Here is a 57,671-nt window from a genome sequence, read left to right on the forward strand (position 1 = left end):
TATAAAGGTGGTGGTGACTGTGATCGGGACGGAATGCGTTTCGACGAATGCGGCGTAAATACAGCCACAGACGACGACTACGATAAAGCCTATGACAAGGGCCATCTTGCCAATGCCGAAGATTTCGCGTATGACTGTGATCTCGATCGTGCGACGTTCTGCTACTACAATTGCCTTCCACAGGTACCCCGACTGAACCGCGGCATTTGGAAAACGTGGGAAACGCAGATACGAAAACTGTCACAGAAGAAGAGACTGTTTATCGTCGCTGGCGGTATCTTCGGTACCAAAACCTACGGACCCAATCGCATTGGCGTTCCCGATTACTGCTATAAAATCGTGTACGAAGCCGATACCCGAAAGGTGTTGTATTGCCTGCTTTTTCCGAACGATACCAGCAAGTCTTATAAAGAAGTGACACTGGCCGAACTGAAGCAGAAAGTAGGCTATACGGTTGATTGGTGACGACTGGCGGTTGATGGGTTTACTAACCCGATCGGTTGCCCCATCAGCGTTGTTTACTCATACAAAATTCGCGTGGCGTCACGCCGAATTTTTCTTTAAACATGTCGGAAAAATACGCTTTTGATCGTATGCCGGCGCACTCCCTAACAGTATCGATGGGAAGGTTTGTGGACGTCAGAAGTTCGTGTGCGATCTCAAGACGAACCTGCATGGCCAAGGCGGAAATGCCGTCACCGGTTACCCGGAAAACGGCGGCCGTCAGGGCTTTTTGCGTTAGCCCCAAATGGGTTGCCAGTTTGGAAGCCGAGAACGAGCCTGCTTCGATCAAGGTACGGATAGCGTTCGACACATCTTGTACAAACGTCGTTTTAGGCCAAGCGCAATCGACTGTCGGTTTCGTGATGGTTTCGGGCTGAGGTGTAGGCGCTTTACGGGTATAGACGACCTTTAACTGCGGCCGCTGTGGTACCTCAACCGGCGCTTCTGGAAATGGCAGTGCCACGTTATTGAAAAGTGCCGTTGGCACGGGCTGGGAGGAAAGGGTTACTGTTTTCATAGGCGATGGTTTATGACCCGAGGGCCGGACCGTGAAAATGAGGTTGTTTCCACGGTCCATGATTGGTTTTGGTAGTTAATTATGGGTGTATGCGAGTATCACAGGGCCATTTTCTTATGGTACTCCTGTCCGTTGTCCAATACCACCTTTACTATGACCATCTGGTTGGCAATTGGCAAACGTGGTATTTCCAGTGAAGTACTTGCGATGTCTGTTTCAGTGAAAAGGCGTTTTCCCAATAGGTCGAAAATCACGACCGATTCAATGGAAGACGCGTCACTTGCAATCCGGATAGCACCATCAAAGTAGCGGATGTGAACAGGCGTGGTTTCAAAATCTTCGCTCGAAAGCGGTGCATTGAACCTGATTTCGAAGCGTTCTTCGAATGTTCCGATCTCGGTGGTAAACGAGTAGGGAGTCGTCTTAAGGTTGTGATAAGTATCCGACGTTTTATCGAGAAGGAAGACATCCTGCCCCTCAAACAGTCCATCGTAGGCGTCAAGTGCGATTTCAAAGTCTCCGGCAACCAAAGCGGTATAGCCCAGGGGTATAATCTCTGATGTGTCGAACGGTAAGGCCCGTCCCTGGATGCAAAGGCGTTCGGGCAGTAACAGCGAGTAAAGCGATACCGGATTACCGGCAGGGTACACGCGTCCGTCGAATTTGGTGTCGAATTCATTGGTAGCACCGTCTACATAGCCGACAAGTGTCTGGTCATACAGCCCCGCCGCATTGGAAAGCCCAAGCCACAAACGATTTTTATCAGAGGCCGTCGGAGTTTGCATGAGTGCCGCACTCCGGAAGAACTGGCTGTTTTGGCCTATGATACGCATGCGGTTCGAGAACACCGCTGAGTAGGTGCCATCGGCGAGATTGTCATTCGCTTCAATAAAGAAGCCCTGTCCGGCTGCAATCTTACCGGAAGGAATGTTTCCTCCTGTAAGTGCTGGGTTGGCCGTACTCACACCCCCTGTGAGATTGTACTTCGCGTAGTCGCTACCATTATAGTTCAGCGTATCCGGCCCCGGATTATCTGTCGAAATGGCGGTATTGTGCGACCAAAGATAAATCGTGCCGTTGACCAGGTTGGTATTGGCTGGGTCGAGAATGAAGCGGTCGATATCAATTGCCGACGGATACGGATTCCCGATTAGGTTATACTTATTCTCCCCCGCTTTTGATATAGGGGCCGTTACCAATCCATTGATCGGAGTTCCCATAAAGAACGTAGTCAATATCAGCGGCGTGGTATAGTCGAGGTTATCGGGCGCCCGCACAATATAGCCCTTGCCGGGGACCATTAACGTGATGGGGGTTTCGCCGACCCAGGTGTTGGAAAGGGTGTCGAAGGAATAATGAAACGAAGGCGAGGCAACGCCACCCAATGTTTGTCCCGTCACAGGTGAACTGTAGTAGGTGTAATCGTCTTGTTTGAGAGGCATCGTATTCCGTTTGTACGTGATGATACCCGAATTGATGGCCGCATCGTCGATTTGTAGGATGCTTCCCGTATTTTCAACAGTGAGCGATCCTGTTGGGTCAACCGTAATATCGCGCTGCACCTGAAGGGTTCTTCCTGACGGGATGGTTACCTGTGCGCCCGCATTTACCTGGCACGAACAAACACTGAGGTTGTTGGCCAGTGTATAGTTGGATGCCACGACGACATCCGTGGTCGCACTTGGAATACCCGACCAGAAGCCGTTATACGTGACAACCGGCGGTATCTTAATCAGAATAGGTGAACTCGTCTGCGACGCGCCGCACAGGTTGCTCGATATCACCGCCCGGTAATAGGTCGTAGCGGTTACGTTTGTCAGGGTCAGCGACGTAGCGGTGGCGCCGTCGATGTCGGTATAGGTTATATTGTCAGGCGACGATTGCCATTGTGGTGACCCGGCCGATCCAACCAGGTTGAGAAGGGTTGAATTCGAACCGGAACACACACTGATCGTGGAAAGTGTCGTGCCGGAGATGGAAATCGTTCCAGCCGTCGGGAAGGGAAGGACCGTTACCTCAACGGTATTGGAAAGGGTCGACGAGCAGAGGTTGGTGGTGACCACCGCACGATAGAACCTCGTACCCGTTAAGTTAACAGCAGTATACACATCGCTGGTAGCACCGGAAAGGTTGGTGAAATTGATGTTATCGGTAGAGGACTGCCACTGGATGTTCCCTACATACCCTGTCAGGGTGAGGGGTGTCGCGTTTATTCCCGAACAAACCGTTGTGCCACCGCTTGCCGTACCGGGTACGCTCGAAGGGCGTACATACACCACCGCGCTTGTGGTAGTGGACGAAGAACAGATGCCACTCGTCACGATAGCGCGATAGAAGGTAGTCGCTTCGAGGTTGTCGGTTGTCAGCACCGGCGTATTGGCTCCCGGGATATCGGTGAACACTTCGTCATCGGTCGACGATTGCCACTGGATGGTGCCCACCGATCCCGTAAGTAGCAATTGGGCACTGTTACCCGAACACACCGTGGTGGAGCCGAGTATGCTGCCCGCTACCGAAAGCGGATCGACCTGAATGGCCACACTCTCAGGCGAGGTGCTCGTACAAATGCCATTTGAGAGCACCACGCGATAATAGGTCGTGGTGACCAAATTGTAGACGGTCAGCGTGGGGGACGTGGCAAACGGAATCGTCGTAAAGTTGACGTTGTCGGTCGATGACTGCCATTGGATAGAGTCGGTATTACCTGTTAACGTAAGGGTCGTGGCGTTGTTTCCGAAACAAACCGTCGCAGCCCCGCTGATCGTGCCCGCAAGCGGTGACGGGTTTACGATGACAACCACGGCATTCGAAGTGACCGAAAGACACGCGCCATTGGTGATGATGGCACGGTAGTAGGTAGTGGACATAAGGTTGGTAGCCGTATACGAAGGACCCGTTGCCGATGGGATGTTGGCGAATGTAACGTTGTCACTTGACGATTGCCATTGTACATCGCCCAAATAACCTGCCAAGGTCAAGGTCGAACTGTTGATACCCGAGCACACCGTATTATTTCCGGTTGCAACGCCCGCAACTGACAGTGGATTGACGGTTACCGCAACCGAAGACGACGTAACGGCCGGACAACTGCCGTTGGCAACCTTAATGCGGTAGTAGGTCGTGGCGGAAAGGTTGAACACGTTGAGCGTCGCACCCGTTGCCCCCGTTATGTCAGCGAAGGTAATGTTATCGGCCGATGATTGCCACTGCACGCTTCCGGAATAACCGCTGGCGGATAGGCTGGCACTGTTTTGTCCCGCACATACACTGCCGCCCCCGGATACCGTACCCGCTACGGAGCCAGGTAATACAAGGATGTTGACGGAAGCAGTGGTGGCAGCGCTGCAACCTCCATTGTTCAGCACCACGCGATAGTACGTGTTAGTCGTAAGGTTGGTAGCCGTATAGGTTGCACTGGTCGCACCCGGAATGTTGGTCCAGTTGGTGTTGTTGGTCGATGTCTGCCACTGTATAGTGCCCAGGCTGCCGGTCAACGTCAGCACGGTGCTGTTGGTCCCCCCGCATACGGTCGCCCCTCCGCCGGTTATGGTGCCGGCGATGGCATTGGCGCCCGCTACGGTTACGGTGGTCGTAATTCCGGTGGTGTATACAGGCGCTGTGTTAGAACCGGTGGTCTGGGCACAGGCCGGTGCGTTTTTACGGCGCACCCAATACGTAGTAGTGGTGGTAGGAGAAACCGTCAGCGTCGCCGCACTGGTCGTGAGGACGTTTTCGCCTATGACCGAACCTGTTCCCCATTCATAGGTGCTGCCCGTGACATGTGTACCCCCGGAAGCGGTCAGGGTCGTACTGTTGCCGCTACAAATAGTGGTTGTGCCCGAAATTGTCGTGGGGGGAGTAGAGAGGTTGGTACAGGCGACATAACTGAAGCTCAGTACATACGTGTCGGCATGTTGGTTGAATTCGAGGACGAGGTCCTTCGATCCGCTAAGATAGGTCGAATAGGTAACACTTGGAGTTATGACCGGAGCCCCTCCTGCTGGCCAGCTTTCGGCAACCCAGGTAGCGCCGCCGTCCAGACTCAGCCGAAAGCGGTCGTTTCCTGCTACCGTAAACGTGTAGTAGCCTGCGGTAAAGTTCTTCGTCATTTTGTACCGAATGGAAAAGGATCGTTCAAAATACCCACAGAGGGTAGAGGTCAGGAATTGAGTCGGGACGGTCGTGATGCTTCCCGGACCGTAGGCCGTATACGAGAACGTATCCGATGGGGTGGTTATGTAACCGGCATAGGCATACGAACTGCCAAACGCAATGGCAGGCGTTGTGGCGTTCGTGAAGGTCTTCGACGCATACACATACCCAATCCATTTTTCATTGCCATACGGCATCTCTGATGGAACCGGCACCGCAGGGTTGACCGTTATCGTTTTGAAAGCCGCTGCGCCATAGGTGTTGCACACAGGGTTAAAGCGACGTACCCAGTAGGTAGTGGTTTGGGTGGGTGAGACGGCAATAAGGTTAAAGATGGCCCCTGAAATGGCATTTTGACCTGCTGTAGTTCCCGTTCCCCACTGGCAGCTGGCGCCATAGTTAAAATTAATGCCCAGTGTCGCATTCGTATTCAGGCACATCGTATCCGGACCAATGATGTTCGGTATCGCCGTAGCGGATGCCTGGTCGCAGGAGTTGAACGTGTGTCGCGCATTATAGGTCGCCAGGTTGAAGTATTCAATGACCAGGTTCACATTGCCGCTCAGGCTCACAGGCGCTGAAGAAGTGGCGTTGTAGGTGCCGGTAGAGTTCCATTGGTTGATGATCCAGGTGGCGCCCCCATCGACACTGAGACGGTAGCCGCCGTTCGACCCTACGCGGAATATGTAGGTGGAGGCAGCGAAGTTCTTGGTCAACCGATAACGGTAGGCTTTGTTTTTGAAGCCCCAGTTAGCGCCGCAAATGGTTCCCGTGCCATTTATGACACCGATGTTGCCCATCGTAAAATCGAAGTTTTCGATGCCAACAGAGTTGGTCCATCCTTTGAAAAGCGAAGCATTGAAAGGGTCGGCGGGCGGGTTGGCACCCTCATGTTCTGCATACATATAAATCCGCCAGTTTCCGCCCGTGCCATAGGTTGAAGGGTCGCCTGCAGGTATACCACAAAGCGTCAGCGCGAAGACCGGACAGTATACGACGCAACCTCCCTGGCTGATAGCCACGCGGTAGTAGGTGGTAGCCGTAAGGTTGATGGCTGTGTACGTAGTGGACGTGGCACCGGGGATGTCTGTAAAGACCAGGTTATCAGGAGACGATTGCCACTGATAGGTGCCGCTCGCACCCGTTAACGTCATGACCGTATTGTTGGAACCGGATACAATGCCTAACGCGGTGTTGCTGTTTGTACCAGGAGCGCTGATGATGCCGGTCGGGATGCCCGACACCACCGTAACAAGGGTAGAAGGTGAGAAGGCCGTACCGCAACTTCCACCCGAGATGCGCGCCCGGAAATAGGTATTCGCTGTCAGCCCGACAGCCAGGTAGATGGGACCCGTAGCCCCTGTAATATTGGTAAACGTAGTGTTGTTAGTTGACGATTGCCACTGTATGCTGCCATTGGAACCCGTTACGGTGAGGGTGGCCACTCCTCCCTGGCAAATCGTGCCGCCCCCGGAGATGGTGCCCGCAACCGCTGCCGAATAGGTCAGCGTCGCGACGTTGCTGTAGACGGGCGGACAAATGCCGTTTGAAACCATTACGCGGTAGTGGGTCGTCGCCGAAATATTGATGGCCGTGAACGCCGAAGCGACTGCCCCCGGTATGTTGGTGAAGGTCACCGCGTCGGTCGACGACTGCCATTGTATGCTTCCGTTACTTCCGGTAAGCGTGAGGGTCGTTGAGTTGGTTGATGCACACACGGTCGTTTGACCCGATACGGTACCTGCATTCGGTGAGGCAACGGCAGAGACATTGAAAATAGGCGAAAACCACTCGCAGGGTCCGTTGGTGGCCCGCACGCGGTAGAGGGTGCCAACGGCGATGTTGTTGGCTGTGTAGGATGTGCCCGTCGCACCGGCAATATCCGTAAAAGTAGCATTATCGGTTGATGACTGCCATTGATAGGTGTCGGCGGTGCCGCTTACAGTCAGTAGGTTGCTGTTTTGTCCGGCACACAACACACTACTACCCGAGATCGTCAAAGACGGCAGCGTGTTGACGGTGACGAGCACCGCGTTTGAATATACCTTTGTGCAGGGCGCGTTCGATACGGCTGCACGGAAGTATGTAGTGGTGGTCAGGTTATTGGCTGTATACAAAGCGGAAGTGGCATTGGCGATAGGGCTGTACGTAACCCCGTCTGTCGATTGCTCCCATTGTAGGGTACCCAAAAAACCGGATAGGCTCAGGGTGGTCATATTCGGGCCCGGGCATACGAATGCATTTGAGCCAACGGCCGTTCCAGGTACGGCCAACGGTTTGACGATGATGCTTGTGGCATTGGAGAACACGGCCTGGCAAACGCCGTTGCGAACCCGAGCCCTGTAAAAGCGGCTTTCCGTGAGGTCGATAATGGTGAGTGTGTTATTTGTTTCGCCCGGTATGTCGGTAAACGCCGTATTATCGGTTGAAGACTGCCATTGGATGGTGCCTACATATCCAGACAGCATCAGGGTGCTACTGTTGGTGCCTACACATACTACATCTCCGCCGGATACAAATCCGGAAACGGATGAAGTGGTAGCAGTTATCGCAACGGGAGCTGAATAGACACCCGCGCAGCTGCCGTTCTGTACGAACGTTCGCACAAACAGGTTCGTCGTTACATTCTCAAGCGAATAGGAAGGCGCCGTTTCGCCCGGTACATCAATGAAAACCGTTCCGTCTGTTGAACTTTGCCACTGGATACTGCCCACATAGCCAACTGCGGTGAGCGTGGTATTCGTACCGAAACAAACAGTGGTATTCCCGTTTATGGCGGTTGGTGCGCTGGAAACGGGGGAGACGGTGACAGTGGCCGTAACGCCCGAAGTGGTTACGTTACAAGGTGCCGCATCGATGCGGCGAACCCAATACGTAGTGGTAGCAGCTGGCGTTACCGTTACGGTAGCTGTGGAAAGTCCGGGTAGGATGTTAGCCCCAACCGAGTTGCCGGTGCCCCATTCGTAAAGCGCACCCGGTGCTTCGTAGCCCCCGGTTGCTGCGAGGGTAATGGGTGCGTTCACACAGCTTTCCTCCGGGACGATAAGGCCGGTGGGAGCGGTAGAACGGTTGGTGCATTCTGTATAAGAAAAGCTAATCCTCGTTATGCTGTTTTGGTTGTAGTATTCGAGTAACAGTTCTACAGGACCGTCTAGGTAAACGGAGGCCGAGGTGGTCTCATATGGATGGTTTGTCCAGTTGGATAGGATATAGGTGCTACCACCATCGACGCTAAGCCGGTACCCATCCGCACCACCTACGGTAAATCCGTAAAAGCCCGGAGTAAAGGTTTTTTCCATCCGGTACCGGATGGCGAAGTTATTGGTGTAGGTGCCACACAGATCCGGACCCGAAAGGGCATCGGCACCCAGATCCATGTCGAATTGGGCATTCGCCATAATCATCCCACGATAGGTGGTCGAAAAGGCATTCGATGGAGGGGTCGAGGCATCGGTTTCGGCATAGACATAGCCGATCCACGAGTTGGTACCACTGGTCAACTGGTCGCCCGGCGGGTTGTCAGGACACTGGCCAAACATCGTACCGACGAACAGGAAAAAAACGAAAGCGAAAAGACTATACGATTTCATACAGTAAAGGGTGTTGGGGATAAAAGGTTTGTACATCGTTTCAAGCCCGGCAGACAACTTGGGCATTGTCGGCCGTGCCGTGATCAGGGAGTGATCAACGAGACAAAACTACAGTCGGCCTATTCGAATAATGTGCCGAAAAACGGGGGCGTGTGCTTGAAATAGAGATAAAATCATAGAAGAGCCAGACTTGAACGGCTGAACATCAGAACGTCATGCAAGGCAACAATCAAATCACGAAGAAGATTTCGGATAGCGGTATCCGTATCCGTTTGGGTGGATAACAGGAGGCTTATGTTTTCAGGGAAGAAGCTACTCTATATGCGGAAGGTCGATTTCCTGGAAGGTAATCGTATAACGGGTTCCGCTTACACTTTCAAGCCGGACCTGCCCACGAAGCTGGCTCGCGAGCAACTGAATGAGCTCGAGGCCAAATGACTTACGCTGCCGTTTTTCATCCGAAAAGCCCACGCCGTCATCCGATACGATCAGTTCAAAAGCAACGGGTCCGGTTTTATGGATGCGGAGTTGGATGACGCCGTTTCGATTATCCGGAAAAGCATGCTTGAGGGAATTCGTGACCAGCTCATTGATGATGAGTCCGAGTGGGATGGCTGTAGACAGGTTCAACAATATTTGGTCGATGTCTACGTCAATGGCTACCCGTCCGTCGGTATTCTCGAACGTTTGGTTAATAGAGGAAACGAGGTCGTCTATATAGCGGCCAAAATGGATTTTATCGGCTGACTCCTCACTTTGGTATAGGCTTTGGTGGATGAGCGCCATCGAGCTGATCCGCGTTTCCCCTTTCTTAAGGAATTCGTAGATATCGGTATAGTTTTTCCGCCTTGCCTGGATGTTCAGCATGCTAATGATCAGTTGGAGGTTGTTCTTCACCCGATGGTGCACCTCCTTCAACAACACGTCTTTGTCATGTAGCGACTGGGTGACGGCATTTCGGGAAACCTCCAATTCGCGGACGGTATCACTGAGTTCGCCCGTCTTTTCAGCAATCCGACGCCGCAACAGCTCGGCATTCCGTTTTTGGTAACGCAACCCTAATAAATAGGCGATGTATACCACAGAAACGAGCATCAGGACGGCGAACACCCAAAACAACGCCGTTTCGTAGTAGCGTTCCTCAAAATCAAATGTGAACGACTGGGTCACGGCGGTCTTCTCCGGAAAACCATGTGTGGTAATCCGAATCTGTAACTGATGGCGTCCGGGTTGGTAACGCGCCATTTGCAGTGAGTTTCCGCTGACTTCCGTCCATTCATCGTTATCGAAACGATACGCAATCGTCAGGTTTTCACGGTTGTAAAAATAGCCGTAGCTGAAATCCAGCTTGATTACGCCGGCCTCCTTCGGAATGCGATAGGCATTCGGGCCTAATGGCACAGGCCGGTTGTTATCGACCGTGACCCTGTCCATGAGAATGTGGCTCCTGAATCGTTTCTTCGGAAGGTTCGACGGGTCAAACCACACGAAACCTTTCATGCTCGGAAAACCCAGAATGCCTTCCCTGGTGTGTAACGATGGGTTCGTGCCACCGCCATTGAATTCGTTTGTGAGAAGGCCATCGTTGGTCGAGTAGCGGTAACAGTATAGCGGTTCTCCAGAGGTGATTTTTTGCAGGGCTTCCGCTTTCGGCGTTACCAGAAGGCCGTCGTTGGTGCTGATCCAGAGGTGCCCCTGCGCGTCTTCTTCGATGGCGTGGGCGGTGGTAAGGGCGATATTCCGGTCACGCGCTTTATAGGTTCGGGTGGGGGTTACGATGTATAACCCGTCGCCATAGCATCCGACCCAAAAACGGCCCGCGTCGATGCGCTTTACGTAACGGGCATTTACCTGTTCGAGTCCCGGTATAACAGTTGCTTTCCCCGTTTTTTCGTTATAGTAATAAACGCCCTTAGTCGTCGGTACGATCAATCGTCCGTTGACCGAATACAATCCGTTGACGGTTCTTAAAGCAAAATTCTTCTTAAAGCGAGGGTCGGTTTCGAATGCAGTTCCGTTTAGGCGGTAAAGCGAATAGTCGTCGACGAGGTACAATTCGTTTTTGTGACACGTGTAAGCACAAAGGTTGACGGAAAAACCATATTCGACCCGCTTAAAGCGAAAATCATGATCGGGTTTTCGGGTGGCAACATTCCATAATTCGTGCTGGGCTTCATAGTAAAATTGGCCCTTGTAGGGTAACATGAAACGGATGTTGCGGGAATCACTGAGGAAGCTCTCGGTTTCAAGTGCACCCGTAAGAAAATTGAATTTCCACCCGGACGGACTGTACCATTCTTCATCCGATATCGGGACAACGTTATAGCAGTAATTGATTTCGTTGTTGGGGCCATCTTCCGGACAAAGGATGGTGTGAAACGGATTCATTTTCAGTAAACAGAGTCCATGCGCCTTGGTTCCGATGGCATACAACTCCTCTGACGCTAAATAGGTAATCGACGTGATGTCTTCCGACGGTGCCTGAAACAAAAACTCGGTCGTGAGGCGGCGGTTGCGATAACGGATGCGATAGATGGTTCCCTTGTGTTTTATGAAATAGCTGTCCCGTGAGCCAAATATATAGCGGTCAGTAGCCGGACCGGTACGCTGCGTGAGAGACTCCCTGATACGTTTGTCTAACCCAATCGGACCGGGAAGCAACCGTCCGTGGGCCATACCGCGCGCTTCGCCTTTGTCGAGGGTAACGAGGGTGTCGGAGAATTGCAGCATCACGACATTTATGGTCGACGGATAGCCGATCTGGTAATGTTTTCCTTTTTTATCGAATACGGTTATATCAGACGGTTGCGGCAGGTAGAGGTAGTCTTTGGTCAGGCCGGCAGAGGGAAAAAGGGTGAGCGCATACCGGTTTACAAAGGCATCCGATTGCGGCTGGTCAAGTACCTGTTTTACCAGCGGATCAGACGAGACATAGCAATAATACCCGAGCGTAAAGATCACATTGCGCCAATATTTTTTAGGATCAAGCCGTTCGATACGGTTTTTGCGGATCACATATTGTAAGGCGTCCGGGTAGGTGTCGAAATATACATCGCCCGTCAGGATGTCTTTTCCCATCCGCGTAATGCGCTGTTTGGATAGGTTGGGGTAACGGGCATCCTGCACTTCCATGAGGTTACGGCCGTCGTAGCGGTAGAGGCCCAGCTCGGTACCCAGCCAAAGGAAACCGATATCGTCGGCAATGGCATACTTCACCGACAGTTGTTTCAGGCCGTTGTCGGTATTGATCCATTTGATCGAAGTGGGGTAGCGGGACGCCTGCGAAAAAAGGGCACAGTGCACCAACAACACGAACAACAGCGTCATGCCTTTCGACGGGCTCCCCATACCTAGTGGTCTAATTTTCAGGAAAGATACACAAAAGGAGGGAAAACCAGCGATCAGACGGGGCGTGCCGCTGCGGTCCTTTTGCAACGCAAAAATAGAAGTCATACTTAGAGGCAGGGACGCTGTTACCGGACGCTGTGCGCTTTTATCCGAAGGCCAAATAGCGAAGCCAGTACTAACAGCAAAAGCATATGTCTATCGAGAGGCACAGGCGGCGCGGTCTGTACATTAACGGGTGTAGGTTCGAATACCAGGTAAAGGATACCGATAGACGAGAGGATGCCGAATATGACGATGAAAATAGCGATAAGGGTCCGGGGAGGAATTTTCATGATGACGCACGTAGGGGTTTCAAACCGGAAAAGTACCATAGCCCCACCATACGACGTGACCTAAAACCGTCGAAATGTGCTAAAAATAGATAAAATTGCACCTGATCCCCGACGTGATGGGCAGGCGATTCGCATAAAAATGAAAGGCACTGACCCCCAACGTCAATGCCTTTCGGAAAGCAGTCAGGCGTCTGCGGCACCTGTTGCCTTATCCATTTAAGAATACGTATAAACGAGAAGTCGCACAATGGAGAAAACGGCTTCTTGCTGAAACAACGAGTCCGGCCCTGAAACGTATAACTCGCGCACCATGATGTAGGTAAGGATAGACCTCCTTCGCTAAAATATAACTACGTAAGGAGAAGACAAGGAGGAAGGGTTGGGCATGGGATTGTCGTTGGTTTCAGTTGCAAAGCTATCCGCTTCCCGATGTTTTTGGTGCCGGAAAAGAACGTCTCCTGCGGAAAATAGACATTAGTTGCAGTGGAAACGATAGAGGGGTCTATCGGAAGGCTGCGGTACTATTCCGGAAGGTAGCGGCGCTGCACCTCCTGCCATTTCCGGAAGGCCTGTGGCGTCTTGCCTGTGGCGCGTTTGAAGAGCGCGCAGAAGTTGCTGTGGCTCTTGAAGCCGACATCAAACGAGATCTGTACGATCGGAATATCCGTTTCGGTCAGCAGCGTCTTTGCCTTATCGATTTTCTTTTCGATGATGTATTGGTAGGGTGTCATCCCTACATATTTGGTAAACATCCGGTTGTAGTGCTGCGACTCCCATCGGGTTTGTGCCGCGAGGTCTGTTATCTTGATGCGCTCGGTGATGTTCTCATTGATGTAGCGGATCGACTGTTTCAGGATGAAGGGAATATCGTCGGTAATCTCCTTGTCCTGCCGCATGACATCGATATGCCGATGCCGGAAATTGTTTAACACGATGGAAACCGTCGTAATCAGGTCGGCGCGTTTGAACGGTTTGACGATATAACCATACGGACGGGTTTCGGAGGCCCGTTCGAGCGTGGTTTTGTCGGAGTAGGACGTAATGTAAAGAAACGGAACCGTATCGTCTTGTAACAGGAAGGTACCCAGGTCGATGCCGTCTTTGGCCTGTTTGAGGTTGATGTCGATCAGCACCAAAGCCGGTTTGCTCTCGCGGATGGCGGCAATGGCATCGTCGACGCTGGTGATGTTGATCCGCGCCTCATACCCTTCTTCCTCCAGGATTTCCTTGATGTCAAGGGCGATGATGAGTTCATCTTCGACTATGAGAACCAATGGTCGTGCCATTTGTCAAGGGGTTTTAAAAAAGTGCTGTAGCCAAAGATACGTCTACTGTAGGGTCGCTTACATCAAATTAGGACGCGACTTGTTAAATATAGATAAAATGTGTCAATTTTTTGGCGTAGTGGTTAGATAGTAGCCAACGCGAGCCGGGTGATATAGGGTAAATCGCCAGCAAATAAGGGGCTTGTGTGGGCCCGTTTTCCCTTAAACGCAGCGGTGCTCAGGGTGTTTATTTAAGTAGGAATAGGAGTTAGGAAGCAGGAGCTAGGGTTAGTCAGTGATAAGGTTAGGGATTTGGAGGAAGTGTCAGGTTCTTGATGTAATACACTCAGGCGCTCACGGACTCAGGGACTCAGAGACTCAGACTCATGGCACCAGCGGACGGAGGTACCTACAGGGAGAGAAATAGCAGCGTTTCCTCAAAAGTACTGCCGTCTGTCACGTATAACGTCGTTCCATGATCTTATAGCTGGATTTGTGTGGTATCTTTGTCCGAACAGGTGGAGGACTGTCCTTTTCTGTGAAGGGAACGTAAAGGTTCGGTTGGCAATCCCGTAAGGGTAAATACTACATTATGACCCACCAGAATTACCATGTTGAAGGCCTGAGCGAGGCCGAGGTACACGCAGCCCGGACGAAATACGGACGGAATGAAATGGAGTTCCGGGCGCAGAGCGAGTTGTGGCTGGCCATCAAACGGACGGCTACCGAGCCAATGATGGTGCTGCTTCTGGTGGCGGCTGCGATTTATTTTGTAAGTGGGAAAACGGGCGACGGCCTTTTCCTGTGTGGTGCCATCGCCTTCCAGACGTCGTTATCCCTTTATCAATATTCAAGAAGTAAGAACGCGCTCGAAAAGCTCAAAGCCCTTACCCAACCCAAATGCAAGGTGGTGCGCGGCGGCCTCGTGGTGGAGGTCGACACCGCCGATGTGGTGGTGGGTGACAGCCTGATGGTGGAAGAAGGTGCGGCGATTGTGGCCGACGGCGTTATTACCCATTCCAACGACTTTTCGGTGAACGAATCCGTGCTGACAGGCGAGTCAATGCCCGTGGCGAAAAGCCCTCATTCGGAGGATAACCGCATTTACAAAGGGACAACAGTTTTGGGTGGTCTTGCGATTGCAACCGTTACCGCGGTGGGGAATGCCTCCCGGTTGGGGCGCATCGGCACCAGTATGGACGCCATTACGGAGGAGAAAACGCCGCTTGAACTACAGATCGGTCATTTCGTGCGCAACATGGCACTGGCCGGTACGGCGGTGTTCGTGCTTGTTTGGGTACTCAACTACCTCCAAAACCGCGATCTTTTGTCGAGTTTGCTACAATCACTGACGCTGGCGCTAAGCATCCTGCCAGAAGAAATTCCGGTGGCCTTTACGACGTTTATGGCGCTCGGTGCATGGCGACTCATGAAGATGGGCATCGTAGTCAAGCAAATGAAAACGGTGGAGGCATTGGGAAGCGCGACGGTTATCTGTACGGACAAGACCGGTACCATCACGGAAAACCGGATGAGCCTCGCGCGCCTGTTTACCTTACCCAACACCATCACCCCCGCGGATACCTCACTTTCGAAGTCGGAAAAACAATTGGTGCGCCTGGCAATGTGGGCCAGTGAACCCATCGCCTTTGATCCGATGGAGAAAGCGCTGCACCAAAAGTATGGCACCCTGTTTCCTTCGGATGAACGGCCTTCTTTTTCGCTGGTTCACGAGTATCCTTTAAGTGGCAAGCCGCCGATGATGACACACGTCTTTGAAAACGCAAAGGGTGTGCGGATCATCGCCGCCAAAGGGGCGCCCGAAGCGTTGATTGCCGTGTGTGGGCTGTCGGAAGAAGAGAAAAAGGCCGTGCACGACGCGGTGCATGCGCTGGCCGCCGACGGACTCCGTATCCTGGGGGTCGGCACGTCGGATTTTGCCGGAATGGATTTCCCGGAACGCCAACAGCAGCTTCCGTTTCGTTTTTTAGGATTGGTCGCGTTTTATGATCCACCGAAAGCGAATATCCAGAACGTACTGGAGGATTTTTATACGGCCGGCATCGCCGTAAAGATCATCACCGGTGACAACGAGGCGACTACCAAAGCCATCGCACGGCAGATTGGTTTTGTGGGATGTGAGAAGAGCATCAGCGGCGATGACTTCATGCGACTCACGCCAGCGGAACGACTGCCCAGTGTGATGGAGCATCATCTCTTCACACGGATGTATCCGGAAGCGAAACTGGCGGTCATCGAGGCCCTCAAGGCGCAACAGCAGATCGTGGCCATGACCGGCGACGGGGTAAACGATGGTCCGGCCCTGAAAGCCGCACATATCGGTATTGCCATGGGAAGCTCGGGCACGGCGCTGGCCCAGAAGGCGGCTTCGCTGGTCTTGCAGGAAGACGATCTTTCGAAGATGGTCGATGCGATCGCCATGGGCCGGAAGATCTATGCGAACCTGAAGAAGGCGATACAGTATATCATTTCCATCCACATTCCTATTATTCTTACGGTCTTTATCCCGTTGGTACTGGGTTGGCTGTATCCGCATCTTTTCTCGCCTTTGCATATCATTTTCCTCGAGGTCATCATGGGGCCGACCTGTTCCATCATCTACGAAAATGAACCACTTGAGCCGAACGCCATGCAGCAGAAACCGCGGCCGTTCACGACCACTTTTTTCAAGGGGCGGGAGTTGTCGACCAGTATCGTGCAGGGACTCGTCATTACACTGGCCACCTTGTCGATGTACCAGTTTGCGGTGCACCAACACTATAGCGAAGCGCTGACCCGTACGCTGGTGTTCGTCGTGCTGATCTCCGCCAACAGTACCCTGACGCTGGTAAACCGGTCGTTTTATTACTCGGTGCTGACCACCACCCGCTATCGCAACCCCATGGTGCCGGGCATCATTGCGCTCACCACTGCACTCGTAGACCTGTTGGTTTTTGTGCCACCCCTGACCCGCTTTTTTGAGTTTGAAACGCCTGGATGGACGATGTTGGCGCTTTCTGTCGGCCTGGGAATCGTCTCCGCGATGTGGTACGAGGTCGTGAAATGGGTACGTAGGCGAAAGCACACCCGGTTGTAGTGGCAGGGTTGATTCCATCCGTACCCCAAAAAATGAATTACCAGATGTAGTTGACCTGTTGTCAGTTCCGGCTTTTGAATCCCACTCGCTGGTAGTCTATAAAGACACTGACGCGGTATTGACGCTCGATGCCGATGCTTCTTTGATAAACACGGTTCGGATCTTCGATAGTCGTGGGCGTTTGGTGTATACCCAACCGAACCTAAACACTACGGTCACGAAATTACGCGACCTGAAACCCGCAGCCCAGGTGTTGTTGGTGCAGATTACGTCGAACGATGGCAGGGTGGTGACGAAGAAAGTCGCGTACTAAAGTTGCGGTTTTGCCATACGAAAGCCTTCTGGAAACAGGGGGCTTTCCTATTTGCGGTTTGTCGGGACGCCGTGATGTCACGCAGGTTGGCCTCATGCACGTACGGTGCGTGCCAACGCTACACGCATCAATTGGCAAACGCAATAGATTTAAAATACATAAAGGCGTATTTTTCTGAAAATCTGACAACTAGATGTAAAAACAGGTATTTATACCTGGTTGGGAAACGTCTTTATCACCCTATCTTCGCTTCCGGCACCTCCCGCTATTTTGGAACGATCCATTTAACCGGTGCACGTACCGCATTGCCTAACCTAACCACGCTATCATGCCTTTTTCCCACCTACCACACGATGCCCGCAAGAGGCGTCCTTACAGAAATTGGCGTCGATACGCCTTATTTTTGACCGCCTTTATCTCACTCAACCTGTTCTTTGTATACGGTTGCGTGACGCTCCGAAAGAGCCCCGACCCGGTTGTTTCAGATCGCGACGGGGATGGCGTGGCAGACCAGCAGGATGCCTGTCCGGATCAGGCGGGAACGCTCGAAATGATGGGGTGTGCCGATAGCCACGGAGACGGCATATCGGTCCCCAAAGACCGACGCCCTGATGTGCTCGGGTCGGTGGGTGGTTCAAACGGCGACAGTCAAGGGGAGAGTCCTGACATAGACAGTGTGCGGGAAGTAGGTAGCGGCAGCAGCCGTAACGGTTCCGGCACCCCCGCTGTGCGATCGGGGTCGGTCCAACCCTCTACGGTGAAACCGGCAGCTCCCACCTCTGTCCAGTCGGCACAGCCCGGGACGCCGTCGGAAAGCGTCGAAGGTAAGTTGGTGTATTTTTGTCCGCATAGCATGATTGAAGGCCAGCAAAGCGTAATCAGCGTCATGATCACCAAAGAGGAACTCCAAAAAGCGATTCGTCGTTTTAACAAGCATTTATCAGGTGCTATGGAAAAGGAGAAACGTCAGTCAGGCGACGTGAAAACCGGCGATGTTCGTATTTCCAGAAGAATGTTCGTGACATTAGGAAGCGGGGGTGATAAGTTCGCCATCATTGTAGAGCCGCAATCAGACACGCTAGTGTTTGACGGGAAGAAGGACATGCACTGGACCTGGTATGTAGAGCCGAAGGCCGTTGGAAAAATGACCATTTCTATTCTGGTTTATGGTTGTGACGACGAGAAAGGGCCATGGGAGGAAGCATCCGGCCCCATCAAATTGCAAACCGAGGTGTATGTCGACGGTCGCAGTTACTTTGCCAAGTTATGGGCGTTCCTGAATAAGAATCCCGAATGGGCCTTTACCCAAATCATTTTTCCGGTTGCCGCCTTTTATGCCGGTCGACGAAAGAAGGGGGCTGCTGCTTAGTTAGTCGCAGTCGGAGAAGTAGGCAGTTGGCAGTGGGCAGTAGGCAGTAGGCAGTAGGCAGTAGGCAGTTGGCAGTAGGCCGTTGGCAGTCTCAGTTACTCAGTTACTCAGTTACTCAGTTACTCAGTTGCTCAGTTACTCAGTTGCTCAGTTCCTCAGTCCCTCAAGCCTTCCCCCTTTTCTCCCACCCTACCGTTTCGCCCTTTGCGGAAATTATGTATTTTTACCCCCCACAAACACATAAGAGTCAAAGGGTATGGTGTCTTTACGTTTTCGCGGGCTGTTGCTTTTTCTGTGGCTGCTGGCTTCTTTCTCATCATTCGGTCAAACGTATAGCACGGGTGTCGGTTCCTGGACGAATGTCTGGGCAGCGAGTTCGGGTGCTTTTACGATTACAGATGGAATCGGGTTGTTTTCTTCCGGGGGTATCACCAACGGGGAGCTTCGCGGGCGGTTTATCCATACCGCAGGCGATTTGGGCCCGGGAACGAATACGACGCTGAACCCCGGACAAAAGTTGGTTATTACCATCGCGGGTGCCACTACGGGTTCGCGCAGCGGCATCGTAACGGATGGCATCATCGGTGTGTCTTTCCGGACCACGAATAACCTTTTTGACGGCGGGAGTACACTCGACCAACGCTATGCCAATAACGCAGTGACCCGTATCGAGTTTCGCGGGGGCGATAACAACGCACGCTATAACACGGCCAACGGTTTCATATACGGCAACATGCCGAATTTCACGACGTTCAAGAGCGGTGTAACGTATGAGTTAGAGGTGATTTCCGATAAGGAATTCAACCTGGTCATCGGCGGCACGCGCAACAATATCGAGCCAATGGCCAATGGCGGCGGGGCCATCCGGCAGATACAGCTCCGGAACAGCGGAGCCAATATGGACGGACGTTTCACGGGGCTTTCGGTGGCGAATATCCCGATCAATGTGACGGCGAATGCGTCTGAGACGTATACCGTGACCGGGGTGATTTCCAACAACGGCGCGATTGCCAATACCTTACAGAAAAACGGGGTAGGCACCGTAATCCTGACAGGCGCCAATACCTTCACTGGACTCACCACTGTCAATTCCGGTACTTTACAACTGAACCGCACAGGCGGAGGCACGCTCCCATCGACGGCCGACGTTACCATGACGGCCGGCACGCTACGTATTTCATCCAACCAGACACTGAATAATGTGACGATAGGATCGTTCGGTTCGCTGGTGGTAGATGCCGGGGTGACACTTACCGTCAATGGTACGCTATCCTTCGAAGAGGGGTTTGGGACGATTACGGTTGATGGTGCGATCGCCTACGGGGCGTCGGGAAGTCTCCGGTATGCCAATGGCTGTATAGTAGGTGAGGAGTGGCCCACGACGAACCCGCCATTGAACGTTTCGGTAGACCTGACCGGATTCGTAACGGTAACCACACCGCGTACCTTGCGCGGCGACCTTACCAGCGCTGGTTTCCTGGTGCTTGAAGCGCCCGTGACGCGGCAAACAGTTGGAGGTACGCTAAGCGTACCGGGCTTTCTGTCGGTAGGCCCGGGAGCGGATATTCCCGACAGTTTCACTACGTACGAATTCAGCACCAGTGAGATTGCACTGAACGGTTCCCAACCCATTAAGACCTGGGGCGGGTCGGCCTATTATATTCTTCGCCTTAACGGCGGCACCCATCATGTAGTAGACGACATCACGGCATCCTTCCTTGAAAACTATAGTTCATTGGTTATCGATTCCGGAAAGGATGTACGGCTTTTCCAACTCATTAATATGCGCCCGTTGACGGTGGCAAACGATGCCAATCTTATCTATGCCAGCTACAGTTATTACACCAGCGATGATGTAACACCGGTTCCGCCGGTCACCGTATTGCGCAACGCGTCGATGTGGCGGCAGGATTATGTGTATTGGTCGTCGCCGGTCAAAGAACAAAACCTGAAGGCATTTTCACCCAATACGCTCGATAACCGCTTCTATGTGCTGGACGAGCCGACGAATGCGTTTAAGGCGGTGTTCACGGCATCGGGATTGAACCAGCCGACGGCTACTTACGACTTCGTTCCGGGTAAGGGTTATATGGTGCGGGCGCCGAATGATTTTGCGAACCCGGGCACGCTGCCGCAGGCGCCGGTTTTCAATGGCATATTCTCGGGGCCTCCGAACTATGGTACCCTGAACGTGCCGGTGACGCAATCGGGTCCGACGAAAGGCTACAATTTAATCGGTAACCCGTATTCGTCTACCATTGATGCCGATGCTACGGATGGTTTCCTTTCGGTCAATCCTGGTACGCTCTACTTTTGGGGGCACTACAGCCAGGCACCTGGCGCCAGCAACTACGCGATGTATAACGCGCTGGGCGGTACGGCGGCCTATCCCGGAGGGCCCGTTCCGAATGGTACGATACAAACCGGACAGGGCTTCCTGTTCCATAACACCTCAGGCCTGACTCAGGTGCAGTTTACCTATGCGATGCAGACGGGCAATAACGACGGGCAGTTTTTCCGCAGTTTCGAAGGCGATCGCAGCCGCTTTTGGCTGAACCTTTCGATGGGTGATACGCCGGCTAACCAGATTATGGTGGGTTATGTGCCAGAGGGTACGATGGGTGAGGATCCTTCGTTAGATGGGCCATTATCAGTTACCGGCCATGCCATTGGCACGTTGATTGGCACGGAACGTTATGGCATCCAGGCGCGTCCGGCGTTTGATGTGACGGATGTGGTTCCGATGAGTCTTCATGCGGAAGCCGCTGGTACGTTTCGGATATCATTGGATCATGTTGACGGTCTTTTCGAAGAGGACCAGGCTATTTTCCTGAAGGACAACCTTACGGGTGTGGTAACGAATCTCAAGGAAGCCTCGTATAGTTTTGCCACGGAAGCAGGCGACTTCAATGATCGTCTGCAACTACAATATGTGAATACGACCTTATCGACACCTGATTTCACCGCGAACACGGTCTACATCTACAAGAACGAAGACAAGATATTGACTGTTAATGTGGGACTAGCGGAGATAGGGAGTATAAAAGTCTTCGACATCCGTGGACGTCTGGTCTACACCAAAGACGCTATCCACTCGTACGTAGCACAACTCGACGACCTGAAGGCAGCGCAACAGGTAGTGTTGGTGCAGATTACCTCGACCGATGGGGAGGTAGTGACGAAGAAGGTGGTGTATTAGAAGTGGTTGGTGGTTGGTAGTCGGTGGTCAGTAGTCGGTAGTCAGTAGTCAGTAGTCGGTAGTTGGTTGTTGGTTGTTGGTTGTTGGACGCTCAGTCTCAGAAGTGGTCGGTGTTTGGTAGTTGGAAATGGGTTGTTGGACGCTCAGGGATTAAGGCGCTCAGGTGCTCAGGGACTAAGGGACTCAAGCGCTCACGCAGGTCCCTCGCTTTGCTCGGGATGACGGCGCGAGCTTTCTAAATTTAGATTTCTCGGCTGCGCTCGAAATCGGAGGTACCAATCGTTTTTCTTTGAGTAGGATGGGTTCGCTTTGGCATCAAAGGCAATGTAAATGATGAGTAAGAAGTAGTTAGTAGGCAGTCTCAGTTACTCAGTTACTCAGTTACTCAGTTGCTCAGTTGCTCACACGGTGTAGGTCCCTCGCTTTGCTCGGGATGACGGCGACGGCTTTCTAAATTTAGATTTCTCGGCTGCGCTCGAAATCGGGGTGGTTGGTGTGAAGGGCTATTTTAGGGGCGACGAAGCCTCCAATTTTGGTAAACGGTTTTAATACACTCGTGATACTCTATCCATACAGTATCCATACAGTATCCATACAGTATCTATACAGTATCTATACAATATCCAGTAACTTGTCGCGTCCTAAAATAGCTATACAGATTACTAAATAAATCCTGTTTTAGTTATACAGATGTAGTTCGTACCCCTACATCCGGTATACAGAGGCTTTTGCTTGGGTTTTGTTGTTGATAGTGGGATGCTCAGGCGCTCAGGGACTGAGGTGCTCAAGGACTCAGTTCCGTGTGCATTTCATTCCACCACCATTGTCTTCCCGACGCAGGAGGGATCCCATTCGGTTGGCAGTCGCAGTCGCAGGAGTAGGCAGTAGGCAGTGGGCAGTTATTGGTAGTTGGTAAATGGTTGTTGGACGCTCAGGGATTAAGGCGCTCAGGTGCTCAGTTACCGGTGCATTCATTCCGCCCCAATTGTCTTCCCGACGCAGGAGGGATTTCCTTCCGTTGGCAGTCGCGGTCTCACGAGTAGTCAAGTATCAACCATATTTTCTTCCTCTGTAAAAACAGGTATTTCTACTTGTTAAGGTGTACTTAAAATCAGTTTAATTTGTAGTTTACCAGTTCGTTACGCTCATGTGAGCCCTGTGACCTGGTGGCACGGCTGGTTTAGTTTTGGCTGGATCGTGAGGCATTTTGTATCGGGAACTTTTGGCGTCGATGTGTTGCGGGTTAGCGTCAGATTGCCTAGAGAGGATATTGATTAATTGGAAAATTTTGTTATACGTTATGGATAACAACGCAGTAAAAAAGACTCATTTCCAGGCCGGTCGGCTCCACGCAGAATCCTACCGCAATTTTAAAAAGATACTCGAGTCGGAAGAGAAGGCGGAAGAACTTGCGGAAAAGCTTGTCGGTCTCATAATCAAAAAGCTTCCTCAAAAAAAAGATATTACACTACTTAGTTGCAGGCCCTATGCAAACCTGGTGTTAAGTAAAACGGCCTTTAAACTTAATAGGCTGTGGCGGTTAGAGGACTCGCCATCTGTAGAAGTGAATTACGCCATTGAAACATCCAAAGCGGATGAAGAGCAGGCCCGTTTTCAGTTCGAACCGAGTTTTCGTTCCCATATCCTGATTATCCTGCCTGTGGGGTCGACTTTCTCCGTATACCACCAGCTGAAAAGTAAGGTCGGGCGTTACATAAAAGCAAATAGTCCTTCGTCCCAGCTCCTGCCGGAATCCTTTACGCTTTTTTTGCTGGAGTCAGAACAAGATAACTCCCTGCTTTCCGCGTATCGCAAGAAGGTTACAGATCACGTTAAAATTCAATGTATAGAGGGATCCGCCGAGAAGTCTTATTTCCTGGAAACGTTTGTATGCGAGGTTTTCCCGGAAAATGAGTGCCCCTTATGTTTTCCGGAAAAGGCGAGCAGTGAGCGCTATCTCTTTCCCGTGTCGCAGGGAACCGGAACGCCTATGTTGGTGGTCTCTCCGGTCGCGTTCGACGATAACAATGTTTATGAGAATGAAGAGGGGCGCAAATTCTATGACGTGCTAAAAATCGATGAAAGTGGCGTCGGAGCGCACGTCTTCGGCAATATGGGAATTGGCCAAAGCCGCTACATACATTACATTAAGACGGACCTTTTCTATCAACAAAATAAAGGGAAAGTAATAGAGCTATTTGGCGATGAAATCGCTAAAATACCTAAAGAATACAAGTCGATTTTGATTATAACCAACGGTAGGGAACGAAGCGCACCGGTCATTGAAGATCTGCTTGCTGACGGACATTTTTTGAATAGGAAAGTTACGCTTATTACCTACCAGCCGCTCAACGAGCCTATAGAGAATCTCAAGGAGTATTTTACTAAAGGGCCTGATGGCGAAAAGGAGGATTCGAACCAGCATTACGTCATCTACTACACAGACGCTTTGTCTGAAGGTGTGGAGTATCGTGAGATGGAATTCGTACTACAACAAATCCGGGGTCGGACAGAAGCCGGTATTGATCGGTTGTTTACCTTAATCGACCGCACCAATCGGTATACCGAAGCCAAAATCTGGCAGGCCCGTGGAAGAAGAAAAAGTGTGGAGGTGAAAGTTGAAAAATCGAAAAAGACACAAATCGTTCCACAAAATGACATTGTGGCCTTCTTTAAGCTCAATGTTGAGCTTGTTGCCAGTTCGCGTCTAGGAAATCCGATTGAGGAACGTCGTGTTACCCTTGGGAAGATGCTCGAAAAATGTCACTTGGATGCCCTGAGAACCTACGTCGCGGGTGAGGTCGAACAATGCAAGGTGCGTTCGCTTGAGGAAACCGAAAATGCCGCACAGTCGGATAAAAATGAGTATGACTTTTTGCAGGGCCGGTTTTCAAAAAGGCACTGGAACCTGTTGAAGTTGTTTCTCTTTCATACTATTGGTGGCAGACCAAAACAAACGATCAGCATTGACTGGATCCTCGGCAAGGAAAACACAACAAGACGCGCGCAACAGTTCTTTTTCTCAAATAAACTGATTCAGGAAAACGACTCTCCACATCCGTCGCATGTGCAACTCGTTGAGGATACCTTCGTGAAAATACTTTCGAGGGCGCCTTTCCGGAATTACGAGAATATCTACGGGCAGATTTTCGGCTACAATTTGCAACAACTCGATGCGTTGATGGAAATTATCAAAAGTAGCGGTCTCACCTATGATCGTTTCAGGAGACTGAAGTTTTTGATCAGACGGACGGTTGAACTGCATTCGAACTTCGTACTGTCAAAACCGTTCCTTCTTTTTTTGAAAGATGACTTTATCGACAAACTGGGCGGCCTTTTACATACGTCTTCGGAGTTTGAAGCGAAGGACGTCAGGAAGTTTAGCTATTACCTGCTCTACTGCATAAAGGAGGCGCTTGAAGGCGATGTTGCCAAGGCTATCCCATTTGAGGGCTACCTGAGGGACATAGATTCAGAAAAGAATGGAACCCACGAATTAAAGGATTTGGTACGGGATCCGTTCTTGATTTACTGCATCCTTTTTAAAATTGAAAATATCCTGCCGTTACGACGCCTTTCCAACCACATTGCAAGGCAGGCCGACACTGCGGCGTCAGGTGCTATTGGCGACATAGCGGACTACATCTATCAGAAGTATCTGGCAGACGAATGGTTCGAGGCGTCCTTTCCACTTTCTCATTCGCGCGCGCATGAACTGGCTTTGTTGTTTCTCCGACAGTCCCAATTTTTCAGTGATCCGGTCAAATTTGAAGAAATACGAAGGGCGACCGCTAAGATGCTCGCCACTTCCTATTTCCTTACACAAGTGTCGGAGCGCGAACTGGATCAAAATCCGGCACAGTCGCGTGTAGGGGATTATGAGTCAAATTCTATCAGGAAACAGGTACGGAATGTCATGTCATCGATACTTAGTGTATTCCAAACGGGAGGGGATGGCGCCGCGTTGGGATATGCCCTTTTTGTAGAATATGGAGGTAAAGAAACTACAAAAAAAGAGATTTGGCCGGTGTATCCTAACGACGGGGTATTCGACGATATTCGCCCGCCCGAGGGTGGATTGATCGACCTGATGTTTGACGGCGTTTGGCAAGGCGCGGATGATTATAGTGTGCAGACCTTGTTGCCTGTATTACGAACCGGAGATAAAAAAGACTTATTCATAACGACCCAGCCCGGAAATACGTTCTACCGGAAACATGCGGGAAACAACATAAACGTTGAACACGCCTTTCAAAAAGACAGTATGGAGATTGACCTCTTCGAAGACGCAAATATGTTGTTGTATTTCCGTTTGTCGGAGGTAAAGACAGTCGAAAATGCGTCGGAAAGAGCGACGGCTGTTTTGGTAATCTACTCAACGGAGTTACCTACGGTTGATGGTTTCCGACAATTCATGAACGTCGAAAAAGTGCGGTTGCTATTTCTGCTTCGGGACGATTTGTTGGCCTATCTAAATCGGAAAATCAAGAACGATGCATTTGTGGAACTCATCCACAACGAGGCGTTAAACAGTACTTCTTCCGCCCTGACACATGGGATCAGCCATTATCTGCACGTCATGAAAAGCATGACCGAGCCAAATCCTGATTATTTACGTGCGGCCGACATTATAATTGACGCCATCCGCGGCCAGATCAGGGCCATCGGCGCGCCCAGGGAAGACCATAAACCGCGGAATGTGCCGGTCTATGCCGACGATCTAAGGGAGCATTTTATAGATTTCGTAACGTTTATCTGCAAAGAGATACGTTTGGGAGGAAAGATAATCCTTCATCCAGAACTCAAGCTCGAAGTATTCCCCCGCACGCTATATGAAGACCTGTTTAATGTAGTGATACCGGAATTGATACTGAATATGAAAAAGTACCACCCAATACCTGAAAAAGGGAAATTCCTTTTTAAGATCATATCAGACAAGGACACTATTACATTCATTAACCAAACCTACCCCGGACTACGTGAAAAACGAGATTTGGTACAAAAAAACCATGGCCTTTCAATGTGCAATAAAATACTCGAGAGGCTGGGATTGCCCCGTGCCCGGATTGAAGAAGGAAACGAACGGTTCACAGTGACAATTACACTGAAAAATTGCGGATAGTGAAAAGAACAAAGATCTAGGTGAAAAAGATGGAAATAATTAAGAGAAAGAGCGTACTATACATCGAGGATAATCAGCATGATTTCAAAACCCTCAAGAGAGAGGTGGAGGAGAATTTCAGCTTGTTAGATATAAAAGTGCGGCCCGACTATTGGCAATCTAAAGGCGATGAATTCAGTATGAGCAAGATACTCAAGGACATTCTTGCTGGTAACGCCAATGATCTTCTGCCGGAAATAGCATCTGCCGATATCATCATAATCGATAATTGTCTTAGAGATTATTCTGATAATACGGGAATTAGTCTGATCAACTCACTTCATAAGCGTGCCCAAGCCCACGGAGAGGAACTTAACCTGGTTTTGTTGACCAACGATGACGACCGTAATCCAGACCTTGACGAGGTTCGGGACAAGTGTCTGGTGCTCCATAAATACCGCTCGCAGTCAACAGACACCTTGTTACAATTTATTGCCTCGCGCACCGGCAAAAACCGTAAACTAACGCATCAAAAAAGTGTTAGGAGTAAATGGGATTTGTTTTGGGGCAAACGAAGATGGCAGGAAGCCTTTGCTGATGGCCTCGGTTATCTTATTATGGCCCTGACCGTGTTCGCCTTTTTGTTCGGCACGTGCAAAACGGTAGGGTACCTTTGGGGTGCCTTTCAATCCAGTTCCCATTACGAAAAATCTGCCATCGTGGTTACTGCAAGCAAGTCGTCGCCGGAGATGAAAACGGTAACAGTGCCCCCGGGGGATTCATTGAAAATCAACTTAAAAGGAAAAGAGACCTTGATGATACAGGCGGGGGGTGCGCCTGAGGAAACGTCGAAGCCATCCGACCCGGATTACCTCAAACTCGCGGAGCATATTTTCCTGACATTCCTGCCGTTTTTCATCCTGTTCAGTTTTCTCGGATATTATAACGCCTACCTGAAAAACCTCTGGCTTGGCGCCAATATGTCGAAGACCGACCAAAGCCATGCGACCCGTACACTGAAATTTTCGAAAGCACTTTTTGCTTCTTCCATTATTGCGACGGTGATTATACATACGATCGAGGAAATCACAAAAGAGCAGCGTTCGGTCATCGCACTGTCAGCTTATGGGGTGTTGCTGTTAATCCTGATTGGGTATTATGTATTTCTTGAACGGGAAAGTGAGGGGCATGGTACCCATGGGGATCCGCCTCCGCGCGACGGTCATCAAACGCACTGATTATGCATTTTACTTAGGTGGCGCCCTCTGGCGTCTGCCACTAAATACGCTGATATGAAACGACTCTTTTTATTCGCGGCGTTGGCGGGGATGGTTTCCTGTCGCACCGTCTACGAAACGGTGCAACTGCCCGGAGCCGACACCGTACTGGATAGTGACCAGATTATTACGATTCCGGTGATTGTGCATGTTCTTTGTGAAGACCCGACGACGGTTAATGCAGTCAACATTAACGCCATGGTAGCGACTTTGTCGAGTGATTTTGCCGGCACCAACACATCCTTTCCACGGGCCGCGGGTACCAATCCTGCTTGGGTTCCAGATAACAGTAATATCAGGTTTACGCTGGCCACGGTCTTGCCCGATGGTACTCCCACCAATGGAATCATCGTGAAGCAGACCCGTACGCGCGTATTTCGCTACCAGCAACGCAAACCTTTTGCCGAAAGTAAGCTGATCGAGCCGTATCGTTACCTGAATGTCTATGTATGCCGCACCAATACGGGTGCTTTCACGCCCAGTGAGGCGGGGAATCATGGGGTGGTAATTGATCCGGATTTAGCGAACGGCACCTCGCATACGCTGACCCATGAGGCGGGCCATTGGCTGGGACTTCGGCATATCTTTGAAGGTGGCCGAAACGGAGACGATGGGATTGCCGATACGCCGACACAGAAGAAAAATCTGGGGAAGGCGCTTTCCTATCCGTATCAGCAATGGGGACACGATATCATGGTCACGAATTTTATGGGATACAATGCAAGCCGGGATTTCTTTTCCGCGGATCAAATTAGAGCCATGCGGCAATTTGCCTTGCGCTATATGCCGCTCACCTTGACGGCCCGGCCGGCTCTTGAGACGATTGATATTTCAGAACCAATTGCGCTAAATGCCATGATGTCGGCCCTTGATGTGAGTTATGTTTTTCCGTGTAGCACTGTGTCGGGAATGAACAATCGGATACTGGATAAAGCGCGTGTGGCGCGAACCAGTAAGTTCAATCAAAGTCCTGCCAGCGGCACGAATGGGTTTAACTGGGAGAGTGCGGTCGTTAACGAGTTATCGCGGGTGATCGCCGATCGTTTTGAGCACGAATTATTACATCAGGCGATACGTATTTTTTTTCGGGATGTAATCGAACCAGGTGCGGATGACGGAGAGAGAATCCTGAATGCAGATTCTTTTTTTGCATTGTTTCCCAAATCCACCGAATACATCCGGGAATTGTATACATCAGGAGATTCGTACACGGGCCTGGATATGGTGTCGTTGCAGCTTTTGATTCGCGAGGATCTTGCGAATTTACCGGATATGTTTCGCCGTAGCCCGGAATTGGTTTTCCATCAACTGAACCAGTATCCGATGGCACTTGATTTATTTGGGATCGCCGATGACGTATATACGTCAGCGTCGCGCGGTGCGCCACTTCCCGATGTAATCAACCGGATCGCAGCACGTTCGTATGCTTCCGCGGAAATGCGCGAGATTACCGGTGTGTTGGCTGCTGTTTCGAATGCCTTGCGGGCACCAGACGGAGGTGAATCGGTATGGTTGGATCCCGCTGTCTACCTCAATCCCGCCCAGGTTGCGACGGATGCCTTTGTATGCCAGTTCTATCAAAGGCTTGAGGGTGCTTTGGCGATGTACCCTACGCTTACGGCCTATATCAACGCCGGCCCTGGTACGCCAGCCGAGAAAATGTATGAGTTGCTTACGCTGGGACGCGATTTGAATGACGCGTACGAGTATGCTGCAGCCCGCAATTTCAAACTACTTACTTTTGCCGACCAGGTGGCCTATGTCAGGAAGATCAACGGGGCCCTGAACCGATTACTTTCCGTATTTTTCCACGACTCGGCATTACGCGTCCACTATCACATTACTGACAGAATTCTACAGATGTGTGATACCTACACCCATGTGACGGAAGCCCTTGTGCAAAAAAACTATCCTGCGGCGGTTTTGACGATTGTCCGGAGCTTCGGCCCATATCTGGGCGAATCGGACATGAAGAACGATCTGCTGTTAGTGGCGGCGCAACTTGCTTCCGATAACAATGGTGACCAGTTACGGCAAATCTTACGGTCTTATATAGAACCAATCGGCACGTCGACACAAAAACGGAATGATGCATTCCATCTTTCCATCAATGCCTATGCAGGCTTGCAGGCGGGACAGGAACAGGTGCGTGGTGTTGAGCAGGCGAATTCAGGTTTTGCGGGAGTCACTGCCCCGATTGGCATCGCGCTCTCGTTTTGGCCACACAGGACGGGTTCCTGGACGGTGTTTCTTGAGGCCTTAGATCTTGGAAGCCTTGTGAATGTGCGGCTCAAGAATGATGATGCCGAATATGCCGATCTTCGATTCGAGCACTTTCTGTCGCCAGGGGCGGGCGTTTTCTATAACCTGAAACATGTTCCGGTCAGTTTTGGGATTCGCTATCAATACCTGAGCAACCTTCGGGATATTACGTATACGGATGGCACGGTGTCCGTTACGGAGACCGGCCGCGATGTGAGTCGGCTGAGCATGTCGGTCTTGTATGACATTCCGTTGTTTCGGCTTTCCCGAAAGAAGAAGTAGGTAGTAGCCATTGGAAAGACGTAAAACAATGGGTTGTTGTGGTTCAGTCTGCAAGCTCATGATCCTTCGTTCCGTTATGCGTTTCATTACGATTTTCATACTACGTTAGCATTGAATCGCAGCAGGATTCGAACCTGCGACCGCCTGCTTAGAAGGCAGGTGGTCATTTTCAACCTCGCTAAAAAAGGGTTTAGATAATGGTTGACAAATATCCGAATCGAATTTGCCGACCTTTACTGCGGAAACTTTCCCACGGAGCAATCGTGTTTGTGCTTTAGAACGTGTCGAGGTGATTTGTGAAATTTTTGCGTCAACGTTATGGCTGGCGACTCAGAAGGCGCAAATTTATACGTTCCGAATTTAGAAGGATAACAGATAAGCTTAGACTGTTTGAATTTATCGCTTGTCTTCAAAAAATAGTTATTTTAGCCTAAGCCCTTGACGAAAGGTTTTGTTGTGAATTGAGTATTTTACGTATCATTTCTTTGATTAGCAGAGTTCACTATGGATAAATACAGAAAAGTCATTGATACTTTGCATCAGTTTCGTGATGAGCGCGACTGGGCTCAATTCCACGATTCCAAAAACCTCGCCCTGGCCATTTCCATTGAAGCTGCTGAACTCAATGAACTTTTCCTGTGGAAAAAAGGCGATGAAGTTGAGCAGGTCAACCCGGACAAGCTGAAAGAAGAACTGGCTGATGTGCTGGCGTTTTCGTTTTTACTGGCGGAAAAGCACGGACTGGATATCTTCGAAATTGTATTGGAGAAGGTAAAACAAAACGATCAAAAGTACCCCGTAGAAAAGGCGAGGGGAACGGCCAGGAAGTACGATGAACTATGATTGTATATCAGGCTACTAAAGCAAAGTTTACCGAGGATGTTATTGCTAATCGAATTGATGAGGAAATTTACCATTATTTTCGCGTCACTTTGTTCAGTGAGACTACGGCAGCCGAGGTGAGGTCATGGCGGAATTCCATGATGTATATGTGCAACGTGTTAAACACTCCTGATATACCCGATAGCGCAGGCGTTGCCATCGAGTATCGAATATCCCAAACGTCAAAACGGATTGACTTTTTGTTGACGGGTAAGGACGAAGTGGGTTCAAGTCAGGTGATACTGATTGAACTAAAGCAGTGGGAAAAGGCCGAACTAACGGACAAAGACGGAGTAGTAAAGACGTCGTTTCAAGGAGGTAAAGCAGAGACCGCTCATCCGTCTTATCAAGTATGGTCGTATGCGGCGTTACTTAACGGATTCAATGAGGCTATATACACGCAAAACATTGTCTTAAATCCTTGTGCATACCTTCATAATTATACCTCCGATGGCGTAATCGATCATCCTTTTTACCAGCCGTATATAGAAAAGGCTCCCTTATTTTTAAGGCAGGACGCAGAACGTTTGCGTGATTTCATTATGAAATTTGTGCGTTATGGGGACGATAAAGATATCATCCTCCAAATAGAGCACGGCAGAATACGCCCCTCAAAATACCTTGCCGACAGTCTTTCGTCCATGCTGAAAGGAAACAGGGAGTTCATCATGATAGACGACCAGAAAGTTGTTTTCGAGAACGCCGTAGTCATGGCGCAACGGGCGGATAGTGGTCGTAAACAGGTTCTGATTGTTGAGGGAGGCCCGGGAACCGGAAAGTCTGTCGTAGCTATCAATCTTTTGGTGGCGCTTACTAAAAAAGGGTTTTTAGCGCAATATGTCACAAAAAATTCTGCCCCCCGAACGGTCTATGAAACCAAATTAAAAGGAGAAGTCCGTAAGACGGTTATTTCCAATTTGTTTACCGGTTCTGGAGCCTTCACAAATGCCATAGCCGATGAGTACGACGCATTAATTGTTGACGAAGCCCATCGACTCAATGAAAAGTCGGGCATGTTCATGAACCTTGGAGACAATCAGGTTAGGGAAATCATTCACGCGTCAAAGTTCAGTATTTTCTTCATTGATGAGAATCAAAAAGTGGCCCTTCACGATATTGGGACAATTGATGAAATCTCCAAGCACGCTAAACAAATAGGTGCTGAGATCACGAAATTGGCACTTTCGTCGCAGTTTCGTTGTAATGGCTCAGATGGGTACCTGGCCTGGCTTGACAACGCTCTACAGATTCGGGCGACGGCCAATGATACTCTTGAAGACCTTGATTACGATTTTCGGATTTTTGACAGTCCGGCCGAAATGCGCGATTTAATTTTTAAGAAGAATAAGATCAGCAACCGCGCGCGTTTAGTCGCAGGATACTGTTGGCCATGGCTCAGCAAGAGAGACAAGAAGGCATACGATATTGAGTTTCCTGAGTACGATTTTCATATGAAATGGAACCTTGCAGATGATGGTATGAACTGGATCATACAGCCAGACTCGGTGAATGAAATCGGATGTATCCACACGTGCCAAGGATTGGAGGTTGATTACATCGGAGTTATTATCGGGCAGGATATGGTTGTTCGTGACGGTCGGATTGTGACCGATGCATATGCCCGAGATGTCAATGATAAGACTGTTAGAGGGTTTAAAAAAATGAGGAAGGAGGATGTGGATGGTACCGACAAACTTACAGACCAGATCATCAAAAACACCTATCGTACGTTGATGACACGCGGAATGAAGGGTTGTTATGTATATTGTCAGGATCGAGAGTTGCAGGCACATTTGCAGCGTCTTGTTAAAAATGTAAGATGAATTAAAGATGCGTGCTTGCATCAAGAGAGAGCCTAAGTTTTAGATACCCCTTTGACTTTTGATTTTAATGATTTGTTCTCTAAATCAGGGCTATTTAATTATGGCGGCCAACTTGGTATCATTAATTTAAAAGCAGGAATATAATGGCATGGTACAAATAATTTATGAATTCACCGCCGACGAATCATTGCAGACTATGTAGAAAAGTGGGAGCTATTTCCGTAGCGTAAGGCGGATAGTACTCTGGCCGAACAGGTCAGGTTGCGGAGCACGCTGTCGGGGTAACGGTAGTCGTATTTATTTGAAAAAGTGGACGAAGAACACATTCGGTGCGTTAGTAGGGCTACGAGGTGTAAAAACAGGTATTTCTACGTGGTCATACTGCGGTTGTTTTTCCCATTTTTGGAGAAACAAACGTCATGCCACTATTACAAGATGTAATCCCAAAACCGACCGCTCCTTTTGACGCACTTTTTGAACAGGAGATTGATTTGTATTCGAAACGTATCAGGTGTTCTGAGCTGTATCCGCCGGACTACGAAACAAAGAAAATCACCGACCCGCAGGTTTTAGACATCATCGATGGGCTCAATGAAAGGGAAGGGCCTTGCCTGTATTGGTTTGAGGCCGACAGTCCGGGTATTGCACGCGAATTATTAGACGCTATGGAGAAAAGCAGACGGTTTTTCGCTCAGCCTGACCAGGCAATTCGCGTATTTCCGGCCACCAATCGGAATGCGGTTTTGGCGCCTGAAAGCCAAGTGTTGTATGTCGGAAAGCGTAATTACGGGTTTGGCAAACGAAAAAACCTAAGCCATGCATCGGGTAGAATGGCGATTCATTTCGGGCACTATCATGTTGGTACGACACAGGGGCTTCATCTCGCACATTGGGCGAAGTACGATTTGACGCTACATGTGATGTTTTTGCCTACAGAAGCGACGGTATACCTGCCGTTACTAGAGAAGGAACTCGCGAAGAAACTAAAGCCCCTTTGTGGCAGACACTAAAAAATACCCCTATGATCCACGGACGCTTCTGCTTCACCCGCACCCAAAACGGGAATCTTTTGGGAGAATACTCCAACCAAATGTCGCAGTTCAATGCAGCGGAATGTGCCGAGTTGCTGGAGGGGCCGGACAAGGAGGCACCGCCGTTTGCCGGAACCTATCGAAGCGCCTAGCTGGAAAGGGATGGGCCGGATGAGATGACGTTGCGAATTGCGACGAGACCCACCGAGCGGGGCACGATTTACACGCTCACCTGGGCTCGGGGCACAGAAGTGGTTTTTTATGGCGAGGCGTTTGTATTCGGAGAGATCCTGGTGGGTAACTACTGGGATACAGATGTTGATACCAGACTCCGCCTCGAAGCGAGAAGCTGGTAAACAAGTGAAAGAACCTCCCGTTCAGCCGTACACCCATACCCCGAAACCCGTGACACTTCCCCTTCCACTCGATTCGTCTTATTAGCATTAATGGCAAGAGTGTGACCTCTCAGCTTTTCTTCTTTTGCTACTTATTGACCCTTCTCAGGCTCTCCCAAAAACGTTCTGATTAGTAGGTACCTACTAACTGGTAACAGGCGCGTTCGGTATTATTAGCACCATCGAGTTTCATGAACAAGGCTGCTTTTCCATGTTTCAGGATGAACTGGGAAGGCCCTCCGAAATAGAGGTTTCGGCCATAGAGTTCGTTGACGGGATCCCAACTTTCGAACAGCAGGTCCATATCTTCTGCGCGGATGAAAATCGTTTCCCCCGCGGCAATCGATGAGTTGAAACGCATGATGGTTTTCCTGTTTCCCTTTACAACAACGGTGCGTTTCGCCCCCAGATCAAGTCCGTTTTGCGTGGTGCCGAGATGCCATACATCTACAGGTGCCGCCTGCACGATTTGGGTGATGCCGTAGGTTTCACTCTGTCGGATATTCTGGAAGGAGTTATAACGTGCGTTGATGACATTGTTTTCGCCGATTCCCATGATAAACAGTTCTCCGGCATCTTTCGCCATCGGATCGGTGACACAAGTGTAATTCCGTTCGATGGTGACGTGTGAATCGAGCACCGAAATGCAGCGCCCCTGTCCGTAGGGTAGCATCGCGCCCAGCAATGAGCCAAGTCCGCCTGCGTTCGCAAAGCGGCTGTTGAGGACGTTGATGCCTTTGGAGTTTTGGATGTCGACCGCGATTTCCGTGCTTTCGATCCAGTTGCCGTCGATGGTGATGTTTTCAGAATTTTTAATCTTAAATCCATACTGCACGTGTCCGCCCGTAGCACAATTCAGGAACGTGATCACGCTCGGAATCGCAGGGTTATACCCACGGGCCTCAATCAGGATGTTCACTCCAGGGTCACATTGCGTGAGTTGGGTATCAGGGTTATAGACGTACGGAATTTCAAATGTGCAGTTCTGAAAGGTCGTTGTGTTGAAAGTGCCGGTGATTTTCAAACAATTCGCATCGGGAGAGGTCCGGACGATCCATATTTGCTCGAATAACATATACTGGTTGTCCAAGGCCGCCGGATTAGTCTCTGCCCACTCGCCGCCTTCGAGCCATATGCCGTGCCCGTTGGAACTGAAAATCTTGATATTTTTAAAGGTGCAGCCCCAAAGGCCGCCCCCCAGTGTAGTATCACCATTTTTGAAGGCCGCTTTGAAATGGAATCCGCCGACATGGGTGGGTTTTTTTCGGGAACCGCCCAAATCCATCTGGAGGTTTTCAACATACAGCCGGCTGATGGGTCCGGGAGGTATTTCGAACATATAATCATAATCGTGATCGAAAGCCACGGTGAACAGGGTGCCGGGACTCCCTTCTATATGTACCTCCGTTTTCAATTGGATGGGTGCATCGATATAGTACTGGCCATCGGGAAACTTAAGGGTGAGGTCGCCCCGCTCGTCTGAATAGTGTGGCGGGTGTGCGTCGCCCAACGGATCGGCAATATAGTTACGACTGTCGGCGATGAAATCGATAGCCGCCTGTATGCGTGATGTATTCGAGATTGTGGTGTAGGGGGTCGTATAGACGTCGGGGTATTTCATGATTCCGAAGTACATGGCATTGATGGGTCCGTCCCAAAGGCGTACCCAGCGCCCAGGTTGGTGCGGATCACCACCGGCGTGCGCATCACCTGGATTGGGTTGTATGTAGATGCCGCCATTATCCGGCATATTTTGGGTATCGGAGTATAGAAAATAGCCACCACCGCCGTCGCCTGATTTATAATAGCCTTCTACAAACAGTAATTTTCCCGGTGTCAGGTCGGTGTAGAGACGTAAGTCTTCGTAGACGGTTTTGATGCGTTCGATGGAATTGGCGGGGACCGTCAGGGTATTTTTTGCATATAGGGCATACGGGACGCTGACGAGTTGTGTGGGACTGCCAACGGTAGCGAATGTTGTGCCGTTCGCGAGGTCTTGTTCGAGTTTGAGGTATTTAGGTCCGGATCCCCATGTGATGTCAGCAAATACCTCGGATCCGGTGGGTGTACCATTGCCTATAAACAGGTTGTATCCTCCTACCGCATCAGTAGTAGGATGATGGATTTCCTGATAGATGACGCTCCCCGATGAGGAACCGTCAAGCACAGACAACCGGATGGCAATCGTTGTCGATGTCACCGGATTTTGGCTGGCGTCTACTGCTACGGCCCGGAAGCTGACGAGTTCAGGTGGCACCTGTGCGAAAGCGAAAACGGAAAGGAAGACAAAAAACGAAGTAAGGAACTGTCTCATGTTACGGCTTGATTAGTTTGATGGTTTTGGTTTCGGGACGATCGGTTATCAGTAGGTACGTGCCGGGGCTGAGTTGGCCCAACGGGATTTTTTTTCCATTTTCAAAGGGAAAGGACAGCAACAAGCGGCCATCCAGGCTCACGATGTTGATTCGCTTTAGGGGATAAGAAGACTGAAGCGTGACCGAGTCTGAAAATGGGTTGGGGTATACGGTGAATTTCGAATCGGTTGTGACATCGTTATTCTTTCGCGGCGAGGAAACCGAAGGCATAATCACAATCTCGCCAATACCACACGAGATATTAGCTGACAGGGCGCCGGAATTAATGAACTCTTCCCTTCGCAAGGGTGTTTGTGCTGCGGTGCCCGCGACTACACCGAAGAGTAAGAAGGCGAGTATTTTTCTGTTCATGGTTAGGGAGTAGGTCTTTGGAATTGCGATAGGTCTGGTGGGGCGTTACCCTTACGTTGCCACACTACAGGTCTAAACGGAACAGGTGGTAATAGGAATAACGTACTGCTAATATAGCAAAAAAATAAGTTGCTTGTTTTTTTCAGGTCGGAAAATGGGTGATGGGAGTGTAGGAGCCCCTGAGCAACGGAGTAACTGAGTAACTGAGTAACTGAGAAGTGAGTAACTGAGAAGTGAGCAACTGAGTAACTGAGACTGCCAACTAACGACTATCTACACCTGCCACTGAGACTGCGACTGCCGACTGGATGGGATCCCTCCTGCGTCGGGCTGACAAAACGCGCGTTGTAATGCCGATAAGTTGTCGATTGGAAGCATCACTGCCTACTCCTGCGACTGTGACTGTGACTGCGACTGCTTCCCGCTCCTTGCTCCTAATAAAAAAACCGGGCTGTTTCCAACCCGGTTTTTCACTACAACAACAACCTTAGTCTTTCTGCGATTTGACCGCGAGGGTGTAGATCACCAGGCCAAACCCGATTTTGTTGATGGCGTCGGCGATGTTATACGCTACATCCACATTCCCTTTTCCGAGGATACCGGTATACCAGCCGTCGGTGCCGAGCATGTAGCCGAGTGGGTAGATGGCCCATCCCACGAGTACGAACCAGCACAGGATTTTGTGCGCGGCCAATACGTTACCACCTGCGGCCTGTGCGAGTTTAGAGGCTGAGCCGAGCCAGATTTCATACACGATGGCAAAATACGCGATACCCGAAACGAGGCCCCATAGCCAGGCATTTGCCGGATCCACTGCTTCTCCGAAATAGCCGGTGATGAGCATGATGACCGAATAGAAGATCATTTTCCACAACAAGCCCTGCTTGGCGCCGGCCACTTTCAGGATGAGGTAGAACTCAAGGCACATCAACGGCACGGTCAGGATCCAGTCGACATAGCGGAAGAACGTGGGCGATTCCTGGAACGCGGCCCAGTAATCGCGCATGTAATAATAGTGAACGGCAGCAATAAACGTAATCAATCCCGAAACCAAAACCGAAGTGCGCCACTTCTTATCGAATTGGTTAAGAGACAGGAAAAAGAAAGCGGATGCCGCCATCATGGCCATGCACCCTACAAAAAAGGTGAATCCGATGTAATCTGTTGGTAGCAGTTTCGACACGGTCATCGGAATAGTTGTTAAATGAATCATGTGACAAAGTTTTAAGGGTTACTAATTTTGTTTAGGTAAAATTACGAAATCGTTAAACACTAAATACTTTTTGTTTAACTTTTTTTCGATTATCTTTAAACAAAATTTATCAAGATGCCGAAATACGCCCGTTTTGCACTTGTTGCCAGCTTCGTCGGACTGTGGATTGATTCCTTCCTGTCGCATGCGGTTCAGGCGGTATTGGGGTTTGCGTTAATTTTCACCTTCGGGATCCTCCACGGGGCGAATGACCTGCAACTCATCCGGCACACCGATGCTTCCCTACCGACACGTAATCGCCGGCGAATGTGGGTCTATTATGTGGCGTTTGTGGTGGCGACGGCCGTACTTTTTTACCTGATGCCCCGGGTGGCGTTGGTTTTGTTCATTGTCTCAAGCGGCTATCACTTCGGCGAACAGCATGTATCGAAACACTTGGGCAACAGCGTACATAAAGGACTTCGCAAGGTGTTTTTTACGCTCTATGGGCTATTGGTGCTGTTCCTGGTTTTCTATTTCCACAAGGAAGAGGTGCAACAGATTGTGCTGGGGATTACAAACGACTTCGTTCCGTTGGCGTTTTTTGGATGGGGTTTGGCGTTGGTAGGTATGGGGGTTGCGCTATTGGGCATAACCATAAGCCTCCGCGACGCGGTGTTCCGGTCGGTGTGGGTGCGGGAACTGTTCTACCTGGGCGTGTTCGCCGTTTTATTTAAAGTATCCGGACTCATCTGGGGCTTTGCCCTGTATTTCATTTTATGGCACAGCATACCATCCCTGCTCGACCAACTTCGCTTTCTATACGGCCGGGCCGGGGTGGGGGAAGGGAAGCAGTATTTGAAAAACGCGCTCCCGTATTGGGGGATGGCGTTGGCCGGACTTTTCATATCCTACCTGTTGCTGCAGGACGAGTTGGTATTCGAACCGTTGTTTTTCTCGTTCCTGGCGGCGATTACGTTTCCGCACGTTTGGGTGATTTTGCGGATGTCGGAGGGGAGAAGTTGACACCCGGCAGTAGGGGTACGGATGCTGTTTTCTATCTTTAGGGCCGTAACCCGGAGAGTTCCGAAAAAAATACAGGGTAATGACTACTAAATTCCGCTATTTTTCTTTTTGTATTTTGCGTTGAAGATCGCTTCGAATGAAATGGGCCCGGCCTATTGCTCTAGCTCTCCAATTTCGAAACTATAAATCGCAATAGCAACCAGCTATTACATGCTCTTACGTAACGCCCTTATTTCCCAAAGCGTATATCCAACATCTCCTAATCATCCAAACATATGAGGCAGATCCTGTTTATACTATGTTGTCTACTGGCAGGCTGCGATAGTAAAGGCCATCGGTCTGTCACGACGCATAAAGACTTTTACGAAAAGTGCAGGCGTATGGTCCTGGACGAAAATAAGATGGGAACGAAGTACGAATTCAAAGTCGACGGTGCCGGAGTCGACGAGCTTTCGGTAAAATACCTTGGATATATTTTAAACTTAAAAGGAGATACCGTAAAAATTGTCAACTCAGTCAACTACACAGGCCAGTACGAAAGTTCCAAGAAAGCCAACGCAAAAATATGCATCTACGACCAGCACGGTCTGGTAGGATATTACGTAGTCGGAAGTGTATTCAGTCTCCCCATAGAAATCAAAGAAAATAGTTTGGTTTTTGAGAACAGACCAGAGTGTAACACGGCATCTAGTGTGAGTGTAAGGGATAGCATTCCGCAACGGATTTTTGTTCCTTGTAACGAAGGCGGAGGCGATCTGTATGAGTTGCAACACGATTTGTAGCGCTATCTACCAGGTAAATCCCGTTTACTACACACGACGTATAACGTTGACTGGCCAGCTATCGTGCATCGGGTCGGGTAAAAACAAGTCTGAGATTGGAAACACCGGACGTTATGAGAATAAAAATCAGCGCACTGTTCTTCTTTTTTCGATACTATTTTTCCCGATCGTCGTGTATATTGATCAAAACAGCTGACAAGCTCTGCTAGAAAAAGTCGGCACGGGTCACGCTCCTCAGTTCGAGTATAGATAAAGCATGGATAAAGCATGGATACTGCACGCGAATGTGACAGTTTTTAGTCTAAAACAGACCGGCCGCTCAAGCGAATCCTCCCGCGTCGGTGCGTCAAAAAGGGCGTTGCAAACGATCTGCGTCCCCAAACGGAAGTCGCGGCACCCGCCACTGATCAACCACCTCTACCCACTAACTACTCACACTACGATTTCACCCAAAAAAACACCCGCACCTCACCGCATTTTAGTACGTTTGCCCAAAATTTTTTAGTATGGAAAATACCACCTGCCCCGTTTGTCAGTCTCCTTACGCCTATCCGATGGACAGCCTCATGGTGTGCCCGGAATGCGGACACGAGTGGAACCCCGATGACGTACCACAGGCAGACGCCGCCAACGAGGTGCGCGATGCCAACGGAAACCTGCTGCAGGACGGGGACTCAGTGGTCACCATCAAAACACTTCCGGTGAAAGGATCGGCCCAAAGCATCAAGGCGGGCACGAAAGTGCGTAATATCCGCCTCGTTCCGGGAAGCGACCATAACATCGACTGCCGCATCGACGGTTTTGGGGCCATGGCGCTCAAATCGGAGTTTGTGAAGAAAGCGTGAGGGAGGCGGAGTGGCTTAGCTCCTGGGTAAAGAGTAACTGAGTAACTGAGTAACTGAGTAACTGAGTAACTGAGGAACTGAGGAACTGAGACCGGCTACTAACTACTGACTACCGACTACTGACCACTTACCTTTTTAGCACCTGTGTCCCTGAGTCCCTGAGCAAAGAGTAACTGAGTAACTGAGTAACTGAGGAACTGAGGAACTGAGGGTGTCGCCGACAAATAAAGGTCCAGTTACCAACCACTTCTATTTCGAGCGAAGCCGAGAAATCTAGGTGTTCCCCAATGTCGAGGTCATTCCGAGCGCAGCGAAGGACCTTATTGCGGAGCGCCTTAGCTCCTGAGTCCCTGAGTCCCTGAGCGCCTGAGCAAAGAGTAACTGAGTAATTGAGTGTCCAAACATGAACTACCAACCACCAACGACCCATCACTGACTACTGATTACTGACTACCGACTACTTCTGCGACTGCGACTGAGACTGCGACTCCTCCTCAATCTCCTCCGTCTTCTTCGAAAACACCTTAAACTTCGGGGCCGTGTGCGTACCGGTAACCGCTACCGGAACGCCAATCAGTCCAAATGGTGGCAGGCCCACCCGGATGCGAAGCGCGAGTTTGCCGTCGAAGTTGGTCTTGCCTTCAATGCGCAGGCGGCAAAGGGCAATCTTCATTTTAGTGCGCTCGATGGTGATGACGTTGCGTCGGATTCGGGTTTTGATATCGACTTTCGAAAGATCCGGGTCATCGATAGCGGATATGGTTTTACGGCTGAGGCCATTAAAGAGGCGAAGGCCCTTGACTTTGATTTTCTTCAGCGAAACGGTGCCGCCGCCTTCCAGTGAGGGGTAAATGGGCGACATATCGGGGCCCAGTTGTCCTTTTAAGTTGTAATCGACCGACACGATGCCCTGGGCACTCCCGGCTGAGGTGGCCATTTCGCGAAACATCGGAATCTCGTCATACGCACGGTGGATGTCGAAATCACGCGCCCGGAAACGAAGGTCAAACGCGGCACTTTGTGGCGTGAGGTCGTCGTACGAACCATCAAGCTGCAGCGTAGCGCCGGCAATGCCGAGTTGTGCGCCGTTGAGCGTGACTTTTCCACCTGAAACCCCAACTGTTCCTTTTACGTCGCTGAGTTTGAAGGTGTCGAACAGCACCTGCTTCGCGTTCGCGGTCAGCGAGACGTCGAGGTTGGTGGGCACTAAGGCTACGCCGGCCACCGTGGCAGTGGCTTCCCCCGCTTGTGGAGTAGGGGAGGCTGTTGTTACGGGCGCACGGAACTCATTCAGGTCAAGCAGGTCCGATTCCATACGGAAAGCACCGTGCAGGGTAGCCTTCTCCTCAAAAAAGTAATTGATGGCGTTGGTGAGTTGGCCGTTGAGTGTGAAATCGCTTTGGCCATAACGCGCAACGAAGGTATTGAACTGCATCTTTTCGCGGTTAAAGGCAAAAACGCCTTTCTCGATGCGGAGGGTTTTTGGCAGTCCCTCCATCCGGGTGTCAATCCGTTCTACCGTTAGTGTACCGCGGTTATTGAGTCGGTTATAGCGACCTTTCGTAGCATCGCTTTGTGTGCCTTTCAGGCGCACGTCGGCGGCAATACGTCCGTCAACGTCAAGTCCTTTCTGCCGGAATACGCGGTACAACCGTCCGATGTCGAGCGTGCCTTTCGCGCTGAGATCATAGGTGACATCGTCGAGGTTGGAAAACGACGCCTCCACCCGGAACGGATGACCGGCAAAGGTGAACGAGGCCGGCCGGATGGCGATTTTCGTATCGGCATAACGCCCGTTTTGGTTAGTAGCGGTAACGTTGAGGTTGAGGTCGGATACAGGCTCCGGATAATACGCCGTTTTCAGGTAGCCGTTGGTCCAGTTGAAGCGTCCGGTGGTGGTAGGAAAGAGGTGACGGGCCGCGCTGTAGGTACCATTCGATTGTATATTGACGTCGAGTTTTCCTTTCACATCTACCAACGAAACGCCCAGTGCACGGTTGAGTGCGGCCAGGTCGACGCCTCCCTTCATCTGCGCCTTTACGGAGGTTTCGCCCAGTTTTTTCAGTTCGACCGTCGAGCGGAATTGATCGTTCCCTAATTTGAACGAGAAAGGCGAGAGTTTCAGGTAAAAGTCTTCCGGATCGAGTGAGGGCAGGGCCGCGTCGAGGTTGAGTTGGATATCCGAGGCCGCCAGAGGCGCTTCCTTATATTGTATAAAGCCGTCGGTGATGCGGGTGTGGAACTTGAGGGTCGGACTCCGGTTCGTGCTCGCGTCGTACCGTCCTTTCAACGCCAGCATCAGGTCGATACGACCTTCTACCTTCGACTGGTCAAGCCAGGCGGTATAGGCCGGCGGAAGTGCGGTAAAAAGATCTTCAAGGTCACTGCCGTTGGACGTGGCGGCAATGTCAATATAGTACCCGCTTTTGAGGATGTTGACGACGCCTTTGAAATTGATCGGGAGTTCGTTGATCCGCAGGTCGTTGCGTTGCAAAGCAAATGTAAGGGCGTTGGTGTTGATGCGCGTGGTCAGTTCGGCGCGTACGTTCTTTTGGGCCATATACGATTCGCCGTCGTAGGAGAAGTCAAGCGATCCGATTTCGGCTTCGGTTTCGAGGTCGAAAACTGCCTTATCGAGGTCGCCTTTCCCCAAATAATTGAAATCATTTGCCGCTACACGGATCCTGGTCGAGCGGTCGTCATAGCGAAGGCGGCAGCGGGAAATCCGGATTTTGTCGAGTCGGAGGGAAGCCGATGAAACCGTGTCAGCCGGTTGGGGCGCATCGGCAATGTATACATTGTAATTCGCTTCGCCCTTCTCGTTGACCTTCACCTGTATGTCGGCATCGTCTACGTAGATTTCATCGATGGCAACGCGTCCGTTAAACAGTAGTTGCGACAGGTTGATGCCGAAACCGATGCGGTCGGCGGCGGCCAGGGTGTCTTTTTGAAAGGGCGCGGATCCTTTGAGGGAAAAATCATCGAGGGTGACGGTAAGCGAAGGAAAGTGGTCGAAAAACGACAGCCGCGCTTCGGAAAAGTTGAGCTCGCCGGTGAGTTTACGGTTGGCGAAGTCTTTCACTTCCTGGGCGATTTTGCCCGGGAACAGTATAGGTAAGAGGAACATCAGGAGCAGGACGGACCCCAATCCGATACCTATCCACTTCAAAATCTTGAAACTACGGCGTGACGGGCGCTTTTTCATGGAAGCGAATATACGGTAAATGTTAAATTTTATAAAATGTTACAGGGTACTTTCCACTAATAATGCGGCTTTCCGAAAAAAGCACGACGGAAAGCGTTTCCGAAATCGATTTTTTTCGATTTGCTACGCGCAACCTATTTACTTTTGTCTATCTAAACAACATAAACGCTTAAACAAAATAGCTATGAACAAACTTCGCCTCTTACTGTTTTTCGCGCCGTTGTGGTGTTTTTCCCAGAATGTCGTGTTTGCTGATCCCAACCTGAAAGCGGTGCTCACCTCCCCGGACGGTAGCTATGTTTCGGCCTTTTCTTTTAATGACGAGCCCATGGCGATTGACGCCAATGGCGACGGGGAAATACAAGTGTCAGAGGCGGAAGCCGTAGCCCGACTTGGGGTTTTCTACGGCAATATAACCAGTTTAGAGGGTCTTCAGGCCTTTGCCAATCTGAAGTCACTTGATCTGGTAGGACTCTACCTCGGCGGCGGATCGTTCGATTTTTCCGCGTTCACCAATCTCGAGTTGCTGACGGCATCCTATTGCCAATTAGGCTCTGTGACCCTGTCGAACATGAACGCATTGCACACGGCCTATCTGAACACCAACCAACTGACATCCGTCACCCTGACGAATCTTCCGGTATTGAAGAATCTTGATCTTTCTTCAAATGGCCTGCAAACAGTAGAATTTGTCAATCTTCCGCAACTGTATATGTTAGGATTGACAGCCAACCAACTGTCGAGCCTTTCGCTGTCGAACATGCCGTTGCTGATGGATGTAAATGTGTCGCAGAACCAACTATCGACGCTCGACGTATCGGGCTTACCGCAGCTTCAGAACCTTTCTGTGGAGCATAACCAACTTACGTCGCTGGATGTTTCACAAAACCCTGCACTTTACGGTTTGTACGTTCGGCAGAATCTCCTGACCGAATTGACGGTTTCGGGACTCCCGCAGTTAACCCAGCTTGCGGCGGGGCAGAATCTCCTTACTTCGGTAACGTTAGATGCGCTTCCTTCGCTTACGAGTCTTGATCTATCAGACAACCAGTTGGCCTCGGTTGATATTTCGGGCGTGCCGACCATCCAGGAACTCTTCATCACTTCGAACGACCTAACAAGTCTGGATCTCTCGGCTAATCCATCGATTGTGTGGCTGGAATGTGCCGGCAACCAATTATCGACGCTCAACATCACGAATCTCACCTCGCTATCGTATTTGGGTTGCGGATACAACCAATTAACGCAGTTAGACCTGCCGGAGTCGCCTTACCTGTTTCAGGTGAATTGTGGATCGAACCAGTTGACCACGCTTGATGTTTCAGGGTACCAATACCTATATACCCTTGATGTGTCTAACAACCAACTTGCTACGCTGGATTTTGGTGGGCTATACAACCTCGGCGACATTCATGTGGAAGGCAACCAGTTTGTGAACCTCGATTTCGCCGACAATAGCTACGCCTTTACAATTACGTTTCTTCCCAACGATCTGCTGCAGACGGTTAACCTAAAGAATAACGGCTACCAGAGTCCGTACTTTGTGTTCAACGATTATGTGAATGCGCCGGCATTGCAATTTATCTGCGTGGATGCTTTCGAACAGGCGGAATTCCAATACTACATCCAGGCGCTCAATCCGAATGTCATCGTGAATGGCTATTGCACGTTCGATTTGTCGGGTGAATACAATATTATCAGCGGAACGGTTCGTTTTGACTTCAACAATGATGGCTGTTCGGAGACGGATACCGCAGTGCCCTATGCAAAAGTGAGCATTTCCGACGGGGAAGTCGACGGAGCTACATTCACCGACGGCAATGGCTTTTATTCGTTTGTCGTGCCGGACGGAAACTATACCTTCTCAATCGACGGGGAAGCCTACCCTGGATTCACCGTTTCAGCCGGTGCTTCGACCGCTTCCTTTGACGAAACTACCTTTTCGGGTACTGTCAACGCCGATATTTGCCTGCTGCCCACCTCTGCGTTGTTCGACGGTGAAGTTACGGTATTGCCTTACTCGATTCCCTACTACGGCTTTGAAAGCTACTATATGATCAACGTGCGCAACAAGGGCAACCAGTTGCTGTCGGGCAATGTGGTGTTCAACTACGATTCGGCCGCAGCCGTCGCCACGAATGCCTTCCCGTTTGCGGATGCTACCGGAGTCGGCACGCTGACCTTCAACATCGACAACCTGCTGCCGTTCGAAACACGCACGATTTACGTCGGATTGACCTATAACACCATCGATTGGGAGAATATATGGAATGAGGCCGAGCCAATTTCATTCGAATCGATCTTCAATGTCAACCAGCCCGAAGCCACTCCGGAAGACAACGTATTCTCCTTCGTGCAGCCACTGGGTGAAGACGCCGTTGTTGAGAATGCCGTATATTGTATGGAAGGAGAGGAAGTCGATCCTACCGAAATCGGCGACTACCTGCACTACACCATCAACTTCCGTAACACCGGAGGCGAAACCGCACCATTCGTGGCACTGAAGTCGGATATCGATCCGGATCAGTTCGACATCAATTCGATCGAAATCCTGAATACGACCATGCCGGCCCAAATTAAAGTGGTAGGTAATATGCTGGAACTCGTATTCGAAGATGCGCAGCTACAACCCGGAGGCGAAGGAAGCGTATTGCTGCGTATGAAGTCGAAGGAAACCCTGCAGCCAGGCGACATGGTAGAATTCGGAACGGCTGTCTACCTCGATTACGACACTATGGTGCAGACGAATATGGCCCAAACCACGTTCACCGCGTCATTGGGTAACGACGACTTCACTACCGGATCGTTTACGGTATACCCCAACCCGGCGAAAGACCGTTTCCGTATCCAGTCGTCATCACCGGTTCGCAGCGTGGCACTGTATGACATCCAGGGCCGTAAACTCCGCGATCTCAACTACACCGAAGAAGGCGTGTCGGTTGAAGGTGTTCCGGCCGGCGTCTATTTTGTAAAAGCTACCACCGAGGCCGGCACCGCCGCGACCAAGTTGGTGAAACAATAAGCGATTAGACATGTTTTGTAAGGAAGGTCGTCTGGAAAGACGGCCTTTTCTTTTTTGAAGTAGTCACTCCGACGCTTTTTCCTGGAACTGACGTGAATGTTAAATTTTATAAAATGTTGCAGGGTACTTTCCTACTAATAATGCGGCTTCGCGAGAAAAACACGACGAAACGCGTTTCCGAAATCGATTTTTTTCGCTTTGTACGCGCAACCTATTTACTTTTGTCCATCTAAATAACACGAACGCTTAAACAAAATAGCTATGAACAAACTTCGCCTCTTACTGTTTATCGCGCCACTGTGGTGTTTTTCCCAGAATGTCGTGTTTGGTGATCCGAACCTGAAAACGTTGCTGACTTCAACTGATTCGGTAAACTACATTGCCTATTCCGAAACCGATGAGTTCATTACGAATATCGATGCCAACAGTGATGGTGAAATCCAGGTGTCGGAAGCACAGGCGGTCTGGAAATTGGGCATCCTATATGCCAACGTGACCAGCCTTGCGGGCCTCGAAGCCTTTTCCAACCTCCGTGTGCTGGACATATTCGGCCTTAATCTTACCGACCAGCAAGTTGACTTTTCGGTCTTCCCTGAGCTGCAATACCTCAATGCCGGCTACTGCCAGTTGACGTCGGCGGACATCAGCAACCTTCCGAACTTGGTGTTTGCCTACCTTCCAGGTAACGGCTTGTCTTCGGTCAACGTAGCTAATTTGCCATCCCTTCAAAGTCTGGATCTGACGAACAACTATCTTCAAAGCATTTCGTTGGAAGACCTTCCGCAACTGGCCTACCTGGGTTTGTCAGGTAACCAGCTTTCGTCGCTTACACTCTCGGGTCTTACACTCATGAACCAGTTGAACGTCTCATCGAACCAATTGACGTCGATTGATGTATCGGGTATGCCGACGCTGCAGGTGCTGTATGTCGACAATAACCAGTTATCGTCACTGGATGTGTCCCAAAACACTGAACTAATCATACTGTTCGCCCGCCAGAACCTGTTGACAGAACTGACGCTTCCTACGATGCCGAATCTCTTCCAGGTATCCGTCGCCCAAAATTTACTGACGTCGGTCAACCTGGGTTCACAGCCAAGCATTAAAATTCTGGATGTTACCAACAACCAGCTTCCCTTGTTGGATGTGTCGGGCGCCCCGGCACTCGAAGACCTGTATGTGGATTCCAACTTCCTCACTAGTGTAGATCTCTCAAATAACCCAGCGTTAAGGATGTTCCAATGCGCGAACAACCAAATAACCTCGCTTGCAACCGAAGGTCTGTTGAACCTGTCGTATATCAACTGCAACTTCAACCAATTGACCGAATTGGTGTTGCCTGATTCGGAGTATTTGTATGGGGTATACTGCAGCAACAACCAGATTACGTCATTGGATCTTTCCGGACAGGAATACCTGAGCTATCTGGATGTGTCCAATAACCAGATTGCGGAACTGGATTTCTCCGGTCTCTACTACCTTTCTGATATTTCGGTTAACGGCAACCAGTTCGTGAACCTGGATTTTGGCGACAATACCTACGCGTATCGCGTCAATTTTCTCCCTAACGACCTCCTCCAAACTGTTAACCTGAAAAATAACGGCTACCAGGATCTGTTCTTTTCACAAAATGATTTTGCGAATGCACCCGCGCTCGAGTTCATTTGCGTGGATGCGTACGAACAGTCAATATTCCAGTACTATATCCAGCAGGTGAACCCGAACATCATCGTGAATGGTTATTGCTCTTTCGACCTGTCCGGTGAGTACAACGTCATCAGCGGAACGGTTCGTTTCGACTTTAACAATGATGGTTGTTCAGAAACGGATACGGTTGTACCCTACGCCAAAATCAACATTTCCAACGGCGATGGTGACGGCGCCACGTTTACCGATGGCAATGGCTTCTATTCGTTTGTCGTGCCCGACGGAAACTACACCTTCTCAATTGATGCGGACGCTTACCCCGGATTCACGGTTTCAGCCGGTACTTCCGCCACTTCCTTTGACGAAGCGACCTTTTCAGGTATTATCAACAATGATATCTGCCTTCAGCCGACATCTACACTATTCGACGGTGAGGTTACGGTATTGCCGTACTCGATTCCTTACTACGGTTATGAAAGCTACTATATGATCAACGTGCGCAACAAAGGCAACCAGTTGCTGTCGGGCAATGTGGTGTTCAACTACGATTCGGCCGCAGCCGTGGCTACGAATGCCTTCCCGTTTGCGGATACAGTGGGCGTAGGCACCTTATCGTTCAATGTCGACAACCTGCTGCCGTTCGAAACCCGCACGATTTATGTGGGCTTGACCTATAATACCATCGAGTCGGAGAATGTGTGGGAGGAAGCTGAGCCTATTTCATTCGAATCGATCTTCAATGTCAACCAGCCCGAAGCCACTCCGGAAGACAACGTATTCTCCTTCGTGCAGCCACTGGGTGAAGACGCCGTTGTTGAGAATGCCGTATATTGTATGGAAGGAGAGGAAGTCGATCCTACCGAAATCGGCGACTACCTGCACTACACCATCAACTTCCGTAACACCGGAGGCGAAACCGCACCATTCGTGGCACTGAAGTCGGATATCGATCCGGATCAGTTCGACATCAATTCGATCGAAATCCTGAATACGACCATGCCGGCCCAAATTAAAGTGGTAGGTAATATGCTGGAACTGGTTTTCGAAGATGCGCAACTCCAGCCCGGAGGCGAAGGAAGCGTATTGCTTCGTATGAAGTCGAAAGAAACCCTGCAGCCGGGCGACACCGTTGAATTCGGAACAGCCGTCTATCTTGATTACGACACTATGGTGGAGACGAATATGGCTCAAACCACGTTCACCGCGTCACTGGGTAACGAGGATTTCACTACCGGATCGTTTACGGTATACCCCAACCCGGCGAAAGACCGTTTCCGTATCCAGTCGTCATTACCGGTTCGCAGCGTGGCACTGTATGACATCCAGGGGCGTAAACTCCGCGATCTCAACTACACCGAAGAAGGCGTGTCGGTTGAAGGTGTTCCGGCCGGCGTCTATTTTGTAAAAGCTACCACCGAGGCCGGCACCGCCGCGACCAAGTTGGTGAAACAATAAGCGATTAGACATGTTTTGTAAGGGAGGTCGTCTGAAAAGACGGCCTTTTCTTTTTTGGGAAATAGGAGTGGCGGCCGACGGGTTGTTCGAGTCCGGGAAAGGGTAGTCTTTTTTGATAGTATGGAATAGACCGTTCGCATTTTGTCCTAAATTTTAGTAGTTCGTCGGTTTAGGTAGGACTTTCGGTTTTCGATACCTATTTTTGATAGAACCCCATGATGAGCGTTGGCTCTGTTTAAAATACATGTAATGAAGTGGATGATACTCGTATGTTTGGTCAGCATGTCTGGCTATGCACAGGTGCGGTATGCGGATATGAAGATTTCACAGAATAGCTATCCGGATGTTTCCATAAAAGCGACCACGCTTGTCACAAAGGTGTTCCTCAAACGCGCAGACGATGGCCTGTGGCAAAAAGTGTACGAAGCCGAGGTGGCGGCCCTGAAATCGACCGAAATAAAGGACATAAAGAAAAGAGAACGGCGCAAGGCACGAGAGGAGGGAGAGCGATTGATGTTACTCCATGAAACCCCAAAGCCTGCAACGCGGGATACCATTCCGGAACCTGTACTGGTACGATAAGGCGATTGGAAAGAAAAAAAGGCGCCCTTTTGGAGCGCCCTTTGTTTACCGTTTGAGTAATTTCCGGGTGGTGATTCCGGATTTGGTATGGATCTTCACTGTATAAACGCCGGGAGGTAGTGGCGCGATGTTGACCCACGTTTCGGTTCCTTCCTGCCGGGAAAAAACCGGCATGTGACGCCCTGTAATATCATGCACCATTATTTCCGAATCCGTATTTGTCGACGTCACCCGTACGAATTCTCCAGCCGGATTTGGATAAATCACAAAATTATCGGTTTTGGGATCGGCAATCGATAAAGGCGCCAGTTCCGTCGTCACGGTGTTCGTTTGTACAGGGGCATTGAAATCAAAGAAAATAGCGGCGTTATTTTCGATGGTCGTTCCCTGGATAAAGTTGGATCCCGGTTTGATGCGATACGCAATCCACCCATGGCTCGCCACCGCGTCCTGGGTGGTTGCCGGCAGGTCGATGTTGTCAAAACGGAAGGTGACCAGGTTGTTTTGACGCGTGGTTTCGACAGGGTGACTGGTGCCTTCCACCGCGAACGTATTCCAATTAAGGAGGTCACTCAGGGCATTTTCTACACGCACATTCACCGCTTCGGCCGTCCCGGTATTCTCAAAACGGACAATATAATGGAGCCAGTCGTCAGCCTGTTCCTGCGAGATAACGGGGCCTTCCAGCACCGCAATGTCGTTCGGGTCAAAAGAGTTCACCACCGGTTGTGCAAATGACGTCGAATTGTTACCCAGGTTATTGTCGGGTTGGTTGGGTGTGACGGTTGCCGTAAACTGTAAAGCATCACCGATGTTGGCGGTTGGGGGAGGTGCGACGAGAAAGGTCACCCATATGTAACTGTTCTGCCATGGCGCCAGATCGGTGTAGCTAAACGTCAAGGTATCAGCGGTCTGCGCGATAGTTGTCTGGTCTGCACTTAAAAACGAGAGGCGCGTACTGTCGAATTGTACCGTGACGGTGCCCGAAGAAGTGACGTTGCCCACGTTTGAAAGGATAATCGCATAATAGGCCGGGAACCCGGGACGCGCATTTCCCAACGGATATAAACTGACCTGAACATCGTTGACAGAGGCAACCGGCGTATAACAAAAGTCCACTTGGTAGTTGGTGTTTTGCGTCGGATCGAGCACGGTCGTATACGTGCCCTCTCCTAAAAGCACGAGCCCGGCCGGAACCTCAGTAGCCATGATGGTCACAGGTCCGGTCGGTAAATTGAAAAAGCTTACGGTGCCGTCAGGCCCCGACATACCATAATAGGCGACATTCCCTGCCACTACGGTTACAACGGCACCTCCCACGGGTGACGATGATGACGTGCACCCCGTACCCTCGTAATCGGCGTGAAGCGAAACCGTCAGGGTTGTGGGTGTGCACTGCTCGACGATAAGGGCTTGTGTGTTAACGGTCACACAGGTTCCGTTTACGGTTGGAATCACCGTCCGGACGAAAACGATCTGGAAGCCGGTGGGTACACTTGGAAAGAAAATCGGATTCTCAATCGGATTCTGTCCGGTCACCGCATCGGCTTCTGACAGGTAAAAGGAAACGGCGGCGGATGGATATCCAGCGGAAAAAAAACGGGATAGTGCTCGTCAGGTCGAAAATACCCACGGCCGAACCTTCAAGCGCACAGGTAACCAAAGGCGGAGCGTTTACCGTGCCCGACGGTGCGGTAATCACTACGGTAAACTCTTGTAAAAGGCCGCATGGAAAAGGAGCCACAACACCTACAACCGCATTTTCCGAGATGACCGAACCCGGTGGGAGGTCCTGCCCATTTAGTGAGTAGTTTAGCCCCGCCGGGAGATCGGGTAGGGTGTAGGGTCCGCACGAGACGATATCGTCCATCGGTGAAACCGGATCCGGATGTACGACCGTAATCGTGAACGAACTTTCCGCCGAACACGGGCCATCCTGATTGTAGACGTAGAGGGTTTCGGTGGAGGTAATGATGGTGCCAGGAGGTATAATAACGCCGCCGCCGCCGGGCTCTGTGTGTATTTGGCCGAATGAAGGAACCGGGACGTTCCATAAATTACAAACCACTTCATTCGGAAGCTGATCTACCATTGCAGAACCCCATTCGAGGTTGAATTGTGTAATGGCATAGCTGTCATCCAGTAAACTGTCTACCCGGGCAAAAATCACCTGTGTGGGTTGACTGACAAAAAACGACGTTTGCTGGATGGCATTGGTTTCATTTTCGGCATCCGAACCTGTCGTGTAATAGGTCACATAGAAATACTGCGGATCCTGGGCACCGAGTATAATCGGCGTTTGAATGTTCAGGTTAAATACCTCGTTATTGCATTGTGACAGCGAAGGTGGTTGGATGGCCACGGTTTGGGCGTTGACGAGTCCGGAAAGGACAAACGCCAGCAAGAGTAGTATTTTTTTCATGTGGGTGTTTTGTTGGTTGGGAAAAGATGCAGCGAACGTTCGGAGATGAAACAGTACCCTTGGTTTTTTCCCTACCGTCATCCTTCTGGCAGCGGGACTAGAAAACATGAAACGCCAGCTATACCGGCGCTTTTCCGTTACTAACAAAAAGGAGGACAGCTACCGCTGAAAGCATGTGTTAAAGAGACGCCGCCATCTGGGTGAGCTTGTCGCGCGTAATCGGCTTGATGATATAGTCACATACGGCTTCGATGGCACGCGCACGACTGATATCGGCGGGTGTTATCGACGAGCTGACGATGTAAAGCGTAATTTTCTTCCCGAATTTGGGCAGGAGGGGGAGATAACTTTCCAGGAATTGCCATCCATCCATAATGGGCATTGAGAGATCCAACAGGATGATCTCGGGCAAATCACCGGGCGAGGCGAGGTGCGCCTTGAGGTAGTGAAGAGCATCCAGTCCGTTTCCGAACACCTTCATCAGTTCCAACCCCTGCGCGTCCGCGATTACTTTGGACGTCAGGTAGACGAAAATATCGTCATCGTCAATCAATATGATGGTTTTGGCGTTCATTACGACTGTTTGAATTGAATGTAAAACGTGCTTCCGGCATCGGGTTGGCTTTCTACCCAGATCTTTCCGCCCATCATCTCTACCTGGGCACGTGTCATATAAAGGCCGAACCCCTTGGCATCCGGATGTTTGTGAAAGACCTGCCGAATCTTAAAGATCCGATTCCGGTGCAAATCGAGATCCAGCCCTAACCCGTTATCGCGTACCAATAGCAGCACCTCGCCCTCCTCCATTTGCGATGCCAGGTGTAGGCACAGCGGACGTTCGGGCGAGCGGTATTTAAAGGCATTGCTGACCAGATTGGACACAATGCTTTGGAGATATTTCTTTGGAAAAACGACAGATGGCACGTTGAAATCTGTTGTCACCACGCAATCCTCAAAAGCCGGTTGTGCCCGATAGCCCTGCAGGATGGGGTCAACGATCGACTGGAAATCGAGCAGTTCTGATTGTACGGAAAGGTCACTTTTGATTTGCAACGTTTCGACAAGGTGTTCAAACGTCTCATTGAGATGACCCACCACCGGCCTAAGGCGCGCGGCCAGTTCCCTGAGGTCGTCATGTTCAGTGGCCATTTCCATATAGTCCGCCAGCATCGCAATATTCACCAACGGAGCGCGGAGGTTATGCGAGACGATGTGGCAAAAGTCGGTAAGCTGGGTATTCTGGTTGAGCAACAGTTCTTTCTGTTGCTGCAATATCCGGACGTCTTCGGCAATGATGACCTTAAGATCCGTTATGTTTTTAGAAATGATGCCAAGTCCGTTCTCCATCCGGAAAGCCTTTACGCGGAAGTGCGTGAATCCGGGCCCTAGGTGCGTCTGCATTTCATCAATAACCAGCGTTTGGCCCGTTCGAAGTACCTCGCGATATTGTTCCAGACGGCCGGTTGACTCTACATACGGCGACAGCTCCGTCATATGTTTACCGATGACCTCTTCGCGTGGCAGCTTCAGCACCTTAAGCGTGAATTCATTTGCGTCGACGCACGTGAGGTCAAGGTCCCATATGGAAAAAAGGACCTCGGCTTCGTGAAAGAATTCCGATCTTGAACGTGCTATATCCTGCTGTGCCTGAAAAATCATGGACCGACAAATGGTGAACGCCTGGGCATTCAGGTAAAGTCGGTAAAGCTAGCCTGAAATTGTGTTATTTTCAAATTTTGCGAAAATAAATCGACAATCGTAAGGTTTTTATGTACAAAACGCATTTTTATCGCAAATCAACCTTGACTATATGCGATTTTTTTATCGCAGTTCGAGATTTTTTTAAGGAGAAAAGTGTCCTGCGCTATTCCCTGGTGTTAGGCGCAGACAAATAAAAAAAGCCCCGATGGTGAACCGGGGCTTTTTCTGTCATTTAGTTGAGTAGGGAACCCATACCGAACGCCTCAAGAAAGGCGCTATAACCTTCCTCTGCGCGTGCATTGAGCGCCTGAACGAGGTGGCCGTTGCCTGGATCGACCACCACCCGTGCCGGGCGCGTACCTTTCGGCGCATCGACCAATTGTTTTACGGCGTCGGCGACCAACTGCGGGTTCGGTGCCGCTTGCTCGAAATACTGTCCGATGCCGGCGCCCACTTGTTCGGGGATCGACGCCAGTTCGCCGTATCCTTCCGCCAAAAAGGCATCTGATCCCTGGCCTGATTTACCAAAGATGTCGGTAGGGAAGGCACCCGGCTCTACAATGGATACATCGATACCCAGTTGGCGTACCTCGGCGCGTAAGCCTTCCGAAAGACCTTCCACCGCAAATTTCGCTGCATTATAGAAGGTCATGAACGGGGCAGAAAAACGGCCGAGTACACTTGACGTATTAATGATCAATCCGTCGCCCTGACGGCGCATGTGGGGCAATACGGCCCGGATCGTGCGCCAGGTGGCTTTGAGGTGGATGTCAAACAAATCGTCGATGTCGTGCTCGTTGAACGTTTCGGCAATGCCGCCTTTGAAGTTCCCGGCATTGTTGACCAGCACGTCAATGCGTCCTTCTTTGGCTACGATCCCATCGACTGCCGCCTTTACTTTGGCTTCGTCCGACAGGTCAAGTTCGATTACGTGTACATTCGGCAGTGCCCCCAGGGCCGCCGCTTTTTCTCGATTGGAGGTAAGGGTGTTACGCATGCCGGCATACACGGTGTGCCCAGCGGCGGAAAGCGTGTGGGCGTGCAGCCAGCCGAAACCGCTGTTGGTGCCCGTAATAAGGATAATGTGGTTGCTCATGTTTTGTTTTTTATGGCTTTTCGTCCCGGCCGGAAGTAAAAAGACAGTTAATAAAAGTTTTTTAGTTACTTTTGGTGACTGCAAAGTAAAAACAAAAAGAGAGTAGCAAACAAGAAGGCACGCGCCGGTAACACAGTAACCAAATGGAAACGATTGTTGATTTTACAGTAAAAGACGCCAAAAAAATTGCTGAAAATTTTCTTGCGAAGAAAGAAACGGGTCTTCCGCTGTGTCCGGTAAAAGACATTATGCACACCTTAGGAGATAAATGGTCGGTGCTGGTAATGATGACCCTGGGCACCCATGAAACCCTGCGGTTCAACGAAATCCGACATGCCGTCGACGGTATTTCCCAGAAAATGCTGACCGTTACCCTGCGCGAGTTGGAATCGTTTGGGATGGTCACCCGCGAGGTTTTTCCGCAGATACCACCGAAGGTCGAATATACCATTACACCACTGGGGCAGGAGTTCCTGTCGCACCTGAAGGGCATGCTTGAGTGGGCCTGCGCGAATTCAGCACAGATCGCCGCCAACCGTACGAAGTAATCAGAATACGCTCACGATCGGACAAGCGGCTTCTTCAAAGTAGCGTCGTTCAATCGATTCACGATGGTTCGGGTGCGCAATATCCGTTAACGCTTTGGCGCGTTGCTTCAGCGTTTTTCCATACAAATCGGCAATCCCGTATTCGGTAATGATATATTGTACGTGCGCCCGGGTCGTGACCACACCGGCGCCCTGCCGTAGAAACGGTACGATCCGGCTGGTGCCGTCTTTGGTCACCGAAGGCAGTGCGATGATCGCCTTTCCGCCTTCGCTGAGCGCAGCCCCACGGATGAAGTCCATTTGTCCGCCTACACCCGAATACATGTTCCGTCCGATTGAGTCAGCACACACCTGGCCAGTAAGGTCGACTTCTATCGCCGAGTTGATCGCTACCATCCTCGGGTTCTTCCGTATCCGGCTCGTATCATTGACAAACGACGATTCCCGCATCTCTATAAAAGGGTTGTCGTGCACGAAATCATACAGGCGTTGCGATCCTACTAAAAACGTCGCCAGTGCTTTTCCCCGGCCAATACCTTTATAGCGACAGTTGATGACACCGCTTTCGATGAGGTCAATCACGCCATCCGAGAACATTTCCGTGTGCAATCCGAGGTCTTTGTGGTTTCCCAGTTGGGCCAGTGCCGCGTTGGGTATCGAACCGATGCCCATCTGTAACGTAC

Annotated in this window: 34 protein-coding genes (2 of these 34 cut by a window edge); 19 read left to right on the top strand and 15 right to left on the bottom strand. The window is 50.5% G+C overall.

The genetic code is table 11. From position 1 onward, the window contains the following. A protein-coding gene (locus tag MKO97_RS05640; RefSeq protein WP_241105088.1) for a DNA/RNA non-specific endonuclease crosses the window boundary here: on the top strand, positions 1–465 show its 3' portion. 186 nt of this gene lie to the left of the window's left edge; only the last 465 of its 651 coding nucleotides appear in the window; its start codon lies off the left edge, out of view; it ends in the stop codon at positions 463–465. Positions 466–508: 43 nt separating this feature from the next. Here MKO97_RS05640 and MKO97_RS05645 read toward each other — a convergent pair whose 3' ends face one another. The 5 genes from MKO97_RS05645 to MKO97_RS05665 form a co-directional block, all read right to left on the bottom strand. Next, complete coding sequence (locus MKO97_RS05645) at positions 509–1,021, bottom strand: AraC family transcriptional regulator (RefSeq protein WP_241105089.1); 513 nt, start codon at positions 1,019–1,021, stop codon at positions 509–511. A 98-nt stretch (positions 1,022–1,119) separates the two neighbouring features. Further along, the gene (locus tag MKO97_RS05650; protein WP_241105090.1) at positions 1,120–8,763 is read right to left on the bottom strand and encodes a T9SS sorting signal type C domain-containing protein; all 7,644 of its coding nucleotides are present in this window, start codon (positions 8,761–8,763) and stop codon (positions 1,120–1,122) included. 312 nt (positions 8,764–9,075) lie between these two features. Then, entirely contained in the window at positions 9,076–12,111 is a 3,036-nt protein-coding gene (locus MKO97_RS05655; RefSeq protein ID WP_241105091.1) for a sensor histidine kinase, read from the bottom strand. Positions 12,112–12,236: 125 nt separating this feature from the next. Next, positions 12,237–12,443, bottom strand: a complete 207-nt coding sequence (locus tag MKO97_RS05660; protein ID WP_241105092.1) for a hypothetical protein — start codon at positions 12,441–12,443, stop codon at positions 12,237–12,239. A gap of 521 nt (positions 12,444–12,964) precedes the next feature. Further along, positions 12,965–13,729, bottom strand: coding sequence for a response regulator transcription factor (locus tag MKO97_RS05665; RefSeq protein WP_241105093.1), 765 nt, complete (start codon positions 13,727–13,729; stop codon positions 12,965–12,967). 571 nt (positions 13,730–14,300) lie between these two features. Here MKO97_RS05665 and MKO97_RS05670 point away from each other — a divergent pair. The 11 genes from MKO97_RS05670 (at position 14,301) to MKO97_RS05720 (ending at position 34,496) form a co-directional block, all read left to right on the top strand. Then, complete coding sequence (locus tag MKO97_RS05670) at positions 14,301–16,805, top strand: cation-translocating P-type ATPase (RefSeq protein WP_241105094.1); 2,505 nt, start codon at positions 14,301–14,303, stop codon at positions 16,803–16,805. Positions 16,806–16,863: 58 nt separating this feature from the next. Then, entirely contained in the window at positions 16,864–17,118 is a 255-nt protein-coding gene (locus MKO97_RS05675) for a T9SS sorting signal type C domain-containing protein (protein ID WP_241105095.1), read from the top strand. A 328-nt stretch (positions 17,119–17,446) separates the two neighbouring features. Beyond that, a complete protein-coding gene (locus MKO97_RS05680) occupies positions 17,447–18,487 on the top strand; it encodes a hypothetical protein (RefSeq protein WP_241105096.1) in 1,041 nt (346 codons plus the stop codon). Positions 18,488–18,743: 256 nt separating this feature from the next. Next, the gene (locus MKO97_RS05685; RefSeq protein ID WP_241105097.1) at positions 18,744–21,686 is read left to right on the top strand and encodes a T9SS sorting signal type C domain-containing protein; all 2,943 of its coding nucleotides are present in this window, start codon (positions 18,744–18,746) and stop codon (positions 21,684–21,686) included. Positions 21,687–22,986: 1,300 nt separating this feature from the next. Continuing rightward, on the top strand, positions 22,987–26,808 hold the full coding sequence (locus MKO97_RS05690; protein ID WP_241105098.1) for a hypothetical protein: 3,822 nt from the start codon (positions 22,987–22,989) through the stop codon (positions 26,806–26,808). A 20-nt stretch (positions 26,809–26,828) separates the two neighbouring features. Then, positions 26,829–28,025: a hypothetical protein gene (locus tag MKO97_RS05695; RefSeq protein ID WP_241105099.1), complete on the top strand. Its 1,197-nt coding sequence runs from the start codon at positions 26,829–26,831 to the stop codon at positions 28,023–28,025. Between the two features lie 54 nt (positions 28,026–28,079). Further along, complete coding sequence (locus MKO97_RS05700) at positions 28,080–30,608, top strand: M43 family zinc metalloprotease (RefSeq protein ID WP_241105100.1); 2,529 nt, start codon at positions 28,080–28,082, stop codon at positions 30,606–30,608. A gap of 504 nt (positions 30,609–31,112) precedes the next feature. Beyond that, positions 31,113–31,451, top strand: a complete 339-nt coding sequence (locus MKO97_RS05705; protein ID WP_241105101.1) for a nucleotide pyrophosphohydrolase — start codon at positions 31,113–31,115, stop codon at positions 31,449–31,451. Then, a complete protein-coding gene (locus MKO97_RS05710) occupies positions 31,448–33,313 on the top strand; it encodes a DUF2075 domain-containing protein (protein WP_241105102.1) in 1,866 nt (621 codons plus the stop codon). The genes MKO97_RS05705 and MKO97_RS05710 overlap by 4 nt, the downstream gene beginning before the upstream one ends. A 419-nt stretch (positions 33,314–33,732) precedes the next feature. Next, positions 33,733–34,323, top strand: coding sequence for a hypothetical protein (locus tag MKO97_RS05715; protein WP_241105103.1), 591 nt, complete (start codon positions 33,733–33,735; stop codon positions 34,321–34,323). 11 nt (positions 34,324–34,334) lie between these two features. Further along, complete coding sequence (locus MKO97_RS05720; RefSeq protein WP_241105104.1) at positions 34,335–34,496, top strand: hypothetical protein; 162 nt, start codon at positions 34,335–34,337, stop codon at positions 34,494–34,496. A gap of 373 nt (positions 34,497–34,869) precedes the next feature. Here MKO97_RS05720 and MKO97_RS05725 read toward each other — a convergent pair whose 3' ends face one another. From MKO97_RS05725 to MKO97_RS05735, 3 genes are all read right to left on the bottom strand, one after another. Then, positions 34,870–37,053, bottom strand: a complete 2,184-nt coding sequence (locus tag MKO97_RS05725; RefSeq protein ID WP_241105105.1) for a hypothetical protein — start codon at positions 37,051–37,053, stop codon at positions 34,870–34,872. Position 37,054: 1 nt separating this feature from the next. Continuing rightward, positions 37,055–37,465, bottom strand: a complete 411-nt coding sequence (locus tag MKO97_RS05730) for a T9SS type A sorting domain-containing protein (RefSeq protein ID WP_241105106.1) — start codon at positions 37,463–37,465, stop codon at positions 37,055–37,057. A 487-nt stretch (positions 37,466–37,952) separates the two neighbouring features. Further along, positions 37,953–38,678 carry a bacteriorhodopsin-like gene (locus MKO97_RS05735; RefSeq protein WP_241105107.1) on the bottom strand — a complete coding sequence of 242 codons (726 nt, stop codon included), beginning with the start codon at positions 38,676–38,678 and terminating at the stop codon, positions 37,953–37,955. Positions 38,679–38,792: 114 nt separating this feature from the next. Between MKO97_RS05735 and MKO97_RS05740 the strand changes: the two genes are divergently transcribed. The 3 genes from MKO97_RS05740 (at position 38,793) to MKO97_RS05750 (ending at position 41,310) form a co-directional block, all read left to right on the top strand. Further along, positions 38,793–39,683: a Brp/Blh family beta-carotene 15,15'-dioxygenase gene (locus tag MKO97_RS05740; RefSeq protein WP_241105108.1), complete on the top strand. Its 891-nt coding sequence runs from the start codon at positions 38,793–38,795 to the stop codon at positions 39,681–39,683. Positions 39,684–40,063: 380 nt separating this feature from the next. Next, positions 40,064–40,465, top strand: coding sequence for a hypothetical protein (locus MKO97_RS05745; protein WP_241105109.1), 402 nt, complete (start codon positions 40,064–40,066; stop codon positions 40,463–40,465). A gap of 506 nt (positions 40,466–40,971) precedes the next feature. Continuing rightward, entirely contained in the window at positions 40,972–41,310 is a 339-nt protein-coding gene (locus MKO97_RS05750) for a zinc ribbon domain-containing protein YjdM (RefSeq protein ID WP_241105110.1), read from the top strand. A gap of 457 nt (positions 41,311–41,767) precedes the next feature. Here the strand turns inward: MKO97_RS05750 and MKO97_RS05755 are convergent, their stop codons facing one another. Continuing rightward, a complete protein-coding gene (locus MKO97_RS05755; RefSeq protein WP_241105111.1) occupies positions 41,768–44,515 on the bottom strand; it encodes an AsmA-like C-terminal region-containing protein in 2,748 nt (915 codons plus the stop codon). Positions 44,516–44,699: 184 nt separating this feature from the next. Between MKO97_RS05755 and MKO97_RS05760 the strand changes: the two genes are divergently transcribed. The 3 genes from MKO97_RS05760 (at position 44,700) to MKO97_RS05770 (ending at position 51,221) form a co-directional block, all read left to right on the top strand. Beyond that, positions 44,700–47,537, top strand: coding sequence for a T9SS type A sorting domain-containing protein (locus MKO97_RS05760; RefSeq protein ID WP_241105112.1), 2,838 nt, complete (start codon positions 44,700–44,702; stop codon positions 47,535–47,537). Between the two features lie 261 nt (positions 47,538–47,798). After that, complete coding sequence (locus MKO97_RS05765; protein WP_241105113.1) at positions 47,799–50,639, top strand: T9SS type A sorting domain-containing protein; 2,841 nt, start codon at positions 47,799–47,801, stop codon at positions 50,637–50,639. Between the two features lie 249 nt (positions 50,640–50,888). Further along, on the top strand, positions 50,889–51,221 hold the full coding sequence (locus MKO97_RS05770) for a hypothetical protein (protein WP_241105114.1): 333 nt from the start codon (positions 50,889–50,891) through the stop codon (positions 51,219–51,221). A gap of 45 nt (positions 51,222–51,266) precedes the next feature. Here the strand turns inward: MKO97_RS05770 and MKO97_RS05775 are convergent, their stop codons facing one another. The 5 genes from MKO97_RS05775 to MKO97_RS05795 all read right to left on the bottom strand — a co-directional run bounded on the left by MKO97_RS05775 (position 51,267) and on the right by MKO97_RS05795 (position 56,440). Then, positions 51,267–52,760: a T9SS type A sorting domain-containing protein gene (locus MKO97_RS05775; RefSeq protein ID WP_241105115.1), complete on the bottom strand. Its 1,494-nt coding sequence runs from the start codon at positions 52,758–52,760 to the stop codon at positions 51,267–51,269. Next, positions 52,738–53,643: a hypothetical protein gene (locus MKO97_RS05780; protein ID WP_241105116.1), complete on the bottom strand. Its 906-nt coding sequence runs from the start codon at positions 53,641–53,643 to the stop codon at positions 52,738–52,740. Before MKO97_RS05780 ends, MKO97_RS05775 begins: the two co-directional genes overlap by 23 nt. Before the next feature lie 178 nt (positions 53,644–53,821). Further along, positions 53,822–54,217 (bottom strand): response regulator, encoded by a 396-nt coding sequence (locus MKO97_RS05785; RefSeq protein ID WP_241105117.1) that lies wholly within the window; start codon positions 54,215–54,217, stop codon positions 53,822–53,824. Further along, complete coding sequence (locus tag MKO97_RS05790; RefSeq protein ID WP_241105118.1) at positions 54,217–55,302, bottom strand: ATP-binding protein; 1,086 nt, start codon at positions 55,300–55,302, stop codon at positions 54,217–54,219. The genes MKO97_RS05785 and MKO97_RS05790 overlap by 1 nt, the downstream gene beginning before the upstream one ends. A 274-nt stretch (positions 55,303–55,576) precedes the next feature. After that, a complete protein-coding gene (locus tag MKO97_RS05795; protein ID WP_241105119.1) occupies positions 55,577–56,440 on the bottom strand; it encodes an SDR family oxidoreductase in 864 nt (287 codons plus the stop codon). Between the two features lie 143 nt (positions 56,441–56,583). On the opposite strand from MKO97_RS05795, the gene MKO97_RS05800 reads away from it, so the two are divergent. After that, a complete protein-coding gene (locus tag MKO97_RS05800; RefSeq protein WP_241105120.1) occupies positions 56,584–56,988 on the top strand; it encodes a helix-turn-helix domain-containing protein in 405 nt (134 codons plus the stop codon). On the opposite strand, the gene MKO97_RS05805 is transcribed toward MKO97_RS05800, so the two are convergent. Next, positions 56,989–57,671: the 3' portion of an acetyl-CoA hydrolase/transferase family protein gene (locus tag MKO97_RS05805; RefSeq protein WP_241105122.1), read on the bottom strand. Its footprint extends 607 nt past the window's final position; only the last 683 of its 1,290 coding nucleotides appear in the window; its start codon lies beyond the right edge, outside the window; it ends in the stop codon at positions 56,989–56,991. It abuts the gene before it with no gap.

The sequence above is a fragment of the Flavobacterium sp. HJ-32-4 genome (assembly GCF_022532105.1).
GTDB lineage: Bacteria > Bacteroidota > Bacteroidia > Flavobacteriales > Flavobacteriaceae > Flavobacterium.

Bases quoted from the DNA above. Each gene is read 5' to 3' on its own strand.
- MKO97_RS05645 (WP_241105089.1), bottom strand. From the start codon at position 1,021: ATGAAAACAGTAACCCTTTCCTCCCAGCCCGTGCCAACGGCACTTTTC.
- MKO97_RS05650 (WP_241105090.1), bottom strand. From the start codon at position 8,763: ATGAAATCGTATAGTCTTTTCGCTTTCGTTTTTTTCCTGTTCGTCGGT.
- MKO97_RS05655 (WP_241105091.1), bottom strand. From the start codon at position 12,111: ATGGGGAGCCCGTCGAAAGGCATGACGCTGTTGTTCGTGTTGTTGGTG.
- MKO97_RS05660 (WP_241105092.1), bottom strand. From the start codon at position 12,443: ATGAAAATTCCTCCCCGGACCCTTATCGCTATTTTCATCGTCATATTC.
- MKO97_RS05665 (WP_241105093.1), bottom strand. From the start codon at position 13,729: ATGGCACGACCATTGGTTCTCATAGTCGAAGATGAACTCATCATCGCC.
- MKO97_RS05670 (WP_241105094.1), top strand. From the start codon at position 14,301: ATGACCCACCAGAATTACCATGTTGAAGGCCTGAGCGAGGCCGAGGTA.
- MKO97_RS05680 (WP_241105096.1), top strand. From the start codon at position 17,447: ATGCCTTTTTCCCACCTACCACACGATGCCCGCAAGAGGCGTCCTTAC.
- MKO97_RS05685 (WP_241105097.1), top strand. From the start codon at position 18,744: ATGGTGTCTTTACGTTTTCGCGGGCTGTTGCTTTTTCTGTGGCTGCTG.
- MKO97_RS05690 (WP_241105098.1), top strand. From the start codon at position 22,987: ATGGATAACAACGCAGTAAAAAAGACTCATTTCCAGGCCGGTCGGCTC.
- MKO97_RS05700 (WP_241105100.1), top strand. From the start codon at position 28,080: ATGAAACGACTCTTTTTATTCGCGGCGTTGGCGGGGATGGTTTCCTGT.
- MKO97_RS05705 (WP_241105101.1), top strand. From the start codon at position 31,113: ATGGATAAATACAGAAAAGTCATTGATACTTTGCATCAGTTTCGTGAT.
- MKO97_RS05710 (WP_241105102.1), top strand. From the start codon at position 31,448: ATGATTGTATATCAGGCTACTAAAGCAAAGTTTACCGAGGATGTTATT.
- MKO97_RS05715 (WP_241105103.1), top strand. From the start codon at position 33,733: ATGCCACTATTACAAGATGTAATCCCAAAACCGACCGCTCCTTTTGAC.
- MKO97_RS05720 (WP_241105104.1), top strand. From the start codon at position 34,335: ATGATCCACGGACGCTTCTGCTTCACCCGCACCCAAAACGGGAATCTT.
- MKO97_RS05725 (WP_241105105.1), bottom strand. From the start codon at position 37,053: ATGAGACAGTTCCTTACTTCGTTTTTTGTCTTCCTTTCCGTTTTCGCT.
- MKO97_RS05730 (WP_241105106.1), bottom strand. From the start codon at position 37,465: ATGAACAGAAAAATACTCGCCTTCTTACTCTTCGGTGTAGTCGCGGGC.
- MKO97_RS05735 (WP_241105107.1), bottom strand. From the start codon at position 38,678: ATGATTCATTTAACAACTATTCCGATGACCGTGTCGAAACTGCTACCA.
- MKO97_RS05740 (WP_241105108.1), top strand. From the start codon at position 38,793: ATGCCGAAATACGCCCGTTTTGCACTTGTTGCCAGCTTCGTCGGACTG.
- MKO97_RS05745 (WP_241105109.1), top strand. From the start codon at position 40,064: ATGGTCCTGGACGAAAATAAGATGGGAACGAAGTACGAATTCAAAGTC.
- MKO97_RS05750 (WP_241105110.1), top strand. From the start codon at position 40,972: ATGGAAAATACCACCTGCCCCGTTTGTCAGTCTCCTTACGCCTATCCG.
- MKO97_RS05755 (WP_241105111.1), bottom strand. From the start codon at position 44,515: ATGAAAAAGCGCCCGTCACGCCGTAGTTTCAAGATTTTGAAGTGGATA.
- MKO97_RS05760 (WP_241105112.1), top strand. From the start codon at position 44,700: ATGAACAAACTTCGCCTCTTACTGTTTTTCGCGCCGTTGTGGTGTTTT.
- MKO97_RS05765 (WP_241105113.1), top strand. From the start codon at position 47,799: ATGAACAAACTTCGCCTCTTACTGTTTATCGCGCCACTGTGGTGTTTT.
- MKO97_RS05770 (WP_241105114.1), top strand. From the start codon at position 50,889: ATGAAGTGGATGATACTCGTATGTTTGGTCAGCATGTCTGGCTATGCA.
- MKO97_RS05780 (WP_241105116.1), bottom strand. From the start codon at position 53,643: ATGAAAAAAATACTACTCTTGCTGGCGTTTGTCCTTTCCGGACTCGTC.
- MKO97_RS05785 (WP_241105117.1), bottom strand. From the start codon at position 54,217: ATGAACGCCAAAACCATCATATTGATTGACGATGACGATATTTTCGTC.
- MKO97_RS05790 (WP_241105118.1), bottom strand. From the start codon at position 55,302: ATGATTTTTCAGGCACAGCAGGATATAGCACGTTCAAGATCGGAATTC.
- MKO97_RS05795 (WP_241105119.1), bottom strand. From the start codon at position 56,440: ATGAGCAACCACATTATCCTTATTACGGGCACCAACAGCGGTTTCGGC.
- MKO97_RS05800 (WP_241105120.1), top strand. From the start codon at position 56,584: ATGGAAACGATTGTTGATTTTACAGTAAAAGACGCCAAAAAAATTGCT.